The organism is Bradyrhizobium sp. NBAIM18, assembly GCF_020193825.1.
Lineage (GTDB): Bacteria > Pseudomonadota > Alphaproteobacteria > Rhizobiales > Xanthobacteraceae > Bradyrhizobium > Bradyrhizobium yuanmingense.
Window position 1 is genome coordinate 556,224 of the sequence record NZ_JADYVO010000002.1, and the last position, 57,671, is coordinate 613,894.

A 57,671-nucleotide genomic window follows, 5' to 3' on the forward strand; every position below is an offset into this window, starting at 1 on the left:
CAAAATCGCTGGTCGGCTTCAAGGCCTCGATGTCGGACTGGGCCGCGCTCGACGTCACCGCCGCGGTCAGTTGGATGCGCGAGCGCTATCATGCCCTGCCGCTCGCCTATATCGGCCATTCCTTCGGCGGCCAGGCGCTCGGGCTGATCGCGAATAACAGCGAGATCTCGCGCGCGGCCTTGGTGGCCTCGCAGGCCGCGACATGGCGGTTGATGACCTCGCCGGAAAAATACCGGGTCTACGCCTTCATGAATTTTGTCGGTGTGCCGCTGGTCCATGCACTCGGTTACGCACCGGGCTGGGCCGGCGTCGGAGAGGATTTGCCCAAGGGCGTCTTCCTGCAATGGAGCGAATGGGTCTCGAGCCCGCGCTATCTGTTCGATTCAAAGCTGCCGGCACTCGAGAACTTCGCCAGGTTCAAGGGCGAGCTGCGCTCGCTATGCTTCTCCGACGATCCCTGGGCGACGCGGCCCGCGGTCGAGCTGCTCGCGAGCGGATTCACTGCGATCAAGCCGGAGGTGCTGATGGTCAAACCGTCCGAGGTGGGCGCGAAGAAAATAGGCCATTTCGGCTTCTTCCGCCCCGAGCACCGCGACACGCTGTGGCGCGGCGTCGCGGAATGGGTTCAGGGAGAATGAGGCGGCGTCAGCGGATGATCGTCGTCAGCGACGAGTAGCGCCGGTTGGGCTTGGCGTCGCTAGGTGCGAACTGCGCGAAGGCGTCGCTGACGCGCACCGCCGGCGGCGTGTCGCTCGCGAACCGAAACTCCTTCGGCCGCGGTGCGTAGAAGCTGGCGCGGTAATAAGCGTCGTCGAAGCGCGCCTCGCCGACGCCGAACAATGCGTCACAGACCAGCAGGAGCGCGTAGACTCCCGCGACCGCTGCGACGATCTCCCTGAGAATTGTCATGCCGATGCCCTGCCCTTTTGCGGGCAGGATGCAGATCGGTTCCAAAGGCCTGGTTTAAGGCGCCCGGCTTCTTGTCGGCAGCGTTTGCCGGCGCTGAACCGATTGCAGACAATTTTATCGATCTCGAAAGAGAGCCCGCCCAACCGGACGATCAGGCGGGCTCCAGGATTGGCCACTCGGGAGGTATTGGGCGGCCAGCTTATCAGCCGTGCTCGGCCTCCTTGCGATAGCCGCTCTCGCTGAGGCGGTCGACCCAGGCGATGCCGACCGCCGAGACGATGAAGGTCATATGAATCAGCACCTGCCACATCACCCCGCTCTCGGTGAAATTGCTGCGGGTCGTGCCGAGATTGCCGGCCTCGATGAAGGTCCTGAGCAGCGAGATCGAGGAGATGCCGATGATCGCCATGGCGAGCTTGATCTTGAGCACGCTGGCATTGACGTGACCGAGCCATTCCGGCTCGTCGGGATGGCCGCTGAGGTTCAGCCTGGAAACGAAGGTCTCGTATCCACCCACGATTACCATGATCAGAAGGTTCGAGATCATGACGACGTCGATCAGCCCGAGCACGACCAGCATGATCTGCTGCTCGCTGGCGTCGAACGAATGCAAGACGAGGTGCCAGAGCTCCTTCAGGAACAACAGCACATAGACGGCCTGGGCGACGATGAGGCCGACATAGAGCGGCAGCTGCAGCCAGCGCGAGCCGAAGATCAGCTTCGGAAGCAGGCCGACCGGCGGCAACGGCTCGGCCCGCGCCGAAGGTGCTTTGGGTTCAGACGTCATTGATCACTCCGGATTGCGGTAGATTGTCGCCTCACAGACTCGCAATCACCGGTGCAAGTTCCAGCGTGCCGCGATAGATCATCTCAAACGCGACGTAAAGGATGATGGCGAGGCCGACATAGGCCACCCAGCGCTGCTTCTGGAGCAAACGGCCAAGCAGATCCGCGGCAACGCCCATCATCCCAACCGACAAGAGCAGGCCAAAGGCCAGGATGTAGGGATGCTCCCGCGCGGCGCCCGCGACCGCGAGCACGTTGTCGAGCGACATCGACACGTCGGCGGCCACGATCTGCACCGCCGCCTGGCCGAAAGTCTTCCGCTGTGCCGGCTGCTGTACCGGCGCAGCACCTGCGCTGCCACCATCGAATGCGAGTTCTTTCGCATGCGCGGACTGCTCGCGCAGCTCGCGCCACATCTTCCAGCAGACCCAGAGCAGCAACACGCCGCCGGCGAGCAGAAGCCCGATCACTTGCAGAAGCTGGGTCGCAACGCCGGCGAAGGCGATACGCAGTGCGGTGGCAGCGGCGATACCGACGATGATGGCGCGGCGGCGCTGCTCGGCCGGCAGGCCGGCAGCCGCAAGGCCGATGACGACGGCATTGTCGCCGGCGAGCACGAGGTCGATCAGGATGACTTGAAACAGCGCGGACAGCGCTTCGGCGGTGATGAGTTCAGTCATGATTGATCATTCCTAGAGGCAGACGGATCGAGCCAATGCGGCTTGCGCCGCTCGATCCAGTCGAAGACTTTTGAACGGGAGGAGCGCAGCGCAGGCACATCCTCGGCGAGCAGAGCAAGGCCGAGCGGCAGCATCCAGACGCCGAGCACCGGGAGGATGGAGAGCACACCGCCGACGACCAGAAGCGTGCCCGAGGGAATCCTGACCCAGCGGCTGGACGGCTTGAGCAGATAGGTCAGGGTGTCGCTCATGCGCGGCGGCAGGCGGTCGACGAGCTTGGCCAGGCGCGGGTCGCCACCGGCGATCTGGTCGGTGTTCCCCTCGGTTTGCCTGGCGCGCTCGTTCGAAATCGTGCTCATGCTTACCCCTTCGAGGCGGCCTGCAGCTTGGGGCCCGGCGCACTCGCCCCGACCGGCTTCGCGCGCGGCAGCACCAGCGTCAGCAAGCGCAACAATTTAATCGCCTGGACTTCGTGGGGATGTATGTCCTCGTCTGCGGCAGCAACGCGCTCCGACAGCTCCACCAGATGCGACGAGAGCGGCAGGTTCGAAACCGGTCGCAGCGTATCGATCACGACGTTGGCAAAATCCGGCTCTTCGAGCCGTTCGGCGAGTTCGTCGAACATCGCACGGAGCCGTTCGTCGCCGACGTGCGGCGCCAGCTTGCGGTCTCTGATGAAACGGATCACCTCGTCACGTTCGACGGCTGAGACGCGCCGGTCGGCAACCGCGACCAGCGCGCCCACGATCACCACGGCCGCCGTGGCCTGCTCATTCAGGCTGGACGGTTCCGTGATCTCGATCGAACTTGAGGACTTGGTTCCGGACATCGTAGCTCCCTTAACTTGCGAAATAGCCGCACGGAGCTGCGATGGGGACGAATTGGTCGGAGAAAACGAAACAGGGGCCCGACAATCGGCCGATCCATCGCATTCGCGCGGGGACTGGTCATCCGACATCGCGAGGTTTGCCGACGACCGTCGACGTCCTCGCCAGAGGGGCCCGGATTCTTATTCGCTTCAGAAATATAGGTACGCCTGTCGGAATCAAGGCGGACCGGCTGCGACCAGCCGCCGCATCCGTTCGGCGTTGCGGGATCGGTCATGCAACCCTTTCGCAGCTGGAACCATGCGTCCGTCACCAGTGTTGATGCACCTCGCGGCGCATCAAACCGCCTGGCAGGAACCCGCATGTGCCGCTGGATCGCATACCGGGGCGAAACCACCTCGTTCGAGCCTTATGTCACCGAACCCGAGCATTCGCTGATTGCGCAGAGCATCCGCTCGCTTCAGTCCACGGCCGGCTCGAACGGAGACGGCTTTGGTCTCGGCTGGTATGGCGAGCACCCCGAGCCGGGCCTTTATCGCGAGACGCGCCCGGCGTGGTCGGACGAAAACCTGCGCTACCTCTGCCGGCATCTGCACTCGCATCTGTTCTTCGCTCATGTGCGTGCCGCAACCGGCACGGCCGTGACGCGGCAGAATTGTCACCCCTTTGCCTGCGGGCACTGGATGTTCATGCACAACGGGTTCGTCGGCAGCTGGAATCGGCTGCGGCGCAAAGTCGAGGCGCTGATTCCCGATGCCTACTATCCGTCGCGGCTGGGCACGACGGATTCGGAAGCCGTGTTCCTGGCCATGATGGGGGCCGGTCTCGAGCACGATCCGCTCGGCGCGACACAGTCCGTGCTGCAATCCCTCCTCGGATTCGTCAATGAAGGCGGGCTTCGCGAACGGCTGCGCTTTACCAGCGCGATTGCCAACGGCCGCGACCTCTACGCATTTCGGGTCTCGGTGAACGATGCCGCGAACACGCTCTACTTCCGCGAGGACGGCGGGCAAGTCATCGTCGTCTCCGAGCCGTTCGATAAGGAATCGGACTGGGCCGAAGTCCCGCCGAACCACGCCCTGATCGCGCGAGCGTCCGAAGCCGTCAAAATTGTTCCGTTCGACCTTGCAATTTCCAGTACATCGGGTGCGGAACCGGCCACAATCAGACGGATTATCGCCCGCAGGTAGTGACCGCGCCGGTGGCCAATGACATTTGCTTCAGACGTTTCAAAGCTGCTGCGTCTTGCCCCCTCCGAGGACAAGCAGCATGTCGTCATCCGTTCTGCCGGCGGCGGCGGTAATCCGGCGGAATATTCCTTCGGCATCGAGGAGGAATACTTCCTCGCTGACCGCCGCAGCTTCGAGGTCGCGATCCGCACGCCCAACGAGCTGTTCGAATCGGCAAACTGGTCGACCGGCGGCCAGGCCATGCGCGAGATGCTGCAATCGCAGCTCGAGGTCGCAACCAACGTTCATATCGACGTGAACGACGCGCGCGAGGAGCTGCGCTTCCTGCGACGCGAGGTCGCGAACGTCGCTGCGCAATACGGCTTTGTGATCATGGCCTGCGGCACGCACCCGAGCGCAGTCTGGCGCATGTCGCAGCCCAGCCCGAAACCGCGCTACGAGGAGATGATCGAGGATCTGCGCAGCATCGGTCACCGCAACATGATGTGCGGCATGCATGTGCATGTGCAGTTGCCGGATCCCGAGAAACGCATGGCGGTGATGCGGGCGATGCTGCCGCACCTGCCGTTGTTCATCGCGCTGTCGGCGTCCTCGCCCTTCTGGAATTCGCACAAGACCGGATTGAAGGGCTACCGCCTCGCGGCTTATTCCGAGCTGCCGCGCAGCGGCCTGCCCGAATTGTTCGAAGGCAAGCAGGATTTCGACGCTTATGTCGGCGCGTTGCAGCGCTCCGGCGTGATCCCGGACGAAAGCCACATCTGGTGGGCAATGCGCCCCTCCATGAACCATCCGACGCTGGAGCTTCGCGCGCCCGACACCTGCACCTTCGTCGACGACGCGGTTGCCCTCGCCTCGCTCTACCGCTGCCTGACGCGGCATCTCTATCTGCGCCCTCAGCTGTCCCGGGAGGTCACTGCGGTCGAGCGCGCGATCGCGGTCGAGAACAAATGGCGCGCCCAGCGCTACGGCACCGACTGCATCTTCGCCTCCAAGGACGGACCGGTGACGATCTCGGAGCTGCTCACCGGGGTGATCGACGACATTGCGGAGGACGCAGCCGCATTGAACTGCTCCGCCGAGATCGAACACTGCCGCACCATCGTCGCGCGCGGCAGCTCGGCGGAATTCCAGCTTCGCGCCTATCGCGAAAGCGGCGACGACATCGCAGCCGTGTCACAATGGATCGCTACCTCTACGCTGTCGGGAACGAGCGCGCCTGTGCATCGCAGCGCTGCTGCGCCGTCATAGCGCCCGCGCAAGCTTGCGCGACGAAAATGCCATTCCTGAGTTACGGAGTTTGTTGGAGAAGCGCATGAATCGTACCACACCCTGCCCCGGCTGCGGCCATGCGCTTGTCCCGATGCTGACGGCCCACGGCCACACGGAGCCGAGCTGCCTCTGGTGCGAAGGCTTCGACGCGCGCGCCACGGACATGGCGAAATGGGCAGGCAGCCCGTCCGGCAAGCCCGAGCCGGCGCTCCCGCGATCATTCGACTGAACCGTGCCGGGCGCCCGCAGCGGGGGCCGGCTGCATGCGCTTTTGCAGGGCATGCCGACAAATTAGACCAGACAAGCCGCTGCGCCCACTGACGGATTGCCAGGACAGGTCGGGCGAGTTCGGCGCCACCTATTGTCTAACCTCAGGTGCAATCTCGATTATTTGCGCGTCGCGTGCAGCCGGCGGACCAGCGCGCCGCATTGCGCTCCGGCTGGCCTGAAATTCGCAAGACAGCATCAGGCCAAGTCCCTGCCCGGCCAGATGAGGAGCGGCCAGTCACGTGCGCTCGGCTTCCGGGATGAATGGCCTCAGATCGGAGAATGCCATGAACGTGCATGCTGCCGGAAACATCAAATTCACCGGTCTCACCCATCCGAACGGCGCCCGGCTGCGCCTCAACGATCAGGACTTCGTGGCGATCGATCGCGACAAGAATGCGAATTTCGAGGCGACCTACCGGCCGCAGGCGCTCTACAACCGCGCCAACGAAGGCTTCCACGCCAACAACGAAACCTTCCTGCTGCACGAGGTGGCCACCAATCTGCCGATCTACCGGCCCGACACCGGCCCTACCGACTTCCATTTGCATCTGCCGCCGGGCGGCTTTCAGCTCGTGCTGGTCACCTCGGGCGCGTTCACCTTCGACTATGACGGCCGCTGGTACAATGTCGGCCCGGGCGCGGTGATGCTCCAAAGCGCGATCGTGCATCGCCAGCTGTTCTACACGTGGTCGGGCCTGTCGACCGAAGAGAATTTGAAGACGCCGCAGACGGTGGTGCCCGATCCGATCTCGATGGGCTATTCCGGCAAGTTTCTCGAAGCCTTCATCACCGATCCCACCACCTTTCCGAACCCGACCATTGTCGGTCCGGATCAGATCAATGAGGACGAAACGCCGCGCGTGGCCTGGAGCCATCCGCTGCATGACCGCCCGGCCGATGCCGGCTTCTGGCTTCAGGATCCCCTGGCGCTCGACGCGCTGTTCAAGCCGCTCACCGATGGTTCTGTCAGATCGGCGATGCCGGTTTACATTCGCGACATCGGCATCGAGATTCCGAGCGGGCATCTCGTCACCGGCCACATCATCGCGACCGACCCGCGTGGCCACGCGCTCTTGCCGAAGAGCACGTCTGCCGCGGCGGACGCGACCTGTTTTGCCAAGGGCGAGGTCGTGATCTATCGCGTCATTCGCGGCACGGCCGAGTTCAAGAAGAAGTCCGGCGAGAGCTTTGAACTCTCTGCCGGCGACGTGGTGACGGCGGGCAAGGATTCCATCAACCTGATCGGCGTCGGCGAAAACACGCAGGTCCTCCGCCTCGGCCTGCTCAAGGGCATGAACGAGCTGCGCAGCTGGACGGCGACACAGCGTGACGAGATCGACGGCCTTGCCGGTCAGATCATCACCCAGAAGGACGTGCGTCCCCTGCGCACCGAGGGCAAACCGGTCGGATATCTGTACGGCTGAAACCTACTCCGCCGCCTGCCGCACGTGCCGTGCGGTCGGGGTGCGCATGGTGACGAGCTCTTCGGCTGCGCTCGGATGCAGCGCGATGGTCGCGTCGAAATCGGCCTTGGTCGCCTTCATCTTCACCGCGATCGCGACGGCCTGCGTGATCTCGGCGGCGGCATCGCCGACAATGTGACAGCCGAGCACGCGGTCGGTCGCGCCGTCGACCACGAGCTTCATCAGCACGCGGGTGTCGCGGCCGGACATCGTCGCCTTGATGGGCCGGAACGTCGTCTTGTAGATGTCGACGTGGCTGAATTGCGCGCGCGCTTCGGTTTCCGTCAGGCCGACAGTGCCGACCTCCGGCTGCGAGAACACGGCCGTCGGGATGTTGGCGTGGTCGACCTGCACCTCGCGCTTGCCGAACACCGTGTCGGCGAAGGCATGGCCCTCGCGGATCGCGACCGGCGTCAGGTTGAAGCGGTGGGTGACGTCGCCGATGGCATAGATGCTGTCGACCGAGCTCTTGGAGAAATGGTCGACCGCGATGCCGCCGTTGGCTGGATTGATGGCGACGCCCGCATTCTCCAGGCCGAGATTGGCGACGTTCGGATGGCGGCCGATCGCGAACATCACCTGGTCGGAGGCGAGGCTCGAGCCGTTCGACAGATGCGTGGTGAAGTCCTCGCCGTGGCGGTCGACCTTGGTCACGGTGCAGCCGGTGAGAATGGTGATGCCCTGCTTCTCCATCTCGGCGCGGACATGGGTCCGGACATCCTCGTCGAAGCCGCGAAGAATGTTTTCGCCGCGATAGATTACCGTCACATCGGAGCCGAAGCCGGCGAAGATGCCGGCGAATTCCAGCGCGATATAGCCGCCGCCCTGGATCACGATCCGCTTCGGCAGCCTCGCAAGATGAAACGCCTCGTTGGAGGAGATCACGTGCTCGATGCCGGGGATCGCCGCGCCATGGTTGGGCGCGCCGCCGGTGGCGATCAGGATGTACTTCGCCGTGACCTTCCTGTCGTTCTCGAGCAGGCGGACGGTGTGCTTGTCCTCGATCACCGCGCGGCTCTTGACGATCTGCGCGCCTGATTTCTCGACGTTGGCGGTGTAGGCCGCCTCCAGCCGCGCGATCTCCTTGTCCTTGTTGGCGATCAGCGTCGGCCAGTCGAAGCTGGCGGGCGGCACGGTCCAGCCGAAGCCGGCGGCGTCCTCGAGCTCGTGACGGACGTGCGAGCCGATCACGAACAGCTTCTTCGGCACACAGCCGCGGATCACGCAGGTGCCGCCCATGCGGTACTCTTCCGCGATCATGACACGGGCGCCGTAGCCGGCGGCGATGCGGGCGGCACGGACGCCGCCCGAGCCGCCACCAATGACGAAGAGGTCGACGTCGAAATCAGCCATTATCCACTCCGACCCCTTATCAGGCGCGACCTTTCAGATAGGTGCGCTCAGATCTCCTTGCCACGCTTGCGCATCTCGGCACGGAAGGCGCCCATCACGGTTTCCGAGAAGTTCTGGGCCCAGCTGTTCATGAACGCCATGCTCTGCCCGATCGCGCGCGGCTCGGCATCGATCAGCTTCTTGCCCAGCGGCGACTTGTAGAAGGTGACGAGGTCCTTCAGCTCCTGCTCGGTGAACTCGCTGGCATAAATCTGCGCCATGCCTTCGCCGATCTCGCTCTGGCGGCCGTTGAGCTGCTGGGCCACGATCGGGGCGACCTCGTTGAGGTCCTTCTGGTAATTCAGGTTCTGCTGGATCAGCGCGCCCTTGGTCTTCTCGACCATGCCCGGCACGGCGCCCGCATACATCCCGGCGGCGTTCTTGATCTGCAGAATTTCCTTCGCTGCCGCAATCGCCGCGGGCGACGCCTTCGGCAGGGCCGGCGCCGCGGGAGCCTTCTGGCCCGCCTGCTGCGCGGCGACCGGGGCGGCCGAAAGGGCCAATCCCGCAGCGAGAGCCGCAGCCGGCAAGATTTTCAACACGTTCTTCATTCCTGGTCTCCTTTCGGCTTGCGCCGTTCAATCACGCGGATTCCGCCGCCGCCCGCCAGAACGGCCGAGCTGGCCAAGCCGATGAACAGCCCATGCTCGACCACACCGGGAATGGCGCTCAACGCCTTGGCGAGACCGGGGGGATCCGTAATACGTCCGAGCTGGGCATCGACGATCCAGTGGCCGCCATCGGTGACGAAAACGTGGCCGTCCTTGTCCCCGCCTTTGGCCTTGCGGACCGCCATTTGCCCGGAAACGCCGCATTCGGCAAATGCCTTTTCGATCGCGCGGCGCGTCGCACCGAGCCCGAACGGGATGACCTCGATCGGCAGCGGAAACTTGCCGAGCGTCGGCACCCATTTGCTGTCGTCGGCAATCACGATCATGCGGTCCGAGGCGGCCGCCACGATCTTCTCGCGCAACAGCGCGCCGCCGCCGCCCTTGATCAGATTGAGCTCGGGATCGATCTCGTCGGCGCCGTCGATCGTGAGGTCAAGATGGTCGATCTCGTCCAGCGTCGTCAGCTTGACGCCGCAGCGTTCCGCATCGGCCCGCGTCGCCTCGGAGGTCGGCACGCCGATCACCTTGAGCCCGGCGGCAACGCGTTCGCCGAGCAGCTCGACGAAGTGCTTGGCGGTCGAGCCGGTGCCGAGCCCGAGCTGCATGCCGTCGCGCACCTCCTCCAGCGCACGCGCCGCAGCCTGCCGCTTCAATTGGTCCATGGTCACGTGTGCGCCTGCCTTGTGAAGTCTCGGCCGATTCCGGCCGCTTTCGGGCGCCTATGTAGCCTCGTTTTTCCCAGGAGAACAGGGCCTGGAACAGGGTCTGGGAACAGGCCTATAAGGTGATCTTATGGGCCCGCCCCTTGCGCGGATAGAACCGGACCGGTAGCGCTTGGGAATCATGACCTCCTTCAAGACGACTTCCCCTCACACCATCGTCTTCGATCTCGACGGCACGCTGGTGGATACGGCACCCGACCTGATCACGGCCCTTAATTACGTGCTCGACCGCGAAGGCCTGCCGCCGGTGCCGATGGCCTCGGCCCGCAACATGATCGGCGCCGGTGCCCGCAAGCTGATCGAGCGGGGGCTGGAAGCGGAGGGCCGCACCGTCACGCCCGCGGACATGGACCGGATGACTGCGGATTTCATCGCGTACTATGCCGACCATATCGCGGTGGAATCCCGCCCCTTCGAGGGTCTCGAGGCCGCGCTGGACCAGTTTGCCGCCCAGGGCCATCGCCTCGCGGTCTGCACCAACAAGCTGGAATGGCTGTCGAAGCGCCTGCTGGACCAGCTCGACCTCAGCCGCCGCTTCGCGGCGATCTGCGGCGCGGACACTTTTGGCGTCCAGAAGCCCGATCCGACTATTTTTCGGGAGACTGTGGCCCGGGCCGGCGGCGACGTGAAGGCCAGCATCATGGTCGGCGATGCCGGAACCGATGTCGGTGTCGCCCGGCGGGCCGGCGTGCCCGTGATCGGGGTCAGCTTCGGCTACACCGACGTGCCGATCGCCGAGCTGAAGCCGGACCGCCTGATCCACCACATGCGCGACCTGCCGGCGGCCGCGATCAGCCTGATGACGGCAAGCAAAACAGCAACGCTTTGATAGGATTGCCATTTTCGCCGCCTCACATCCCGAATGGATGCATAGAGGGCTGACTTCCCCGGCGCCGCGGGCGTTGCCGGCCGTACGCGGAACCCAGCTGCGAGCCGCACCGAACGAGCCGAAATCCCGCGCCGAGAGGGTCACATGCGTCAGTGCTGCACTCACGTATACCACCCGATTGTCCTTGCCGCGTCCGATGCTTAGATTGCGTCGACCGCACCGCTGCAGCAAAGGTGCGCCCGTCGCCATAAGTGAAGGCCTCTCGCATGACCGGATCCGCCGCATTGTCGACCCCGATGACCGATCCGTTCGGGCGGACCATCACCTACTTGCGCGTCTCCGTCACCGACCGCTGCGATCTGCGCTGCTTCTACTGTATGTCCGAAGACATGACGTTCCTGCCCAAGGCGGACCTGCTGACGCTGGAGGAGCTCGATCGGCTCTGTACGGCCTTCATCGCCAAAGGCGTGAAGAAGCTGCGCCTCACCGGCGGCGAGCCCTTGGTCCGCCGCAATGTGATGTCGCTGGTGCGCTCGTTGTCGCGGCATCTGTCGAGCGGCGCGTTGAGCGAGCTGACGCTGACCACCAACGGCACCCAGCTTGCGAAGCACGCGCGGGAGCTCGCCGATTGCGGCGTCCGCCGCATCAACGTCTCGCTCGACACCCTCGATCCCAAGAAGTTTCGCGAGATCACCCGCTGGGGCGAGATCGACAAGGTGCTGGAAGGCATCGAGGCCGCGCGCGCCGCAGGGCTCGCCGTCAAGATCAACGCCGTGGCGCTGAAGAACCTCAACGAGGACGAGCTGCCTTCGCTGATGCGCTGGGCCCACGGCAAGGGCATGGGCCTGACGCTGATCGAGGTGATGCCGATGGGCGAGATCGGATCGGGCCGCATTGACCAATATCTGCCGCTGTCGCTGGTGCGCGCCCGCCTCGCCCAGCAGTTCACGCTGACGGATCTGGCCGAGAGCACCGGCGGTCCGGCCCGCTATGTCGGCGTCGCCGAGACCGGCGGCAAGCTCGGCTTCATCACGCCGATGACCCATAATTTCTGCGAATCCTGTAATCGGGTACGCATCACCTGCACCGGAACGCTGCACACCTGCCTCGGCCATGAGGATGCCTCCGATTTGCGCAAACCTCTGCGTGCATCGAGCGACGATCTATTGCTTGCGGATGCGATCGACCGCGCCATCGGGCTGAAGCCCAAGGGCCACGATTTCATCATCGACCGCCGCCACGACCGGCCCAGCGTCAGCAGGCACATGAGCGTCACCGGCGGCTAACTCCGTATAGTTGCGGCCCTATCCCCCTTAACTATCAACAAACTTCCGATTGACTGGCGGCACGCCCGCTGGTTTGGTGCGGCGGCCTCATGCCTGCGCGGCGAGATAAGCCACGCGCCATCTCGGCGCAGTCAAGACGGCCGGGGCACAATCGGGGGAGGACCTATCGTTGCAAGCGCTCCTTAAGTTGAGCAGCAGAATCGACGCGTTCACGCGCTGGACCGGCAAGCGTATTGCGTGGCTAATCGTGCTCGCCGTGATCATCTCGGCAGTCAACGCGATCATCCGCAAGACGTTCGACACCTCGTCCAATTCGTGGCTCGAGCTGCAATGGGTGCTGTTCAGCATCGTCTTCCTGCTCTGTTCGCCCTGGACGCTGCTCGACAATGAGCACATCCGCATCGACATCGTAAGCAACACGATGCCCAAGAAGGCGCGCAACGTCATCGACATCGTCGGTCACGTGTTCTTCCTCATTCCGATCTGCATCGTCATGATCGTCACGGGCGTGCCGTTCTTCCTGCGCTCCTTCCAGATCAACGAGCAATCCGGCAATGCCGGCGGCCTGCCGCAATGGCCCGCCAAAGCCCTGATCATGGTGGGGTTCGCCTTCCTTCTGGTCCAAGGCATTTCCGAGCTGATCAAGCGGATCGCGGTGATGCGCGGCTTGATACCGGACCCGCACGAATCGCAGGTGTCGGCGCTCGAAGCGGAAGTCGAGCATCTCGTTGAAGCGATCGAGAAGAAGTAGCCGTTGGCGACGGTGTAGGGGGAATCCATGACCGCATTCATCATCGCCAATATGGCGCCCATCATGTTCGTATCGCTGGTCGTCATGCTGCTGCTCGGCTATCCGGCGGCATTCTCGCTCGGCGCCGTTGGCCTGTTCTTCGCCATCATCGGCGTCGAGCTCGGCCAGTTTCACCCCGACTTCCTCCAGGCCTTGCCGGAGCGCGTCTATGGCGTGATGAACAACGACACGCTGCTCGCGATCCCCTTCTTCACCTTCATGGGATTGGTGCTGGAGCGGTCGGGCATGGCCGAGGACCTGCTCGACACGATCGGCCAGCTGTTCGGCACGATCCGCGGCGGCCTCGCCTATGCCGTGATCTTCGTCGGCGCGCTGCTCGCTGCGACCACCGGCGTGGTCGCGGCGTCCGTGATCTCGATGGGCCTGATCTCGCTGCCGATCATGCTGCGCTATGGCTATGATCGCCGCGTGGCCGCCGGCGTCATCGCCGCCTCCGGCACGCTCGCGCAAATCATTCCGCCCTCCCTCGTCCTGATCGTGATGGCCGACCAGCTCGGCAAGTCCGTCGGCGACATGTACGAAGGCGCCTTCATCCCGGGCCTCGTGCTTGCCGCCCTCTACGCCGGATACGCTTTCCTCGTCAGCATGATCTGGCCGAAGGCGACGCCCGGCCTGCCGAAGGACGCCATCGGCTTCCGCGAAGAGAACGGCGATCGCGGCCTTGTATCGCTCGGTGTGCTGTTCCTCGCGAGCTGCGCATTCGGATGGCTCATGATGCGCAATTCCAGCACTCGTGGCGCCGATTACGTGGTGCTCAGCATGTTCTACGGCATCATCTTCGCATTCGCCGTCGCCGTGCTGAACTGGGTGGTGGATAAGCTGACCGGATTCCGTTTCCTCTCGAAGATGGCGCAGCAGACCACCTTCGTGATGGTGCCGCCGCTGTTCCTGATCTTCCTGGTGCTGGGCACGATCTTCATCGGCATCGCCACGCCGACCGAAGGCGGTGCGATGGGTGCCGCCGGCGCCCTCATTCTCGGTGCCGTGAAGCGGCGGCTGAGCTGGGACCTGATCCGGCAGGCCACGGAATCGACCGCCAAGCTGTCGGCCTTCGTCGTGTTCATCCTGGTCGGCGCCCGCATCTTTTCGCTCACCTTTTACGGGGTCAACGGTCACGTCTGGGTCGAGCACCTGCTCACATCGCTGCCGGGCGGCCAGATCGGCTTCCTGATCTTCGTCAACGCGCTCGTATTCGTACTGGCCTTCTTCCTCGACTTCTTCGAGCTGGCCTTCATCGTGATCCCGCTACTGGGACCGGCCGCCGAGAAGCTCGGCATCGACCTGATCTGGTTCGGCGTCATTCTCGGCGTCAATATGCAGACCTCGTTCATGCACCCGCCGTTCGGATTCGCGCTGTTCTATCTCCGGTCCGTCGCGCCGAAGGAGCGATACACCGATCGGGTCACTGGCAAGCGGATGGACCCCGTCACCACCGGCCAGATCTATTGGGGTGCGGTGCCCTTCGTCGTCATCCAGATCATCATGGTCGGCCTCGTGATCGCGTTCCCGTCGATGGTGATGCACTACAAGGGCGTGCAGACGAACATCGATCCCAGCACGATCAAGATCGAGGTGCCGCAGATCGAGCTGCCTCCGCTGGATCTCGGCCCTCCGCAGAAGTAGTGCGACAACTGGTTCTAGCAGCGAGCGCCCACACCCTCTTCCCTTCTCCCCTTGTGGGAGAAGGTGGCGCGAACGCAGTTCGCGCCGGATGAGGGGTTTCTCTCCGCGCATTTTACTCGCCGTCGGACTCGCGGAGACAACCCCTCACCCGGCTTCGCTATCGCGAAGCCGCCCTCTCCCACCAGGGGAGAGGGTGCAGCACGGCCGCGTGACAAGCGCCGCGAACACAGGCATATCGGCTCCTTCTTCAACCGAAGGACTGTCCGCTCATGCCCCGATCGCACCTCGCTTCCACGTTCTTTGGAACGTTGATCGCCTCACTCTGGCTGGCATCTGCCGCAACGCTGGTGCACGCCGAGCCGGTCGCCAACGTCCATGCGCTGGCGCAGAAGGAACAGCAGCCGCTGCTCGACACGCTGCGCGATCTCGTCAACATCGAATCCGGCAGCAAGGACATCGAAGGCCTGAACCAGATCGCCGAGCGCATTGCCGGTCAGCTCAAGCAACTCGGCGGCACGGTGGAGATCCTGCAGCCGACTGACATCTATCGCCTCGACGACACCCCCGAAAAGATCGGGCCGGCCGTACACGCCGTGTTCAAGGGCACGGGGTCCAAGAAGATCATGCTGATTGCCCACATGGACACGGTGTACCTGAAGGGCATGCTGAAGGACCAGCCGTTCCGCATCGACGGCGACAAGGCCTACGGGCTCGGCATTGCCGACGACAAGCAGGGCATCGCGCTCATTCTCCATACCGTAGCATTGCTGCAGAAGCTGAACTTCAGGGATTACGGCACGCTCACAGTGCTCATGAACGGCGACGAGGAGATCTCCTCGCCCGGCTGGCGCAGCACCATCACCAAGCTCGCATCGGATCAGGACGTGGTGTTCTCGTTCGAAGGCGGCGGCACCGACGGCACGCTGCGCCTCGCCACCAGCGGCATCGGCTCGGCCTATCTTACCGTGCATGGCAAGTCGTCACATGCCGGCGCACGGCCCGAAGGCGGCGTGAATGCGCTGTACGAGCTCTCGCACCAGGTGCTGCAGATGAAGGACTTGTCCAAGCCCGAGCAGGGCCTGAAGCTGAATTGGACGGTGTCCAAGTCCGGAACCAACCGCAATGTGATCCCTGCCGAGGCGACGGCCCAGGCCGACGCGCGCGCCCTCAAGGTGTCCGACTTCGACGAGTTGCAGAAGGCGCTGCAGGACAAGATCAAGAATCGCCTGCTGCCCGATTCCAGAGTCGAGCTGAAGTTCGAGGTGCGGCGCCCGCCGCTCGAACCCAGTGAGGCCTCGCGCCGGGTGGCGGCCTATGGCAAGACGATCTATGGGGAGATCGGACTATCCCTCAAGGTCGACGAGAAGGCCATCGGCGGCGGCACCGACGCGGCTTTCGCCGCGCTGCAATCCAAAGGAGCCGTGGTGGAAGGCATGGGCCTGTCGGCCTTCGGCGCGCACTCCAACGATGCCGAATATGTGCAGGTGGGCAGCATCGTGCCGCGGCTGTATCTGACGACACGCATGATCATGGACCTGTCCACCGGCAAGCTGAAATAGCGGCTCGGTCGCCGCGTTTCACTTTCAGGCTTGCCGCCCTCCACGGCGAACGAGACCGAGCGAAGCTGTTCCGTCAGGAACAGGAAGCGTTCAGAGATCGTCTTCGAAATGACGTCCGGCATATGCGATTGTGACGATCTCGACCTCTGTCTTCAGGACACGGAACGCGATCGTCACGCGCCGCTCGAATCCGACGGTACGCAGACCTGGAAGAAGATCGTCGCGACTGGTCCCACGTTTGGGAAAGGTGGCGAGAGCCATGCATGCCTTCTCGATACGGTCGATATAGCCGCCTGCAATTCGGTAGCCGGCACGTTCTGCGATGTACTCGTAAAGGCCGACCAGATCGGCCTCCGCCTCCGGTCGGAATACGACCTTAAGTGCCACGCTTGGCTGCCTTCACGTTTCTGGCGTGACGAGTCCGCAGGCGCTTGAAAACGTCGCTCGCAGCAACGCTTGGGCGGGGATCCTGGACCGAAGCTTGGACCTTGGCGGCCAGATATTCGTCAAGCGCGGCATCCTGACGATCGAGGGCGCGGAGGGCCGAGCGCATGACTTCGCTGGCAGAGGCATATTCGCCTGACTTCAGGCGGGCTTCCAGGCTCGCGCGCTGCGGGCCAAGAGTCACGGTGATCGGCTTGCTGGTCCGCATGTGGTTCCCCTTCAGTGCTCTACAACGCAAGATATGACAGTGTCATACATACCTCAAGCGCCATCCGGGCCTCCCTGCTCCGCGCACGAGGTGCATTGTCATTGCCGGGCCAGTTCCTCCCCCATCGTGACCTTGTCCGCCAGCCGAAACCGCAGCGTGAACTCCGCACCGCCGCCGGGGAGGTTCTGCACCGCGACCGTGGCGGCGTGATCGTCCGCTACGGCGCGCACGATCGAGAGTCCCAGCCCCGCACCGTCGCTGCGCCGGCGGTCGGCGCGCCAGAAGCGCTGGAAGATCAGCTCGCGCTCAGCCTCCGCGATCCCCGGGCCGGAATCGCGCACCCGCACCGAACCGTCCTCCCCCACCTCGACCTCGACGGTGGTGCCCTCCGCCGTGAACTTGATGGCGTTTTCGGCAAGATTGAACACCGCGCGCTGCAGCATCTCCGAATTGCCGTGGATCAGGACCGGTGCGTCGGTGCCCTTCAGCGCGATGTCCTTGCGTTGCGCGATCGCGAACGGGGCGATCGAGCCGACCACCTCGGCACAGACGGCGCGCAAATCCGCGGCCTCGCGGGGATCGAGCACCAGGGTGTCGAGCTCGGCGATCTCAAGCAGCTGGGCGACGATCCGGCTCATGGCCTCGATGTCGGCATGCAGCGCCTGCCGTTCGGCGCCGTCGCCGAGCGTCTCGATCCGCGTGCGCAGGATCGCCAGCGGCGTGCGCAATTGATGCGCGGCATCCGCCGTGAACTGCCGCTGCACGCGAAAGCCGGCCTCGAGGCGGTCGAGCGCCTGGTTCACGGCGGTGACCAGCGGCACGATCTCGCGCGGAATCTGCTCGGTCGGCAGGCGAATGTCGGTGCGTGCAGGGCCGATGTTGCTGGCCTCCTGGGAGGCCTTCCACAACGGCGCGATCGCGCGGCGGAAGATGATGATGTCGATGGCAAGCAGGACCAGGAGGATCGGGACGGTGATCCACCCGACCCGCCGAAAAAAGTTCGAGACGATATCGTCGATGATGACGTCCCGGTGGGCCAGATCCTCGGCAACCTGGATGCGCACCGTCTTGCCGGCAACGTCTCGCGTGACGCTGGCGCCGGAGACGGTGTCGGAGAAACGGGAGGGCGCCGTCGCGGCGGAACGCCGGTGCGAGGAGAACAGCAACCTTCCGTCGGCATCGCGAATGTCGAACTGGTAGCGGCCGTAGGCGTCCGAATAAAGCCCCTTGAGGCTGTCGGGCAGGTTGAAGGTCAACGTGCCGTCCGGCTGCGCGACGATGCGCTCCGCCAGCACCTCGGCCTGCGCGCGCATGGCATCGCGATGCAGCTGGTCGATCTCGGAGTTGAGCAGCCAGAACAACACCAGCGGCAGGAAGATCGCGACCATCGCGACCGCGACGATGTGCAGAAACACGATGCGCGAGATCAGCGATTTGAAGGTCAGCGATCCGGCACGGCCCGCGGCGGGCACGCTATTTCTCCTCGGTCATGAGATAGCCGACGCCACGGATCGTATGGATCACGACCTTGGCGCCGTGCTCGGTCAGCTGCTTGCGCAACCGCGACACGTAGACCTCGACCGCGTTGGAGGCGACCTCGCCGTCGAGGCCGAAGATGTGGTCCTCGACGTTCTTCTTCGGTACCACCCGCCCCTGCCGGCGCAGCAGGATCTCGAGCACCGAGGTCTCGCGCGCGGAGATGATCCGCGGCTGGTCGTCGACGAAGATCTGCCGGCTCTCGGTGTCGTAGACGAGGTTGGCGAGAGTGAGCGAGCGGCCGAGCAACTGGCCGGGGCGGCGCAGGATGGCCTCCAGCCGTGCCACCAGCTCCTCCATCGCAAACGGTTTTGCCAGATAATCATCGGCGCCGCTGCGCAGGCCGGTGACGCGGTCCTGCAAGCCGCCGCGCGCAGTCAGCACCAAGACCGGCAGCGGCTCCATCTGGTGACGCAACTCGCGCAGCACCGACAGGCCGTCGGCATCGGGCAGACCGAGGTCGAGGATCATCGCGGCATAGCTGACGCTGTTCACCGCCTCGCGCGCCTCGGCCGCGCTGCCCACGATGTCGCTCTCATAGCCGGCTGCGGCCAGCCCACCGGCCACGAGCCGCGACAGCTCGGCATTGTCCTCGACGATCAGAAGCCGCATCGCATATCCGCTGGACGTTCCTGATACCGCACCGCTCCCGCCGCATCTGCGCTCTTTTCCAGCATTCGGGGCGCCGCGGCCAGCGAAAAAGCGCCGAATAGCCTCTCCTTGTCAGGTCGGTGTAAGCCAGCGCTGCGCATGAACCCGGTCATCGACCACATGATCATCGCCGGCCGAAGATTGACCCACGGAACATTCGTTTTGGCGTGTCGTTAAATCCAAGCGCTCAGGATGAGCGCCTGGAGGAGCCCGATGTCGTATTTTCCATCTGGCGAAGACCAAGCCTTCCGCATTTGCAAGGTGCTCGCCGACGTCTTCTGCGCGATCCTGCTCGGCACCTTTTCGATCGTGTTCTTCGGCTGGATCGGCGGAATTGTCGCCTTCGTCATTCTCGAAGCTGCCCTGCTCGGGCTCGACTGGCTCATGCCAAGCGCAAGAGACGCAGCAGGCGTCGTTCGCTAGCCGCGCTTCCGATGCTCGGCAGCCGACCGATGGTCCGCCTCTGGCGGCAAATAAGCTCGGCTGCTACGACTCAGCTTGCCCCAACGCGCGGACCTTTCCATTACGACGCGCGCCGGCACTAACGGAAAAGGACACCGACCAGGCCTTGCGCAGCGCTCTTTGAATTTCATCGGGATCGAAGCGCATCGGGGGCATCGTTCAACGCCACGATTTCGGATCGGGCGATGATGCACGTCTACCACTGTTTTGCCCGACGGGTCAAAAATTTCGGTAATTTCGCAATCGCTCGTGGTAACGAAGTCAAGTCATTGATATCGCTGCCCCGGTCTACTGTGCATGGGGTTGTTTTCGATGTTTTGGTTGGACGCCCTCCCAACAGCAGCGACAACGCCCCGGAGTCTTTCGCTCCGGGGCGTGCCGCATTCGATCGGGACGCGATCAGCTCTGCGAGCGCCGCGCCATGAAGATGTCGTAGCCGACCTCGGCCACCTGGAACCAGGAATAGCCGTCGCTCGTGAACTTGGCGAGCGAGTCGTTCACCTTCTTGAAGTTCGGATTGGTCGCAGCGACTTCGGCGTGCAGCTCCTTGGCCGCCTTGTAGCAGGCATCCATGATCGCGGGCGAGAAGGCGTGCAGCTTGGTGCCGCCCGCGAGCAGCTTCCTCAGCGCCAGCGGATTGGCGTTGTCGTAGCGCGCCATCATGTAATTGTTGGCGTAGTGGCCGGCCTGCTCCAGCACGCTCTGGTAATATTTCGGCAGCGCGTTCCACTTGTCGAGGTTGACGAAAGCCATCAGCATCGGACCGCCTTCCCACCAGCCGGGGTAGTAGTAGTGCGGCGCGATCTTGTAGAAGCCGAGCTTCTCGTCGTCATAAGGCCCGACCCATTCGGCGGCGTCGATCGTGCCCTTCTCCAGCGCCGGATAGATGTCACCGCCGGCGAGCTGCTGCGGCACCACGCCGAGCTTCTGGAGCACGCGGCCGGTGAAGCCGCCGATGCGGAACTTCATGCCTTTGAGATCGTCGGGCGTGTTGACCTCTTTCCTGAACCAGCCGCCCATCTGGCAGCCGGTGTTGCCCGCGAGCAGCGAGACGACGTTGTAGCTCTTGTAGAACTCGTTGAGCACGTCGCGGCCGCCGCCCAGCATGTACCAGGCCTGGTTGATGCGCATGTTGGGACCGAACGGCACGGCCGAGCCGAAGGTGAAGGTCGGGTCCTTGCCGAAATAATAATAGGACGCGGTGTGGCCGATCTCGCAGGTGCCGTTCTGCACGGCGTCGAGCACCTGCAGGCCCGGCACGATTTCGCCGGCCGCGAAGATCTGGATCTGGAATTTGTTGTCGGTCGCCTCGGCAACCATCTTGCACATCATCTCGGCGCCGCCAAACAGCGTGTCGAGCGATTTCGGCCAGCTCGTCGGCATGCGCCATTTGATTTCCGGCATCGACTGCGCGATCGCGGGAGCCGCGAGCGTGGCGGCGCCGGCCGCACCAAGTCCTGTGACCTTGATGAAGTCTCTTCTCTTCATGATTTCCTACCCTGATGGATCTAATTGTGGAGCCTTCTTTGCGAGGCTTGCCGACAGAATGGAGCATCACGGGACCGAATGCCATCCCGATCGCAAAGAAAAAGCCCGGCCTCCTGGGGAGGCCGGGCTAGTGGTCTTACGACCTAAGCCGTAGATCAGCCGCGGGTGCGCGAGCGGATCATGAAGCTATCGTAGGTATATTCGGCAACCTGCCACCACAGATATTCGTCGGAGCGGTAGGCCTGCATGGCTTCGATCGACTTCTTGAAGTCGGCGTTCTTGCCGGAGACCTCGGCCCACAGCTCGTTGGTCGCCTTGAGGCAGGCTTCCAGCACCTCGTTGGTGAATGGACGCAGCTGGGTGCCGCCGGCGACCAGGCGCTTCAGCGCCGCCGGGTTCTGCATGTCGTAGCGCGCAGCCATCCAGCTGTTGGCGTTCGCCGTCGCGTTGGTGAGGATCGCCTGGTAGTTCTTCGGCAGCGCATTGAACTTTTCCAGGTTGGCGAAGGCGTGGACGGTCGGACCGCCCTCCCAGAAGCCGGGGTAGTAGTAGTACTTGGCGACCTTGGCGAAGCCGAGCTTCTCGTCATCGTAGGGGCCGACCCACTCGGCGGCGTCGATCGTGCCCTTCTCCAGCGCGGGATAAATGTCGCCGCCGGCGAGCTGCTGCGGCACCACGCCGACCTTCTGCAGCACCTGGCCGGCGATGCCGCCGATGCGCATCTTGAGGCCGGAGAGGTCGGCAACGGTCTTGATCTCCTTGCGGAACCAGCCGCCCATCTGGGTACCGGTGTTGCCGCATGGGAAGCCGATCACGTTCGACTTCTTGAAGAACTCGTTGGCGAGCTCGTTGCCGCCGCCCTGATAGAGCCACGAATTCTGCTGGCGCGCGTTGAGGCCGAACGGCACCGAGGCGAAGATCGCGAAGGTGGGGTCCTTGCCGACATAATAGTACGAGACGGTGTGGCACATATCGACCGTGCCGTTCGAGGTCGCATCGAGCGCCTGGAGGCCGGGGACGATTTCGCCGGCGGCGAACACCTGAATCTGGAACTTGTTGTCAGTCATCTCGGCGACGTACTTCGCCACCTGCTCGGCGCCGCCATAGATGGTGTCGAGCGACTTCGGGAAGCTCGAAGTCAGGCGCCACTTCACCTCGGGCGAGGACTGTGCGATCGCCGGCGAGGCCACCGCGGTCGCCGCCGCGCCTGCTGCCGACACTTTGAGAAAATCACGACGCTTCATCTTCAGGTCTCTCCTTGCTGGGGCGTTTCCCCTTGACTTCTCTTCTTGCCGCCGCTCGTTCCGGCGACGCGTTGAGGTCGCGTCGAACCGAAGGGGCTTGACTGCGGGGGGCCTTTAACACGGCCAGCCCGGTTTCGGAACGCGACAATGGCATGACGGGGCTCTACGAAAGTCGCATGTCCCCGGAGCTTGCCGCGGCGACCGGTCAGGCCGCCGCAATGACGCCCTTGAGTTGGTCCCGGACTTGGCCGGCAATGGCGCGGTAGATCGCCGCATGAGGGCCGTCCGGCTCGCTGTCGACCACGGGATTGCCGGCATCCGAGGTGGCGCGAATCGCCATGTGCAGGGGGATCTCGCCCAGGAATGGGACGCCGAGCTTCTCGGCCTCGTGCCGCGCCCCGCCATGGCCGAAAATATCCGACTTGGTGCCGCAATGCGGACATTGGAAGTAGCTCATATTCTCGACGATGCCGAGCACGGGCACGTTGACCTTCTTGAACATGGCAAGCCCCCGCCGCGCATCGATCAGGGACAGGTCCTGCGGGGTCGAGACGATCACGGCGCCCTTGAGCGGCACGTTCTGCGCCAGCGTGAGCTGGGCATCGCCGGTGCCCGGCGGCATGTCGACGACCAGCACGTCGAGCTTGCCCCATTCGACGTCGCGCAGCATCTGCGTCACCGCCGACATCACCATCGGGCCGCGCCAGATCATCGCGGTCTCCTCCTCGACCAGGAAGCCGATCGACATGATGGCGAGCCCGAAGCGCCGAAGCGGAATCATCTTGCGCTCGTCGTTCAGCTCCGGCTTGTCGCGCAGGCCCGTCAGGCGCGGCACCGAGGGGCCGTAGATGTCGGCATCGAGCAACCCGACCTTGAGGCCGAGGTCGCGCAGGCCGAGCGCCAGATTGAGCGCCGTGGTCGACTTTCCGACGCCGCCCTTGCCGGAGGCGACCGCGATCACGGCGGCAACGCCGGGAATTTCCGATTGCCGCGCCATCGGCGACCCCCCGCCCTGCGGCGGCTTGTGGGCATGGGCCGGCTGCACGCCGGGCGCGCCGCGGCTCGGCTGCGGGGGTGGCGGCGGCGCGGAGCCCGGCTTGCGCTCGGCGGTCAGCGCCACCATGACGGTGGTGACACCGGGAATGCTGCGCACGGCGGCTTCCGCTTCGGCTCGGACGGATTCCCAGGCCCTTGCCTCGGCGGCGTCGACATTGATCGAGAAGAATACCTTGCCGTCGGAGGCGCTGATCGCGCTCAGCACATTGGCATGGGGGAGCGCGACCCCACCGGGCGACTGGACCCTGGCGAGGCTATCGAGAACCTGTTGCTGCGTCACGCTCAAAGCGCATCTCCTGCAGTTGAGGATGCCCCATTAGAGCGGAAACGCCCAAAAGGCTACTGTCTGCCGCTATCGTCCGCCTTTTCGGCCGGCGCCGCCCCCTGCTCCAGGGCAGCCTCGTAGTTCAGCTCGATCATGACCCCGTTGGGGTCGTGGACGAAGATCTGCCAGAGATCGCCACCGGGCACCTGGCGGGCCTCGAACTTGATCTTCTTTGACGCCAGCCGCTGTTTCATACCGTCAAAGCCGCGACTGGCGAAGGCGACATGGTGGACAACGCCGGAATCCGGCTTTTGTGGCTCGTCGGTCGGGGAAATGTCGACGAGGTGAACCACCGGCCTGCCCTCGCTGTACATCCAGGCGCCCGGGAAGGCGAAGTTCGGCCGCGCGCCTTTTTCCAGACCCAGCACGTCTTCGTAGAAGCGGACGGTCTCGGCCAGATTCCGGGTCCGGATGTTGAAATGATCGAGGACGCCCACGCTCACGCCGCCCATGCTCTCGCTCCCTTGTTTTGAAGCCCTTGGGTTGCCACCCTAGCACGGCGGGCCGCCAAACGAAGCCGTTGCCCTCTGGCCTCAAGGGTTTATGGTGCGCCTCCGGTCCGCCCCACCGCGGAACCCAGGCATCCCTCGCTTGGCAAGAACCGTAAACCCGAACTACGGACAAGGTACCACTATGGCTAAAGTCGCTTTCCTCGGTCTTGGCGTGATGGGCTTCCCCATGGCCGGACACCTCGTGAAAAAAGGGGGCCATGAGGTCACCGTCTACAACCGCACCGCGGCGAAGGCGAAGGAATGGGCGGACAAGTTCGGCGGCAAGACCGCGCCGACCCCGAAGGCCGCCGCCGAGGGTCAGGATTTCGTGATGTGCTGCGTCGGGAACGACAACGATCTGCGCGCGGTCACGATCGGCCCCGACGGCGCCTTCGCCGGCATGAAGAAGGGTGCGACCTTCGTCGACCACACCACTGCCTCCGCCGAGGTCGCCCGTGAGCTCGACGCAGCCGCCGCCCAGGCCGGTTTCAAATTCGTCGACGCCCCCGTCTCCGGCGGCCAAGCCGGAGCAGAGAACGGCGTGCTGACGGTGATGTGCGGGGGTACGCAGGACGCCTATTCCGGGGCCGAGCCGATCATCACGGGCGCCTATGCGCGGATGTGCAAGCTGCTCGGGCCCGCCGGAAGCGGCCAGCTGACCAAAATGGTCAACCAGATTTGCATCGCCGGTCTGGTGCAGGGCCTCTCCGAAGGCATCCATTTCGCCAAGAAGAGCGGCCTGGACGTCGCCGCTGTGATCGAGACCATCTCGAAAGGGGCCGCCCAGTCCTGGCAAATGGAGAACCGCTACAAGACCATGAACGAGGACAAGTACGATTTCGGCTTCGCGGTCGAATGGATGCGCAAGGACCTCTCGATCGCGCTCGCCGAAGCCCGTCGCAACGGTGCCAATCTGCCGGTGACCGCGCTCGTCGATCAGTTCTATTCCGAGGTCGAGAAGATGGGCGGCAAGCGCTGGGATACGTCGAGCCTGCTCGCACGCCTGCAACGCTGACGCTCTGTTGCGGCCTGGTTCGGCGTAGCCGGCTTCGAACTTCGTCGCGACCTCGGCCGCGACGAGGTTCTGTCAAGCGCCGACCGAAACAACCATAGACTTCCGGGGGGAAGCCTTGCCTAGCGTGATCGCCGCCATCCTTGTCGTTGCGCGCCTGCTCCCGGTCGCGCTCCTGATCCTGGTTGGATCTCCCGCACAGGCGCTTGCCGCATCGCTCGATGGGGCCAGCATTGGCCCGCAATGGGCGCTTCCATTCGCGGGGATGCTGCTCTCGATCGCCATATTTCCGCTCGCCGCGCCTCACTTCTGGGAGCATCACCAAGGCAAGATTGCCGCGATGTGGGCCACCCTGATCGCGCTGCCGCTTGCAATCTGGTACGGCCCGCTTCCAACCGTCCAAGCGCTCGTTCATACGGCGCTGCTCGAATACGTCCCGTTCATTCTGCTGCTCCTCGCTCTGTTTACCGTCGCCGGCGGAATCGTGGTGCGCGGCAATCTTCACGGCTCCCCCGTCCTGAATACGCTGCTGCTCGCTCTCGGCACTCTGATCGCGAGCGTCATCGGCACGACCGGCGCCTCAATGGTCATGATCCGACCGGTGATCCGCGCCAATGACGATCGGCGCCACAACGCGCATGTCGTGATCTTCTTCATCTTTCTGGTGTCCAACATCGGCGGTTCGCTCTCCCCCCTGGGAGATCCCCCGTTGTTTCTGGGGTTCCTGCGTGGCGTGGATTTTTTCTGGACGACGACACACCTGCTTCCCCAGACCACGTTCGCGGCCTGGATTCTGCTCGCCCTGTTCTTTTGCATCGATACTTATCTCTATCGCAAGGAAGGCCGCGTCAAACCGGACCCAACTCCTGACAATCCTTTGCGGATCAGCGGCGGCCTCAACTTCGCTTTGATGGGAGTCATCATCGCTGCGATCCTCTTGAGTGCCAAGCTCGACCTCGGGGGATTTGAAGTTCTCGGCACGCACATCCAGCTGCAGAATCTCCTGCGCGATGCCGTGATGATCGGAGTCGTGTTCGCATCTCTCGCCGTCACCTCGAAGGAGGACCACGACGCGAACGGCTTCTCTTGGGGCCCCATGATCGAAGTGGCAAAGCTGTTTGCCGCGATCTTCATCACGATCATTCCCGTGCTCGCGATTCTCAACGCCGGCAAATCCGGCGCGTTTGCCTCCGTCGTAAACATGGTCACCAACGCAGACGGCACGCCGAACAATGCCGCATATTTCTGGTTGACCGGCCTGCTCTCATCCTTTCTCGACAATGCGCCGACCTATCTGGTCTTCTTCGAGCTTGCCGGAGGCGATGCCAAGCATCTGATGACGAACGGCGCCTTGACCCTTGCCGCGATTTCCGCCGGTGCGGTGTTCATGGGCGCAAACTCCTACATCGGCAACGCGCCCAATTTCATGGTGTACGCAATTGCCCGAGCGAGTGGTGTCGCAATGCCCGGCTTCTTCGGATACATGGCCTGGACCTCCGTCCTGCTGCTGCCGGTCTTCGGGTTGGTCACGCTCGTCTTCTTCAGATGATCGAAGCGCGGGGGTTGATGAAAGCGGCCGCCCGGACTGCGTAGGAATTAACGCCCGGTTAACGTAATTCTTTAGCTCCTTAAGTCAGCTCTTAAGGATTTCTTGCCAGAGATAGACAATGCAGAAAGCCCGCGTCCGGCGTGGGCAGGAATCCGTGTTGCTTGATGAGTAACCCCGCTGAAAAGCCCGAGGTCGTGCAGCTTCCGGCCGAGCCGGTGAGCGCGCCATCGGCGAGCAGCCGAAGGGCTGCGGCGCAGCGGGTGCGCGAGGCGCGCGACAAGTTAACGTCGACCAGTGGAACCCGGCCGGCTTTCGACGCCGAGATGCTGCGGCAATACGCCCAGACCCGGCTGTCGGCCTCCTATGTCGTGATGCTCCTGGTGGTGGCGACCGGCGTGCTGTTCGGGCTGTGGATGCAGCCGATCCCGGCCGCGGCCTGGACCGCGGGCATGCTCTGCATCCACAGCGCCATGATCCGCAGTTGCCGGCGCTTCCTGACCGAGCCCGCCTCTCCGGCCGCGACACGCGCATGGCGGACGCGCTTCGTCGTGCTCGACCTGCTCTATGGCCTGTGCTGGATGGCGATCCTGATCCATCCCGTGCTCGACATGGTCACGGAAACGCTGATGATGTTCTTGATGCTGCTGGTGATCGCAGTATCGAGCATGCTCGCGGCCAATCTGCCGATCGCAGCCCTCGCCGCCACGGCGCCGGTCGCGGTTGCGATGGCGCTGAGCTTCGTGACGACCGGATCGCTAGATAATTACATCCTGGCAGCGCTGTCGCTCGCCGCCGAAGGCTATTTCGTGCTGCTGGCGCACCGCCTGCACTCCTCCACCTTCGCCACGCTGGAAGCACGTGCGGAAAAGGACGCGCTGATCGGCGAGCTGGAGCAGGCCAAGGCAATCTCGGACGAAGCGCGCCACCGCGCCGAAGCCGCCAACGTCGCCAAGTCGCGCTTCCTCGCGCAGATGAGCCACGAGCTGCGGACGCCGCTGAACGCCATCCTCGGCTTCTCAGAGGTCATGAAGAGCGAGATTTTCGGCGCGCATGCGGTACCGGTCTACAAGGAATATTCCGCCGACATCCATAATTCCGGCGTGCACCTGCTCAACCTCATCAACGAGATCCTCGATCTGTCGCGGATCGAAGCCGGCCGTTACGAGCTGAACGAGGAAGCGGTGTCCCTGGTCGGCATCGTCGCCGATTGCCATCATCTGATGAAGCTGCGTGCCTCGAGCCGCGGCATCACCATCCACGAAGTGTTCGAGCAGGCGATGCCGCGGCTCTGGGCCGACGAGCGCGCGATCCGCCAGGTCGTGCTCAACCTGCTCTCCAATTCGATCAAGTTCACCCCGCAGGGCGGCGAGATCTGGCTCAAGGCCGGCTGGACCGCCTCCGGCGGACAATATCTCTCGGTGAGGGATTCCGGCTCCGGCATTCCCGAGGACGAGATCCCGGTCGTGCTCGCCTCGTTCGGCCAGGGCTCCAATTCGATCAAGTCGGCTGAACAGGGCGCCGGCCTCGGCCTGCCGATCGCCAAGAACCTGATCGACCTGCACGGCGGCACGTTCACGTTGAAATCGAAGCTGCGCATCGGCACCGAGGTGATCGTCACGTTTCCGCCGGAGCGCGTGATGAGCGCGCTTGCCCCACTCTCGGACGATTCTCCACCGCTCCAGCCGGAGAGCTCCGTCGTGCCGGACGAGAAACGCCCGCGGCACAAGCCGATCATGAGTGCCGGCACAGGCTCTTAACGAGATGCTTGCAGACATGCCCGATCATCCCTCACTATGTCCGTATGAGCAAAGAAACGCCGTGCGTCGCCGTGTGCATGATCGATCCCAAGACCAAGCTGTGCTTCGGCTGCGGCCGCACCTTGCCGGAGATCGCACGCTGGCACGCCATGGAGAGCGCGGACCGGCGCGCGATCATGGCCCTCTTGCCGGAGCGCATGACGGAAGCCGGACTAGTGCCGATCGCTGGATCCCCAAAGCACGTCTGATCCGCCTGCGTGCCCTTGGAGGCGCGCGATGATCCGCTTCCTGCTCGTCCTGATCATGCTCGCCGGCACGGCAGGTGCCGTCGTCGCCTATGGCGATCCCGACCAGATCGCGCGCGCCAGCCACAAGGTCTCGCATATTTTTCGCGCACAAGCCGCCTCCCCGGCGCCGGCCGTGCAGATCCCGCGTGGCCAGGGCGGCGAATTCACGCTGCGCGCGAAGATCAACGGCGTCACTGCGCCGATGGTGATCGATACCGGCGCGACGTCGGTGGTGCTGACCTGGGAAACCGCAAGGGCGATCGGGCTGCCGCTCGAGATGCTTGAATACGACGTCGATCTCGAGACCGCAGGCGGCCACACCAAGGCAGCGCGGCTCACGCTCGACCGTCTCGCCGTCGGCAAGCTGGTCGAGAAGTCGGTGCCGGCCCTCGTCGTGCAGCGCGGCCAGATGAAGACCAATCTGCTCGGCATGAGCTTCCTCGACCGGCTGGAAAGCTGGGGCGTGCGCGCCGACACGCTGATGCTGACAGGGTATCCGGAACAGCAGCGCAGTCCCCGCCGCGCGCGTACGGCGGTCGACTAAAGCGCGATGCGATTAGGATGAATCGTCTCGCGCTTTAGGTTGTTGTTTGAACATGATCTTTTCGAAAAACCGCTGCGCACTTTTCCGGATCATGCTCCCGCTCATTCAGGCCGCCTCAGCCGGCGCGCGGGCCCCGACACACGTAATCGCCTCGCGCAGCACGTCGAGACCGGCGCCGGGCTTCACACCCTGCTCGGCCAGATGCCGGCGGAACGCACGCGCGCCGGGCACAGCATGAAATGCGCCGACGAAATGCCGCGTGATCGCGTGCAGCCGCGTGCCGCGCGCGAGCTGCTCTTCGATGTAGGGCATCATCGCCTCGAGCGCGTCCTGCATGGTGGCGTGCGGCGCCGGCCCTCCAAAGATTTCGTGGTCGACCGCGAGCAGCCGCCACGGCTCCTGATAGGCGGCGCGGCCGAGCATCACGCCGTCGACATGGGCAAGATGCGCCTTTGCCTCGTCGATGCTCCGAACGCCGCCATTGATGATGACGGGCACATCGGGCATCGCGCGCTTGAGCCGGTAGACGCGATCATAGTCGAGCGGCGGGATATCGCGGTTCTCCTTCGGCGACAGGCCGTTGAGCCAGGCCTTGCGGGCGTGCACGATCAACGCATCGCTGCCCGCGGCGACCACCGCACGCGCGAGCGCATCGAGCGCGACCTCCGGATCCTGATCATCGATGCCGATGCGGCACTTCACCGTGACGGGAACGGCGACCACGCGCTTCATCGCGTCGACGCACCTCGCCACCAGCTCCGGCTCGGCCATTAGACAGGCGCCGAAACGGCCATCCTTCACACGATCGGACGGGCAGCCGACATTGAGATTGATCTCGTCATAACCGAAGTCCTCGCCGATCCGTGCCGCCGCCGCGAGCTCGCGCGGATCCGATCCGCCGAGCTGAAGTGCCACGGGGTGCTCGACCGCGTCGAACCCAAGCAGCCGCACCCGGTCCCCGTGAATGATCGCGCCGGTCGTCAGCATCTCGGTATAGAGCAATCCCCGCCGCGTCAGGTGACGGTGGAACACCCGGCAATGCCGGTCGGTCCAATCCATCATGGGCGCCACGGAAAAGCGATGAGACAACATATGGATCATATAGACTTTCGAGCCCCCGACGGGAATAGCGGATTTCATGACCGTGCCGGGCCCGATGGCACGCTCTGCGAGCCAATCGGCGCGGGGAAGGCCGGCGCCAGACCAGACGGCAAGCGGTTCGCGGCAGCACGGCGCGGCGCCGCGCTCGAACGCGTACACGTCGAGCGCGACCAGTCCGCTGCCGGCGAGTAGCGCGCGAAGTGCATGCTCACGTGGCCCGCCGGAAGATTGCCTTGATCTCCCGGTGCACATGTCGTGGATACGCTGAGGCGCTACACCAAGCTCAAGCAGCAGCTCGCCCGCGAGCACTCGGGCGAGCTCGCTGGCTTCGACAGGGAGCGCCGGTCCAATGCTCAAGCTCGTGAGACAGCGTCTGAAAACAATCGACCTGCTTTGTGCCCACGCATGTACCGCCTTAGCCACCAGCCGCCCGCGTGAAACGCGAGGGCGACGCCGATAAGGGGAGAGGACGAACGTTTCCTTTCCGAACGGAAGAACGTCGGAACGCAAAGCGGCAGATGACGCTATCGAGACTCTCATTCACGTCGCGCATGCGGTGTCCGTGAAAGGCCATCCAGTTCTCGATGCGACGCACGCCTGAGCGTCCCAAGCCCGGCTGCGCCAGGAGCTCGGTCTTGGTGTGAAGCGACGCAATCTCGAGGAGGTAGTGCATGCGCGTCACGGGCTCTCTGCCAACCAACGCCGCAAGCGGACTGTGAACCAGAATGCCTGCAATTCGCTCAGGGAGAAGGCTTTGCCCCTGCTTGGGAACGAGAGCTTTCCTCACGGTCAATTCCAGCTAGACTTTCAGAAGTTCCAAGATCGTTCTAAGAACTCCTCTAGCAAAGCCAATCGGCGTTGTCTCACACGTACACGCTGCGGTTGATCTCGATTAGACAGGTTCTAGATCGGGAATCCCAAAGCGCCAGCGGAACACGCCTGCAGGGTAACCGAGAGAACGCCAGCTATTGTGTAATGAGAACGGGACGATTCGTGATGCGCTTCGATCTCCATCCGCGCAAGGCTTTTGGAGCTGCGATCTCTCCCGGATCGTGTTCTAGGCAATGAGTTCCCGGCGCGAGATTGTCGAGAGCAGAGACTCCGCAATCTCCTGCGACCGCACGGCAATCACCGAAAGCAGCGTGTCGCTCAGGCCGTGCGAGGACTCCGAATAGCCCTGGAGGTGGATCTGCGGCCGGAACGCCGGATTGGTCACGAGCCGGTAGTTGCGATCCAGCGCCGCATCGCGAATGTAGCGGCGGATCGGTTCGAGAAACCCGTGCGGCGTCTCCCTGTCGTATCCCGTCGCCAGCACGACCACGTCATAAGTCGAACGACGGTTTTCGCCGCGGAACTTGTCAATCACGCCGATCTCGATGCCGTCCGGTCCCGCATCCACATTGGAAATCTCGCTGCGGGGACGCAACATGACCCTTGTGTCGCCACCGACGCGCTGCTGGTAGAGCAGCCGATAAAGCTGGTCCAGCAGGTCGGCATCGACGACGGCGTAGTTGGTGTTCCGGAAGTTGCGGACGATCGCATCCCGCCGCTCGGCAGGCTGCGCGTAGACGAAGTCCGTATAGTCGGGGTTGAAGATCTCGTTGACGAAGGGACTGCTGTCGGACGGCTTGAGAGCATGGCCGCGGAAGATCAGATCGATATGCGCTTCGGGACATCGGCCATGAAGATCAACCGTTACCTCGGTCGCGCTCTGTCCGCCACCGACGACGGCCACACGCACGGCCCGGCCGCGCGGGACAACGCGCTCGATCAGGTCGAGATAGCGGCTGGAATGCAGCAGCCTGCGATCGTCGGCAGCCTTGGCAAACACCTGCGGAACATAGGGCTGGCCTCCCACCGCGACCACGAGATTTCGCGCCAGCCGCACGGTCTCCCCGCCGGCGAGCGAGCGCGAATGCACCCGCAACGACGTCACCGTCTGCCCGGCCGTCACCGGCTCGACGGCGACGATGGTCTCGCCGTAAGCGGCCTGCGACTTAAAATGGCTCGCCACCCACTGCAGGTAATCGTTGAACTCGACCCTGCTCGGATAGAACGTCCGGCAGTTGATGAAATCCAGTAGGCGGCCGCGCTTATGCAGGTAGTTCACGAAGGTGAAGGGACTGGTCGGATCGCGCAAGGAGACCAGATCTTTGAGAAACGATATCTGCATGTCGCTGCCCGGAAGCAGCATGCCGCCATGCCAGGTAAAGTGCGGCTGCTTCTCCACGAACAGCGGCGTGCATTTCAGCCGTGATCGCTTCGCGCATTCGTCCAATGCGATGGCGAGCGCGAGATTGGAAGGCCCGAATCCGACGCCAATGACGTCGTGCTCGATCGCAAGTTGATGGGACATGAAGCCGCGCTCCGCTTGCGCTTTAAGACGAGACCGTTGGGCCGGCGGCTGCCGGAAGCCAAAGCCGATCGCCGAAGAAGCGCTCGCGCAACAGCATGACCAGGGTCGCGCGCTTATGGGGAAAGTCGAAATTCTTGATCTTCGCAAACCCCGAGCGCTCGAGATTGCGAAGCTGCTGGGAGTGCGCCGCCGCCGGCTCCCCGACGATCCGCTGCGTGCGGCAATCGTCGAGAAACATGTAGTGCATCAGAGACGGCAGCCACGCGCTGACGTAACGACCGCCGCGAAAAGCGTCCTCGCCCACGATCACGTGCCATCCCCGGTCATAGTCGTCGGCATCATAGAACGGCGCAATGCGATTTTCCTTGGCCCAATAGAGCTCGAAATAGCCGAACGGCTGCTCGCCGAAGCAGCCGATCAACGGCAGCATATGAGGATCGGCCAGAATGCCGGCCAGATATTGCCGATGCTTGTCGAGATCGCCCGCCTCGTTCCAGAATGCATCGACGCGAGGATCGTTCATCCAGCGGTGCAACAAATGGAGGTCATTCTCGAGATCGGCCACTCGAAACGAGATGACCTCCGACAGCCAGGGAATGAAACGACCGTACACCTTTCCCGCCGGCTTTGCGGCGCGGCGCGGATGGCGCTTGCCGTCCGTCATGACGTGGAGTTGCGGCAATGGCGGTCGCCCGGGGTTGACCAGCCAGTTGTCCCGCCGCTGCATGACTAGTTCGGGCAGCAGCACCAGCTGCCCCTCGGACATGATGGCGAGACCACTCTCCGTCAGCTCTCGTGCAAGCGGCGCTCTTCCAGCGAAGTCCAGAACGAGCCGATCGGCGCCAGGTCGCCAGGCAAACAGCGCCTCGGCGGACGCCGACACCGCCCGTGCCGCAACCTCGCGGTCGTCCGAGGCATTCAGGATATCGAGGTGATCGACGCGCTCGCGCAGACGCAGTTCCAACGCGGTCACATCGGCGGCGACGACGCGAAGGCGATCGCCCTCCTGGAAAACGGTCTGAGCGGAATATGGGCCGACCGGGAACGCACGAGGTCCAGTCCCGGAATCCGAAGCCTTGTTCATCCGGCCCTCGCATCGATCATCGCTGAGGCGTGGTGTAGATCACTCGCCTACAGGCTGACAAGAAATGCGCGCACACGCAGATTAGATTCTCTACAAATCTGACGGCCTGTCGCAAAACTGGATCGCATGCTGTGATTGCGTGCGACAAATAGCGCCAGCGGCTCGCTACAATGTGTCTAAAGCGGCGCATCGGTTGGAACTGCGGAAACTCCAACGACGTTGCTGGCCCTTGCCTCGCTTGCGACGATCTTGCCGTCGCGCAGCCGCACCAGATGATCCGCAATCCCGAAATAGCGATCATCGTGTGAAATCACGATGATGGTCTTTCCGAGACGCTTCAGATCGGGCAGCAGCTCCGTATAGAAGATGTGCCGGAACGCCGGATCCTGATCCGCGGCCCATTCGTCGAACACGAGCACGGGTCTTTCCTCGAGCCATGCATTCATCAGCGCCAATCGCTTGCGCTGTCCGGTCGACAGGTCCGTCGTCGTGAACACGCCGTTCTCGACCGAGACCTTGTGCGCGATCTCCAGCCGCTGGAGATAGCGTTCCGCCACATCAGGAACCACGCCCTCCCCACGAATGAGATCCTCAAACAGATAATAGTCGGAGAAGATGGTCGTGAAGAGCTGGCGGTAATCGTCGCGTGTCTCCGTCAGGACCGGCGAACCGTCACACAGCACGGCGCCGCCATGCGGAGCATAAAGGCCCAGCAACAACTTGATCAGGGTCGTCTTTCCACTGCCGTTCTGCCCCACGATGAAGACGATGTCGCCTTGCCGAACGAACAGATCAACCGGCCCGAGGACAAAGGGATCGCTGCCCGGCACCGCGCGAAAGGCATAGGTGACGCCGCGAAGCTCGATGGATTCGATGGTGGTCTTGGCGGGCGCAGCGGGAGCACTGGCCAGCAGATCGTGCTCGGGGGTCGAGAACTGCTCCGAGAGCTCCGCAATGCGGCGCATCGCGACCTGGGCGCGGCCGAGCGCCGGCAGGATGCCAATGACCTGGTCGATGGGCCCGCGCATAAAGAGCAGCACCAGCACGAACCCGCTGGACACCGCAGCGGGACTGTCGGGCCACAGGAACGGTCGCAAGGTCAGCGCCACGCCGATCACGACGAAGAACAGCATCGTCCCGAACGCCCGCGCCGTCACGAACAGATTGATCGACCTGATCTGCACCGAGCTGATCCGGTCGACGGTCTGCTGGAGCTGCTCGACATAGACGCGCCGACGGCGCACCCGATTGAGGCGCAACTCCTTGGCACCTTCGGCGATCGCGCGATATTGCTTGTGCAGCTGATCTTCGGCCTCTCGCGCGGTGCTGAAGCCGCGAACGCCGCGCGTCCTCGCATATCCATGCGCCAGCGATCCCAGCACGATGACGACTCCCGTGATCAGGAAAAGCTGCCAAGACAGCACCGCCAGGTAAACCATGCAGCCGAGCGCGATCACGAGCGACACGAAAAAGGACGAAAAGAAGAACGCGAAATCGCTGATCGTGTCGACGTCCTGCGTGAGAACCGGGATCAGGCGATGCGTCCGATAGATTTCGAGCTGATCGATCGGCGCAGCCAGGATTTTGGCGGCGAGCGACTTACGAAGCTCGGCGATGATCCGCTGTCCGACATAATTGGCGCTGATGTCGGCGCCAATGGAACCGATCAGGATCAGAAGGCACAGGCCAGCGAAGGCGAAAAACAGCGTTACCACGTCGGCCTGCGTGGCATAAAGCCCATGATTCACGACCGCGAGCAACGCCGCGACGGAGGCACCGCCGACCACTCCGAGAACGCTGCCGCCGAGCACGAGTGGCCAGTAGGGCCGCAGGAGCTGCAGGATCTGCGTGGTCAGGCCGCTTCGTGAGTTCATGATGAGAGCCGCGCTGGAGGAGACCTGAAGCGAACCTATATGGACGGACAAGCCGTGCCGAAGTGATGCGATTACATGATGGCGGCCCCGCAATTCCAGCGCTTATTTTCGCTGCTCTTTCGATGGATTCTAATTTGGGATCGGCAATGCCTTTAATATGATGCGGGTAGTATCGCTTTTGCATCGCAGCCGGCGAGCGAGCAGGATTTATGATCCAGAGCCGTACCAGGCCGCGACATCCGGACATTGAAGCGCTTGCAGGCCGGCATCGGACAGGCCCGGTGGAGAATGACTTTGGACTTGCTGATCTCCGAAACCCGCATCGCGCTTCCCGACGCCGCCGGCCTCGCTGCGCGGATGATCGACCATCTGGCCGAGCATGACATCGCGTTCGAGGACCGGGACGGCCTCATGGTCGCGAAACTGCCGTTCGGCACCAGTTCCCTCGCCGTCGAGGCCGAAGCGCTCAAGATCCGCGTCGAGGCCAACGACAAGGGCAATCTGGAAATGCTGCGCTCGGTCGTCGCCTCGCATGTGATCGAGTTCGCGGGCGACATTGCCCCAACCATCATTTGGTCAGGTCACGAATCCAACGGCGGCACGCTGGCCAATTTCCGTGAAGTGCGGCTGAAGGCCGCGATCACCCTGACGCCGCACATGCGGCGGCTGACCTTCACGGGCGACGATCTCGCCCGTTTCGCGAATGACGACGATCTGCACGTGCGGCTGTACTTCCCGCCCGAGGGCCTCGCCAAGCCCGAATGGCCGTGGCCCGCGCCCGACGGACGCATCCTGTGGCCGGAGCCCGACCGCAGGCCCGTCACCCGCTATTACACGATCCGCCGCATCGACCTGCAGAGCCGCGAGATCGACATCGACTTCGTAGTCCATGATCATGCCGGGCCGGGCTCGGCGTTCGCCGTCAACGCGACGGCCGGCGCCATCTGCGGCATGGCCGGCCCGCTCGGCCGGGGCATTCGCCCGGCGCGCTGGATGCTGCTGGTGGGCGACGAAACCGCCCTGCCCGCCATCGCGCGAATTCTGGAGACGCTGCCGGCGACAGCGACGGGTGAGGCCTTTATCGAGGTCGCGGATCGGCGCGAGGACGTTCCGCTGGTCGCCCCGGCCGGGGTAGCGATCCGCTGGTTGCATCGCGAGGGCCGTCCAGCCGGGACGACGCAGCTCCTGGTCGACGCCGTCAAGGCGGTGCGATGGCCGGACCATCGGGACGTCTTCGCCTGGATCGCGTGTGAGGCGCAGGCGCTGAAGGTCCTGCGCAACCATCTGCGCGATGAGCGAAAGCTTTCCCGCGACCAGCTTCTGGCCGTCGCCTATTGGAGCCTACGCCAACCATGACGATCCAACACGCGCAGACGAGCGAAAGGACGCTCGCCTTGCCCGACGTCACGCAGGCCTCACTGGAAGCGCCCGCGCCCTTGTTCCAGCTCGACCAGGTCGGCTTCGCCGTGGCCGGGCGCGCGCTGCTCGAACCGCTGACGCTATCCCTTCCCGCACGCAGCGTCGTCGGGCTGATCGGCCATAATGGCTCCGGCAAATCGACCTTGCTGAAATTGTTGTCGCGCCAGCAGCCGAGCTCGTCAGGAACGATTCGTTTCGAAGGCCGCGCACTGCGCGCCTGGAGCGATCGGGACTATGCCCGCAAGGTCGCCTACCTGCCGCAGCAGACGCCGCCCGCCGCCGGCATGCTGGTCAAGGAGCTGGTCGCACTCGGCCGCTATCCCTGGCACGGCGCGCTCGGACGGTTCGGTGACATCGACCGCGAGAAGGTCGCAAACGCCATGGCGTTGACCCATATCGAACCCTTTGCGGATCGCCTGGTCGATACGTTGTCCGGCGGCGAGCGCCAGCGGGCGTGGATCGCCATGCTGGTTGCGCAGGATGCCGAGTGCCTGCTGCTCGACGAGCCGACCTCGGCGCTCGACATCGCTCATCAGATCGAAGTGCTGTCGCTGGTCAGGCAGCTCGCCCGCGAGCGCAATCTCGGCGTGGTCGTGGTGCTCCACGACGTCAACATGGCCGCCCGCTTCTGCGACGAGATCATCGCGCTGCATTCCGGGAAGCTGATCGCGCGCGGCACACCGGACAAGATCATGACGCCGGCCGAGCTCGAAACCATCTACGGCATCCCCATGGGCGTGATGCCGTCGCCGGACCATGGCCATCTCATCAGCTTCGCGCGGTGAGCGCCGTCAACCGCGCTGCGGGCGCAGCAGCCAGATGAGATAGGGTCCGGCAAGCATCATGGCGAAGATGCCGGCGGGCATCTGGAACGGGAAGATCACCATGCGTCCGGCCCAATCCGCCGTGACCATCAGGATCGCCCCGATCAACGCGGCCAGCGCCGCCTGATGCAGCGCGCGCTGCGCCCCCATCATCCGTGCCATATGTGGCGCGATGAAGCCGACCAGGCTCAGAAGACCAACCATCAGCGTGGCCGTCGCCGTCAGCAACGCCGTCAGCAGCATGATGATGACGCGGCTCCGCGTCAGCGAGATGCCGATCGAACGCGAGGTCGCAGATCCCAGCGGCAGGATATCAAGCCAGCGGGACAGCATTGGCACCATGATCAGCAGAACGAGCGCCGCGGCGGCGAGGATTGCGGCCTCGGCCGGGCCGATCTGGTAGAGCGAGCCTGTCAGCAGCGACAGCAGCGTGCCGATGCGGGGATCGCCTGTCGCCAGCGCCATGGCAATGATCGCGCCGAATGCCGCGCTCATGGCGACGCCTGCCAGCAGCACGCGCTCCGGACTGAACTCGGACCGCCGGCTGAACAGCAGCACCAGCGCCAGCACGATGAAGGCGCCGATCCCGGCCGCTGCAATCTGCTCCAGCCGGGTGTGCGCGGGAAAGAGATAGAGCAGAACGATCACGCCCATCGCGGCGCCATAGCTGATGCCCATGACCTCCGGCGCGGCCATCGGATTTCCGGTCATCCGCTGCAGCAGCGTGCCGGCGACCGCCAGCGTCGCGCCCGCGGCCAGCGCCGACACCACGCGCGGCCAGCGCCACGGCCAGAATTCCTGCAAGCCCGACAGGCCGCTCCAGCGCCAGCCGTCGGAGCCGACGCCGAGGGCCAGCGCGATCCAGACGGCGAGGAGCAGCAAGATCAAGGCCAAAAGGATCACGCGCCAAGGATGATTGAGACGCGCCGGAGCGGATGGCGTGAGGTTTCCCATCGGCATGATGGCTCGCAGCCGCGGCAGCAGCACGAGCAACATTGGCGCGCCGATCAGGGCCGTCACTGCACCGGCCGGCATTTCGCGATAGCCGGGCGGGATCAGAAGCACGAGCTGATCCGTCAGCCACAGCAGCAGGGCGCCGCAAAGTGGCGCCCAGATCAGCCGGTCGCGAAAGCGGCGCGCGCCTGACAGCATGACGATGGCCGGCGCGGACAAACCGACAAATCCCATAACGCCGACCACGCTGACGACTGACGCACTGAGCGCGATTGCGATGACGAGCGCGAAGACCCGGGCCTTCGTCAATCCGAGGCCCAGATTGCGCGCGGTCTCGTCGTCGAAGCCGAGCAGGGTCAGCGGACGAACCATCGCCGCGATCAGCACGATCGAAATCAGCAGCCGCGGCGCAAGGAACGTGACGTTGCTCCAATTCTGCTGATTGAGGAAGCCGGCGCCCCAGATGAACAGCCCGATCAGATATTCGTGGTTAAGCAGCACCAGCGCCTGGGTGGTCACCGCGCAGTAGTAGCTGACGATCAATCCGGCAAGCACCAGGACGACGGGCGACAGCGCACGCTTCCAGGTCAGCCCGAACACGCACAGGAACGCAGCGAACCCGCCGCACAGCGCAATCCACTCGCGGCCGAAGGCCAGCAGCGACGGCGCCCACAGGGTCGTCACGGCCAGCGCAAGATAGGCGCCGTTCAGGACGCCGATGGTGCTCGGCTCCGCAAGCGGATTGCGCAACACCTGCTGAGAGACCGTGCCGGCAAGACCGAGGGCTGCGCCGGCCAGCAGCGCCACTGCGATGCGCGGAAACACGGTGTAGTGCACCAGCATCTGCTGGGGATCGGTGACCTCGGGCCGCCACAACACCGGCAGCCAGGCGCCTGCGGGCAGATATCCGGACAGGTTGCGCCAGGTCAGCGCGGCCGCGGCTGCCAGCAGCAAGCCGATCAGCACCGCCGGATGCATCTCCAAGCCGGACCGGGCCGGCAGTGCCTCAACCTTGCTCATGGCTTTCCCGCGGCAGACGTTCGGCGAGAAGGCGGGCGAAACGTTCGGCCGCCGGCACGCCGCCATAGAAGAACTGGTTACCCAGGACCGTCAGCCGATGCGACCGAAGAGACGGCAGGGTTTGAAGCACAGGGCTTGCCTTCAGCAGCGCTTCGACATCGGCGACCCGCGAGGTCATCAACACCAGCCGCGCGTCCGGAATCGCGGCGAGCACTTCGAGCCCAACACTGGTATGGCCCCATGGGCCGCTCTGTCCCGTCCAGGCATTCTTCAATCCGCACCGATCGAGCACCTCCTGATAGAGGCTGTTCGGTCCGAACACGAGCGCGCGGTTGCGCGCGATCTCGCTGACGAGATAGAGCGGCTTGCCGCCGCGACCCTGGAGCCGCTCACGATAGCCGGCCATGGCGACGTCGAAACGGGCGAAATAGGCTTCGCACGCCGACTGCACCCCGAGACGTTTGGCAAGCTCCAGCGTCGAATGGCGCGCCGTGTCGAGAGGATGCCCGCCGGGTCTGAAGATCGTGAACGTTTCGACCGGCGCGATCAGCTTGAGCCGGGGGGCGGCGGCCGCAATGCTGGGGTCGATGACGATGATGTCGGGCGCGAAGCTCTGCAACAGTTCGAGATTTGGCTCCGAACGCAGACCAATTTCCTGAACCGCGGACGGAACGGGCGGCTCGACGACGAGCCGGCCATAGCGCTCGATCTCCGGAATCACCAGCGGCACAACGCCGAGCGCCAGGATCGTCTGGGCACAGGCCCAGCCGAGCGCGGCGACCCGGGGCCCGGATTGCGATCCAGCGGTTTGGGCAAACGCCATGGGCCATGGACCCGCAAGGGCCGTGCCTCCGATCGCCGCGCCCGCGCCGAGGAGCGCACGGCGGGACAGCCTATGGTCTGGAATAGACGTGCTCATGGGATCCGTTCAGGCGCCTCTCGCAGAGAGGCCGCGACAGATGATGATCATGACATACTCTCGTTCACGCTGCATTGCCATATCAGGCCGCCTTTTCGCCAGCGGCGAGAAAGGCCTTGGCCAGCGCCCGCCCGATCGTCGCCCTCGCCTGCAAGGCATCGGTCACGACATTCCCCATGCGCAGGAATTCATGGATCATGCCGGGATAAACGTGCAGATGGACGGGAACACCGGCCACCGCCAAGCGGGCTGCATAATCGCGCCCCTCGTCCACCAGCGGATCGAACTCGGCGAGGACGATGCATGCGGGAGCAAGGCCCGACAAATCATCCGATGCGAGCGGCGCAAAACGCCAATCGTCGCGATCCGACTCGTCGCGGAGATATTGCCGGAAGAACCAATCGACAGTGCTGCGCTCCAGGAGATGGCCGGTACCGTAGCGCTGGTAGGATGCGGAGGTCTGTCGGGAGCTGAGACCGGGATAAGCGAGAACCTGAAGCACCGGCTGCGGAAGGCCCGTGTTTGTCCTCGCCTCGATCGCGAGCGCGGCGGCAAGCGTTCCGCCGGCGCTGTCGCCGCCGACGGCGACCCGGCGGGGATCGAGCCCGATCGCGCGGCCCTCGAGGCCGATCCAGGTCAGCGCATCGACTGCATCCTCGAAGGCCGTCGGAAACTTGTGCTCCGGTGCGAGCCTGTAGCCGACCGAGAGCACGGCCGCACCGCTGTCCTCGGCGAGGCCGCGGCACAATGGCTGATGCGAATCGAGGCTGCCGACGACGAAGCCGCCGCCGTGCATGTAAAGAAGAACAGGAATGGGAGTGCGTTCGCTCGGCTGCGCGCTCGCATAGAGCCGCGCCTCGATGATCGCGCCATCCCGCACCGGCAGCGACAAACGCCGCTCGTAGGCAAGCGCCGGCGGATCGACGTCGAGCAGCGGCGAGGACGCATCGAAATCGGCTCGCGCCTGCGCAGCAGTCAATTGCGGAAACGGAACGCGCGCGCCGCTTTCGGTGCCGGCCTGCACCATCTCGAGCAATGCCGCGATATCTGGATCAAGACTCAAAGACTTACTCCGCTGGCTCCGGGACCGTATCCTGCGCGATCGTCGACGCCTCCGCCGGCACGAGCAGACCGCAGATCTCATCGAGCAGGCCGGCATCCCTCAGGATCGTGAAATGGTTGTCGCCGACGAAGCCGCGATCGACCGCCTTCGGCAACTGCGATTCCAGCCGATCACGCTCTGCCAGACGGGTCGAGGTCCACCAGCAGAGCGGCGTGGCTTCCAGGCCCCGCGGCAGCGCTGTGTTCTGCGCCAGCCTGTTGAGGTGCCGTCCGACTGCGAATGCAGCGGACAAATCATCGGCGCCGAGCGAGTCGTCGTTCGCTCTCACGCTCCTGCTCTGCTCCACAACAGAGGCGACCAGATCGCGGATGCGCTCCGGCGTCTCCGGCAAATCAGCGCGTTTCGCTGCCTCGACCTGCGCCTTGATGCGAGAGGCCGCAGCGCTCGGAAGAACCGCCGACAGCAATCCTGCGAGATCGTCGGCCCAGTGTGCCATCGACTCCTGCCGGTTCGATCCGTCCGGCTGCCGCGGCACGAAGCTGTCGACCAGCGCGAGGCGATCGACGCGCTCACCGCCGCGTTCGAGCTCGGCCGCGACGAGACCGACCAGCAGTCCTCCCAAGGACCAGCCGACCAGGCTATAGGGACCGCGCGGCTGCATCCGCCGGATCTCGGCCGCGTAGTCCACGGCCATGGCTTCGAGGGAGGCGTCGGTCCACGAGGGATCGACCAGCATTCTCGATTGCAGCCCGATCAGCTGCCGGTGCCCTTCGAGGCGGCGCGCCAGCGGCCCGTAGTCGAACACTGTGCCGAAGCCGCCATGCACAGCGAAGACCGGGTTCACGCCGCGAACCGCGGCATTCAGCGGCAGCAGCGCCGATGGCGCGGATGCGACGGCGGACGCCGCGGTGGCGCTGCCGGCGAGCAAGGCGCGGATCGTCGGCTTCTGAAGCAGATCGCGCAGCTTGATCTCGATCCCGAACGTCTTGTCCTGACGGACCCGCGCCACGACCTTGAGGCACAGGATTGAATTGCCGCCAAGCTCGAAGAAATTGTCGGTGACGCCGACCTGCGGCACCTCCAGGATCTCGGACCACAGGCGCGCCATTGCAATCTCTGCCGGGGTTCGCGGGGGGACGAAGCTCCGCATCGACGCATCGGGAGCCGGCAATGCACGCCGGTCGATCTTGCCGCTCGACAATGTCGGCAACCGCTCCAGCACCACGATCCGAGCCGGCACCATATAGGCCGGCAGGACGAGCTTCAGGAAACCGGTCAAGCGCTCGACCAGCGTCTCGGTCGCATCAGGCGCGGCGTCATCTGCCGCCTTCGGCGCGACATAGGCAATGAGCTGATTTCCGGCTGCACTCGGCACTGCCACCACCGCCGCCTGCGCAATCGCCTCATGACGAAGCAGCGAGGTCTGGATCTCTCCGAGCTCGATCCGGAAGCCGTTGACCTTGACCTGGTCGTCGCTGCGGCCGAGATATTCGACGGTGCCATCCTCGCGCCATCGCGCCAGATCGCCGGTGCGGTACAGCCGCGCTCCCGGGGTCGACGAGAATGGGTCAGGCACGAAGCGCTCTGCGGTCATACCGGCCTCGCCGTGATAGCACCGTGCCAGCCCAAAGCCGCCGAGATAAAGCTCGCCGGCGACTCCGGCGGGAATGATGTCGAGCGCGGCATCGAGAATGTAGGCGCGGCGGTCTCCGACCGGCACGCCGATCGGCGCGTAGGGCGTGTCGCATTCGGACGCGCCATCGACCTTCCAGACCAGCGGCGTGACGACGGTTTCGGTCGGACCATAACCATTGATCAGAATGCGTGGCTTGAGAACGCGCCTGACCTTGTCGAAGCCCGCCTTCGGCATCGCCTCGCCGCCGAACGAGTAGAGCTTGACCGGCGGTGGATTGCCGCTCTGCTCGACGCAATCGGCGACCTGCTGGAGGTAGGCCGGCGGCAATCCGATATGGCTGACGCGATGGGCGTGCAGGTTCTCGACGGTCTGTTCCGGCGTCCACAATTCGGCGTCACGCATCAACAGCCGTGCGCCATGCGACAGAACTGTGAGCCAGCGCTCATGGGCGCCGTCGAAGGCCAGCGAGAGGAAATGCAGCTCGCAGGAGCTCTCGTCGATCTCGTAGAGGCTGCCCGTGACGTGACAGTGCATCGCCAGCGGTCCGTGGGCGACAGCGACGCCCTTTGGCGTCCCCGTCGAGCCCGAGGTGTAGATCAAATAGGCAAGGTTTTCCGGATGCAGTTCGGGCTGCGGCGGATGGTCCGGTCCCGCGTCGAACTCGAACGAAGACAAGGAAATTCGCTCCATGCCGTCCGGGCTGCCCTCGATTTCGAGCGGACCCGTCAACAGGAACGCGATTGCGGCATCGCGCATGACGAACGCGCGCCGCTCCGAGGGCAGCTCGGGATCGAGTGGAACGTAGGCCCCACCCGCCTTGAGCACGGCCAGCAGCGCAATCATCGTGGCAGCAGTTCGCTCGACCACCACGCCGACGCGCTGCTCGGGCTTAAGCCCCCGGGCGATCAGGTGATGCGCCAGGCGGTTGGCCCTGCGCTCGAGGTCTCCGAACGAGAGCACCGAGCCGCCGATGGTCAGCCCCGCCCGCTCCGGATAACGCCGCGTATGGCTGCTGATCGCCTCATGCACCAGCGGCAGGGGAGCGCTTGACGTCGCGTGCCGATTGCAACGATCTGCAAGAGCGGCATCGAGCTCCGTGACGGGATCGATGCTACCAAGCAAGGCCGCGGCATCACGAGTCAGCTCCGCCAGCAAGTGCTCGAACTGCACCTTGATCTGGGTCGCCTGCACCGCGGTGAAATGGCTCGGCATATAGGTGTATTCGACCTGAAGCGTGTCTTCGACCAGCACCGAGAGGTCCATCGGATAGTTCGTCACGTCGACATTCTTCAGGCCGCTGAACTGCAAGGCGCCTGCGCCGCGGTGCATGCTGCGTTCGATCGGATAGTTCTCGAAGACGATGATGCTGTCGAACATGGTCTGACCGGCGCGGCCGGCCCAGCCCTGGATGTCATAGAGCGGCGTGTGCTCGTAGTCCCGGATCGCCGAATTGCGGTCCTGCAGCGCGCGGAGCCATTCACCGATCGGGCTTTCGGGTGGAATCGTTTCGATCACGGGCAGCGTGTTGATGAAGAGCCCGAGCATCTGCTGCGATCCGTCGAGACCGGCCGGACGACCGGCCACGGTTACGCCGAATGTGACTGTGTTCTGGCCCGTATAGCGTTGCAGCAGCAGCGCCCACACGCCCTGGACGACGGTGTTCAGCGTGATCCGTTCGCGGCGCGCGAACGCCTTCAGCTCCGCGGTCGCGGCCTCTCCGAGACGCGTGTAACAGCGTTCGTGGCCGGATGCCTGATGGCGGCGCGCGCCGAAGGCGTCGGCGAGCTGCGTCGGCTGATCGAAGCTCCTGAGTTGTTCACGCCAAAACGCTTCGGCAGCCTTGGCGTCCTGCGCCTGCAGCCAGGCGATATAGTCACGATAGCGCGTTGCGTTCGCGGCAGCAGCGCCGCCGTAATAGCACCCAAGGACTTCTCCGACGAACCTTGCCGAGCTCCAGCCGTCCATCAGGATGTGATGATAGGTCCAGATCAGCCGATACAGGTGGTCCTGGAGGCGCAACAGCCGCACCCGCTGGAGCGGCGGCCTCTGGAGATCGAACTCGGCGGCGCGCTCATCGGCAAGAGCCGCCGCAATTCTTTCATCACTGATCGCCTGCCCTCGCCAGTCCTCCTGTGCGAACGGCACGATGGCGTCGCGATAGACGGCTTGCAGCGGGGAGCCGGAGAGCTCACGCCAGAGGAAGCCGGTCCGCAGCATCTGATGACGCGCGCTCACCTCGCGCCACGCTGTGCCGAGCCGTTCCGGGTCGAGGCCCCGGATCTCGACACTGACCTGATTGACATAAACACCGCTGCCAGCATCGCGCAGGCTGTGAAACAGCATACCCTGCTGCATCGGCGACAGCGGATAGACGTCCTCGACGCGGCTCCAGTCCAGACCGAGCCGTTCGAGCTGCTCACTGGAGAGTCCTGCCAGCGAGCCACGCTCCGATGCGGGGTCTTCCTTATCGGGCTCGACATCTTGGGACGACGCAATCAGCGCCTCGATGGTTTGATGCCGGAACACGTCGCGCGGCTCGATGAGCACGCCTTCGCGCCGCGCGCGGCTCACCATCTGCAGCGAGATGATGGAATCACCGCCGAGCTCGAAGAAATTGTCGGTGACGCCGATGTTGGGCTGGCGCAGCAGATCGGCCCAGATCGCGGCCAATGCGACCTCCGCCGGCGTGCGCGGCGCCACATGCTGGGCGGACGCCGCGAGCTGATCCGGCGCCGGCAAGGCCTTGCGGTCGATCTTGCCGTTCGGCGTCAGCGGCAGGCGCTCCAGCACCACGATCCGTACCGGAACCATGTAGTCGGGCAGCACCGAGGATAGCGCCGTTTTGAGCGCCGCCCCATCCAGCGCTTCGCCACTGACATAGCCGACCAGCTGGCGGCCGGTGCCGGCCTCGCGCGCCACCACCACGGCGGCGTGAACGCCCGGCCGCGCCTGCAGCCGTGCCTCGATCTCGCCGAGCTCGATGCGGAAGCCGCGGATCTTCACCTGGTAATCGGCACGGCCGACATAATCGAGCACGCCGTCGGACCGCCACCGCGCCACGTCGCCGGTGCGGTACAGCCGCGCCCCCGGCGGACCGAACGGATCAGGGATGAAGCGCTCGGCCGTCAGGCCGCCGCGCCGCCAATAGCCGCGGGCGAGCCCGCTCCCGCCGATATAGAGCTCGCCGGCAACGCCGACCGGCGCGAGGTTGAGGTCACCGTCGAGAACGTAAAGCGTGGTGTTGCCGATCGGGCGGCCGAGCAGCGGACGATCGGCCATCGCATCGAGCCGATGGCGCGCCGACCACACCGTGGTCTCGGTCGGGCCGTACAAATTCCAGACTTCGCCGGCCTGGGCCACCAGCCGCCGCGCCAGATCCGGCGGCAACGCCTCGCCGCCGCACAGCACCCGGCAGCTCGCCGGCAGCGCAGGGCCGTCATGATCGAGCAGCATGCGCCAGGTCGATGGCGTTGCCTGGATCACGGACACGCCATGCCGCTGCACGATCGCCTTGAGCTTGGCAGGATCATGCGCGGCCGCGCGATCCGCCAGCACGACGCAGGCGCCGATCGTCAGCGGCAGCCACAGCTCCAACACCGCGATGTCAAAGGACAGCGAGGTCAGTCCGAGCACGCGGTCGCCGGCCGTCATGCCGGGCTGCTCCGCCATGGTCACGAGGAAATTGGTCACGGCATCATGGCGGACCATCACGCCCTTGGGCAGACCGGTCGAGCCCGAAGTGTAGATCACATAGGCAAGGCTCTCGCCGTGAACGGCAACATCGAGATTGTCGGCATTCCCGCTCTCGCCGTCCTCTCCATCAACCAGCCAGGCCTCTGCGCCAGTCTCCGCCAGCACGGCGGCGAACTGATCGCGCAATCTCTCTTGCGTCAGCACCAGCGCCGCGCCGCTGTCGCGCAGCATATGCGCCAGCCGTTCCGGCGGGTAATCCGGATCGAGCGGCAAATAGGCCCCGCCGGCCTTCAGCACCGCCAACAGCGCGACCAGCATCTCGACGCTGCGCTCGAGCGCCAGCCCGACCACGATTTCGGTCCCGACGCCGTGATCCTGCAATCGTCGCGCCAGCCGGTTGGCGCACGCATTCAGCGCGGCATAGCTCAGCTCCGCCTCGCCAAACACCAGCGCGATCGCTTGCGGCGACTTCCGGACCTGCGTCTCGAACTGCGCAATGATCCCCTCGCGCGGTTCATCCCGGCGCGTATCGTTCGCCCGCGCAAGCAGGACGTCATCCGCGGGATCGCGGGCCGCGATCATGCCGACCGGTCGATCGGCCTCGATGATCAGCGCCTCGATCAGCCGCACAAAGGTTCGCTGCAGCCGTGCGATCTGGGCCTCGTCGAAATATTTGCGCTGATAGTTGAAGACGAGGCGCAGGCGCTCATCGACGCCGATGCTGGCGAACAAAGGATAATTGCTGGTCTCGACGATCCGGGTTTCGCCGACCTGGATCTGCCGGTCCTGTCCGATCAGCGCGCGGTCGACCGGGTAATTCTCGAACACCAGGATGCTGTCGAACAGCGGCCGTCCGGGGCGCCCTGCCAGCCGCTGGATCTCATAGAGCGGCGTCGCGCCGAATTCGCGCAGGGCCAGATTGCGATCCTGCAACTCGTGCAGCCATGATCCAACGGTCTGCTGCGGGCCGACACCGTCGATGACCGGCAACGTGTTGATGAACAGGCCGACCATCTCTTCGGCGCCGGCGAGCTCCGGCGGCCTGCCCGACACGGTGACACCGAAGCAGACCGTGCCCTGCCCGGTATACTGTCGCAGCAACTGCGCCCATGCCGCCTGCACCAGCGTGTTCATCGTGATGCGCTCGCGCGCCGCGAATTCCTGCAAGCGTCCGGTCAATATAGAATCCAGCTCCAGCGCGAGCGTGCCGTGGCCTGACGATTGCGCGCCCGTCGGTTCGACGAGGCTTCCTGCCAGAAAACTCGGCTCGTCCAGCTCTGCCGTCGCATTGCGCCAGAAGGCCGCCGACGCCTCGCTGTCACGGGCCTTCAGCCACGCGATGTAGTCGCGATAGCGGTGGTGCAATGCCGGCAGACGTCCCTCGCCGTTATGCTGCATCACCTCGGCGATCAGCCGCGCCGAGCTCCACCCATCGAGCAGGATGTGGTGATGCGTCCAGATCAGCCAATGCCTGTCATTGTCGAGCCGGATCAGCCGGACCCGCTGCAAGGGTGGTCGCGACAGGTCGAACCCGGCGGCCTGCTCTTGCCGCGAAACGTCGGCCAGCGCCGCATCCAGTTGCGCCTGGTCCCACGTCGCGCTCCGTGCCCGCCAGTCGTCCTCGACAAAGGGCACTTCGGCCCGTCGATAGACGACCTGTTGCGGCGCGCCGGACAGGTCACGCCAAATAAATCCCGTCCGCAGCACCGCGTGACGATCGCTGGCTGCCTGCCAGGCGCGGCGCAGCTTTCCGGCTTCCAGCCCACGGATCTCCGCCGCGACCTGGTTGACGTAGAGCCCGCTCTCGCCGTCATGCATCGCATGGAACAACATGCCTTGCTGCATCGGCGACAATGGATAGATGTCCTCGATCTCGCGCCAATCAAGCGCAAGCCTGTCGAGCTCGGTCTGACCCAGCCCCGACAACGCCACGTCAGATGGTGTCAGACCGCAAGCGCCGCCGGTGCAGTAATCGACCAGCTCGCGCAACGCAGCCTCGTACAACGCGGCCAGCCGCTCGACCGTCTCGCGCCGATAGCGCTTGCGGCCGAACCCGAACGATAGAAACAACCGACAATCGCGCACCGTGCCGTTCACGGTCAGCCAGCGTCGCAGCGGGCTCGATGCATCCCGCGATCGGCCGGCGCTTTCCGCTGCCATCTTGAACAGCGCCGCCTCAATCCCTCCGTCGATCTGGCCGAGATAGTTGAACGCAATCCTCGGCTCGCCAGCGTGCGATAGCGTCAAGCGCTGCTGTTCGGAGCCAAGATAACGCAATACGCTGTAGCCCAGTCCGCGGCCGGGAATGCCGCGAAGCTCCTCCTTCACGGTTTTGATCAATGACGAAGGATCTTCCGAGCCACCGGCCAACCGCACGGGAAAGGCCGTCGTAAACCAGCCGACCGTGCGCGAGAGATCGAGATCGCCAGCGAGAGGCTCGCGGCCATGCCCCTCCAGCTCGACGAGAACGTCGTCCTGCCCACTCCACTGCCAGACGGCGCGTGCAAGGCCGGCAAGAAGGAGATCGTTGATCTGCGTACGATAAGCCGATGGCGCCTCCGTCAGCAGGCGCTGCGTCCATTCGGTTTCGAATGACAGCACGACCTCATCGGCATCGGCGATGCGATCGTTGCCCGCGTGGTCGTCGTCGCAGGGAACGTCCGCATTTGCACAGCGGCTGGTCCAGTAGGGTAACTCCGTCGCCAGTTCTGGCGAGGTCGCGTAAGCCCGCAAGCGCTGCCCCCACAGCGCGTAACCGTGGGTCTTGGGCGGAAGCGCGATCGCGGCGTCGCCCTTCGCAAGCTGCGTGTAAGCCGCGGCGATGTCCTCCAGCAGAATTCGCCATGACACGCCGTCGACCACGAGATGGTGGATCACGATCAGAAAACGCTGGCTGCCATCAGCGACATCGATGCCGACGGCCCGTAACAGCCTCCCCTCGGAGATGGACAGGCTTGACTGCGCCGACGATGCCAGCGCCGTCACGGCGGCGGGGTCGATCGCCTTCCGGATCCAGAGCAGTTCCTCCGCGCCCACAGTAGCGCCGTGCTCGGCACACCAGTTCCCTTGCCTCTCCTCGAAGTGGAGGCGCAGTGCATCATGATGATCGACCACGGCGGCGAGTGCGCGCCGCATCACGTCCCAGTCGAGACGCTCTCTCGGCTGCAACAGCACCGCCTGGTTCCAATAATCCCGTTTCCCCATGTCTTCCGCAAAGAAGCGGGACTGAATCGGCAAGAGCGGATGCGGCCCGGTGACCTGCCCCTGGTCGGCGAGCGTGCCCGCGCGCTGCTCGGTCCGCGCCGCGCGCGCCAGAGCTTCGAGCGTCTGATGCTGGAATACGTCACGCGGTTCGATCAGGTATCCGGCGCGCCGGGCGCGGCTCACCATCTGGAGCGAGATGATGGAATCGCCCCCGAGCTCAAAGAAATTATCGGTGAGGCCGACCGCCGGCCGGCCGAGCAGCTCGGCCCAGATCGCTGCAAAGGCCATCTCGGCCGGCGTTCGTGGCGCCTGATGATCCGCCTGGCCATGGGCCATGTTGGGCGCCGGCAGCGCTTGGCGATCAACCTTGCCGCTCGGCATCAAGGGCAGCCGCTCCAGCACGGCAATTCTCGGCGGCACCATGTAATCCGGCAGGACGGCCGACAGCGCTGTCCGCAGCGCAGACTCTTCCAACTCCGCCGTGCCGCTGACGTAGCCAACGAGCTGCCGGCCGGCGCCGACCTCTCGCGCCACCGCCACGGCGGAGCGAACGCCGGGCTGCTCGAGCAGCCGCGCCTCGATCTCGCCGAGCTCGATGCGGAAGCCGCGGACCTTGACCTGGTGATCCGCGCGTCCGACATAGTCGATCGCGCCATCAGCGCGCCAGCGCGCCAGGTCTCCCGACCGATAGAGCCGCTCGCCTTGCTCCCCGAAGGGATCGGGAATGAAGCGCTCCGCCGTCAGCTTCTCGCGCCGCCAATAGCCCCGCGCCAAACCGGCCCCGCCGATGAACAACTCGCCAGTCACGCCTGCCGGAACCATGTTCAGATCGGCGTCGAGGATGCGGATCGTCACGCCGGGAATGGGTCGTCCGATCGGCACGCGCGTCCCACCCTCGTCGCGACAGGTCCAGTAGGTGGCGTTGATAAGAGCCTCGGTCGGTCCGTAACGATTGTCGAACCGCACATGGGGGAACGCCGCACGTACACGCGTCATGAGATCGAGTGACAGCGCCTCGCCGCCAGCAAACAGGCGCCTCAGCGAGGTGCAGCGCGGCGCGCCGGGCTCGGTCACGAAATGCTCGAGCATCTGCGGCACGAAGTGGAGCGTCGTCACGTCATGCGCGATGACGGCGTCCACCAGGAGTCGCGGCTCGCGATGCGCGCCTGGAGCCGCGATCACGAGCCGCGCGCCGGCTGCGAGCGGCCACAATATCTCCCAAACCGAGACGTCGAAGCTGAATGGTGTCTTGTGCAGCAAGGTCTCGCCAGGATCGAGGCGATACTCCGCCTGCATCCAGCCAAGCCGCGCCGCCAGCGCGCGATGCGAACAGGCCACGCCCTTGGGCACGCCGGTCGAGCCTGATGTGTACATCACATAAGCCAGGCTGTCCGGATGAAGCGCCGCGCCGGGATTGCCGGCATGGGCTTCGATCCGAGCTTCACCCTCGCCGTCGATTGTCCAGGCCTCGACGTCCGGATCCGTGATCACAGACGCCAGATGCGGAAGCAGCCGCTCCTGGGTCAGCACCAGCGCCGTTCCGCTATCACGCAGCATGTGGAGCAGGCGATCGGACGGGTAGTCGGGATCGAGTGGCAGATAGGCGCCGCCGGCCTTCAGCACGGCCAGGACGCCGACGATCAGCTCGACGCTGCGCTCGAGCGCCAAGCCGACCGGCCGATCGCGACTGATCCCGTGCTCCCGCAGCCGCCATGCCAGGCAATTGGCACGCGCGTTCAGCTCGCCATAGCTGATCTGCCGTTCACCGAAGATCAACGCGATCGACGATGGCGAAGCCGCGGCCCGGGCTTCGATCTGCGCGACGATAGTGCCGCCAAACTTCGGTGCCCGCTCGGCGCTGCCGCCCCAGCCGAGCAATCTCTGCTCCTCATCGGCATCGAGGCTGTCCAGCGCGCCCAGCGGCCGCGAGGCGTCCGCCACGATCCTGGCCAGCAGTTGCGACAGCGAGGCCTGCAGATATCTGATATGACCGTCGTCGAGGCGGCTGCGATCGTAGCGAAAGCCCAGATTGATGCCGTCGGGCTTGGCGAAGACCGCCACCGTCAGCGCATAGTTGGTGATCGAGACCTGCTCGACCCGGCCGAACCGGCGTCCGCTTTCGCTCTCGCCCCGCAGCGCCTGATCGATCGGATAGTTCTCGAACACGAGGATGTTGTCGAACAACGCGCGTCCGGAACGGCCGGCAAGACGCTGGATTTCGTACAGCGGCATCCAGCCGTGATCGCGCAGATCCGTGTTGCGCGCCTGGAGATCGCGCAGCCACGCTCCGATCTCGGTTTGCGGGCTTGCCTGATCGACGACGGGCAGCGTGTTGATGAACAGGCCGACCATCTCCTCGGCCCCGCTGATCTCCGCCGGCCGGCCCGAGACCGTCGCACCGAAACAGACCGCGCGCTGACCGGTGTGGCGGCGCAACAGCTGCGCCCAAGCGCCTTGCACCAGCGTGTTCAGCGTGACGCGCTCGCGCCGCGCAAAGGCTTGCAGGCTTGCCGTCAGGTCAGCCGTGAGCAGCAGGTCCGACGAGCCATGGCCGGAAGCACCGTTGGCCGCAGGTCCTCCCAGCGTGTCCGCTAGGAAGCTGGGCTCGTCCAATTCGGCCAAGGCCGATCGCCAGAACGACGCGGACGCGTCGCGGTCCTGCCTTTGCAGCCACGCGATGTAGTCGCGGTAGCGGCCCTTCACGGCCGATAGTCGCGCACCGCGTTCGTGCTGCAGGATCTCAGCCATGAGACGCGCGGCGCTCCAGCCGTCGAGCAGGATATGGTGGTGGGTCCAGATCAGCCAGTGGCGTGCCTCGTCGAGCCGGATCAGCCGGACCCGCTGCAATGGCGCCTGAGACAGATCGAATGCCCTGGTACGTTCGGCTTGCGCAATACCCGCGAGCGCAACCCGCAGCTCCTCCTCTTCCATGGCGGCCGCCCGCGAGCGCCAGTCTTCTTCCTCGAATGGCAAAGGCGCAGAGCAATAGACCACCTGCTGCGCGGCCCCCGACAGCTCGCGCCACGCAAATCCGGTTCGCAACACGGCGTGGCGCGAACTGATCTCGTGCCAGGCCGCGCGCAGCCTGCCGGCATCGAGGCCGCGTATCTCCAGGCCGACCTGGTTGACGTAATTGCCACTCTCGCCATCACGCAGAGCATGGAACAGCATACCCTGCTGCATCGGCGACAGCGGATAGATGTCCTCGATCTCGCGGCAGTCGATCGTCGCGACCAGTGCGTCGAGATCAGCCTGCTTCAGGTTCGACAAGGCGAAGTCCGACGGCGTGATGCCGCGGGCGCCGCCCGTGCAATGCGCGACGAGTTCGCGCAAGGAAGCCGCGTAATGCTCGGCGAGACGTTCGATCGTTGCGCGCCGGTAACGCCTGCGGCCATAGCTGAACGACAGGCGCAACTGTCCTTCCCCGACTTGACCGTTGATGCTGATCCAGCGACCAAGCGGCGCGCTTTCGCTGCGCATCGGCCCCGAACTCTCGGGGGCGAGGCGGAACGGGGCACTCTCTCCCAGGCTGGAATCGAACTGGCCGAGATAGTTGAAGACGATACGCGGCTCGGGACGTGCCGCCAGGGCGCTCCGCTGCGCGTCGGTGCCGAGATGACGCAGGACGCCGTACCCCAAGCCGCGGTTGGGAACGGCCCGAAGCTCCTCCTTGACGGATTTGATCAGCGAGGCATCGTCCCCGGAGCCACCCGGCAGCCGCACCGGAAAAGCGGTGGTGAACCAGCCGATGGTGCGGGACACATCGGCGCCCGCAAAGACGTCTTCGCGGCCATGGCCCTCGAGCTCAACGACGACATCCTCAATCCCGCCCCAGCGTGACACCGCTCGCGCAAGTGCCGCCAGCAGGAGATCATTGACCTGGGTGCGGTAGGCGGCCGGGGCTTCCTTCAGCAGCCGCGTGGTCAATCCGGCGTCGAACGCCAGCAGGACTTCATCGCCGTCTGCAACCCGGTCGACCCCGCCATGATCGTCATCGCAGGGAAACGCGGCATGCGATCCTCGCTCCAGCCAATAATCGAGCTCGGCTGTCAGCTCGTCGGTCGCAGCATAGGTCTGCAATCGCGCGCCCCAGGATGCATAAGAGTCGCTCCTCGCCAGCGCGACTGAAGCCGCGCCCTGACGGAGCTGATCGTACGCCGTCGCAAAGTCTTCGAGCAGCACACGCCATGACACGCCGTCGATGACGAGATGATGCACCACCACCAGAAGCCGCTGGCTGCCGTCCGCGAGATCCATGCCGACCAAACGCAACAGCGGCCCGGCCAGCGACAGGCTGGCCTGAGCTTGTGAGGCGACCTTCGTGACTGCGGCGGCATCCTGGAGGTCACCAAGAATCCACAGCAGCTCGGACGTTGGCGGTGTAGCGCCGTAGGTCGCGCGCCAACCGCCATCAATCTCCTCGAAGCGCACGCGCAGGGCCGCATGGTGCGCGACAAGAGCGGCAAGCGTGAGCTCGACGAGCTTCCAGTCGAGGCGCGACTTCGGCATCAGCAGAACGGCCTGATTCCAGTGATGACGGTCCCCTGCGTCCTCACTGAGGAACCGCAACTGGATCGGCAGCATCGGATGCTCGCGGCCGTCGAGATCGACCTCAGCGGCGACGATCTCCGCTTTGTCTTCACTCCGCGCGACGCGCGCCAGATCCTGCAAGGTCTGATGCCGGAAGACGTCGCGCGGCTCGATCAGCAGGCCCGCCTGGCGCGCCCGACCGACCAATTGCAGTGAGATGATGGAATCGCCGCCGAGCTCGAAGAAATTGTCGGTGACGCCGATGACGGGCTGGCCGAGCAGCTCGGCCCAGATCGCAGCGAGCACCGTCTCGGCTGCGGAGCGCGGCGCGACATGCGCGATGGTTGCGGCCGGCATCTCAGGCGCCGGCAGGGCGTCGCGATCAACCTTGCCGTGCGCGGTGAGCGGCAGCCGGTCCAATCGCACGATGCGGGCCGGCACCATGTAGTCGGGCAGCTCATCCGAGAGCGCCGCACGCATCGCCGCTTCGTCGAACGGCCCATCGCCGGCGACATAGCCGACCAGCTGACGGCTGACGCTGGCTTCAAGGGCAACGACCACGGCCGACCGCACGCCGGCCTGCCGCATCAGCCATGCCTCGATCTCGCCGAGCTCGATCCGGAAGCCGCGGATCTTCACCTGATGATCGGTCCGGCCCACATATTCGATGACGCCATCAGCGCGCCGCCGCGTCAGATCGCCGGTGCGATACAGCCGCGCGCCCGGCGCGCCAAACGGATCAGGGACGAAGCGGTCGGCCGTCAGCTCGGCGCGCTGCCAGTAACCGCGCGCCAAGCCCTCGCCGCCGATGAACAGTTCACCGGTCACGCCGACCGGGACGATGTTGAGATCATTGTCCAGGATGTAGGCCGAGCGGCGGCCCACCGGACGACCGATCGGGGCATAATTGCCGTCGATCTCCTCGCTCGCATCGACCTTCCAGACCAGCGGCGTGACCACGGTTTCGGTCGGCCCGTAGCCGTTGATCAATGCCCGCGGCTTGAGCGCGCGCTTGACCTTGTCGAAGCCAGCCTTTGGCATCGCCTCGCCGCCGAACGAGTACAGCTCGACTGGCGGCGGATCGCCACGCCACATCGCGAAATCAGCGAGCTGTTGCAGGTAGGCGGGCGGGAATCCGGCATTGGTGACGCGCTGCCGGCGCAGAACCTCGATAGTCTGTTCGGCGGACCACAGATCCGCATCCCGCATCACGAGCGCGGCGCCGCAGGTCAGTGCGGTCCAGAGCCGCTCATGGGCGCCGTCGAAGGTGAAGGACAGGAAGTGCAGCTCGCGCGAGTGCCGATCCATGTCGTAGAGCCCGGCCGTCACCTCGCAGTGCATGGCGAACGGACCATGTTCGACCGCGACGCCCTTGGGGATGCCGGTGGAGCCAGAGGTGTAGATCACATAGGCAAGGCTGGTTGGCGCCACCGCGATCTCGGGATCGCTTTCGCTCTCCTTGGCGAGATCGATCGCACCGAGCGGAACGACCTCGACGCCAGCCGGCGGCGGTGTCAACGCCGAACCATCCGCGTCGACCAGCACGACGCGGGCGCCGGCATTGCGGAGGGTGCCGACCTGTCGTCTGGCCGGATGCTCGGGATCGAGCGGCAGATAGGCTGCACCCGTCTTCAAGATGGCGAGCAGCGCCGCAACGAGGTGTGGCGAACGCCGTGCCGAGACGCCGACAAGGTCGTCGCGCCCGACACCGAGGCGGATCAGGTGGTGAGCAAGCCGGTTGGCGCGGCGGTTGAGCTCGGCATAGCTGATTTCATCGTCGCCGAAGACCAGCGCCGGCGCGTCGGGCGTTTCGGCAGCCAGCCGTGCAACCGTCCGATGCACCGGTGTGAACGACGAGCTTGCCGTTTCGTCGGCAGCGCGATTCCATTGCCGCAACTGCCCCAGTTCCTGTTCGGACAGCAACGCCACATCGGCGATCCCTTGCGCGTCGTCGGCGACCATGGCCTTCAGGATCGTGGTCCAATGCGCCGCAAGACGCTCGATCGTCGCCGCCTCGAACAGCGCCGTAGCATAGGTGAAGATGGCGCGGATCTCGCCTGACATCCCTTCTTCGGTGTCGAGCGCGAGGTCGAACTTGACGGCATCGACCTCTGTATCGATTGTCTCGATTTGGAGACCGGTCCGATCCGGTGGACTAGCCGACGCCCGACGACGCTGGTGATTGTAGAGGACCTGGAACAGCGGATTCTGACTCAGGCTGCGCGTGGGCTGAAGGATTTCGAGCAGACGTTCGAACGGAAGGTCCTGGTTTTCCTGTGCCTCGACGGTGGCCGCATGAACCACCGCAATGACGTCCGCGATTGCCGTGCGGCCGTCGATCTGCGTGCGAAGCACCTGGGTATTGACGAACAGACCGATCACGCCGCGCGCTTCGTCGCGATGCCTGTTGGCGACGGGCACGCCGATGTTGATGTCGGACTGGCCGGTGTAGCGATAGAGCAGCAGCTTGAAGCTCGCCAGCAGGACGGCGAACAGGGTCGTACGATGCCGCCGCGCGAGCGCGCGCAAGCCATCGGCTAGCGCCCGGTCGAGCGGGATGCGAAGTGCCGATCCCGTCAGGTCCGGGACGGCCGGGCGCGGCCGGTCGATCGGCAGCTGGAGCACGGCCGGATCGGCGAGACGTCTGGTCCAGTAGCCGACCTGCCGTTCGCCATCGACCGCACTCATCCAGAGCCGCTGCCATTCGGCGTAG

At 64.7% G+C, this 57,671-nt stretch carries 42 protein-coding genes (2 of these 42 cut by a window edge); 18 read left to right on the forward strand and 24 right to left on the reverse strand.

What is annotated here, in order from left to right:
• Positions 1-638: the 3' portion of an alpha/beta fold hydrolase gene (locus I6F17_RS06745; protein ID WP_036034477.1), read on the forward strand. Its footprint begins 259 nt before the window's first position; 638 of the gene's 897 nt are visible here — the last part of the coding sequence; its start codon lies beyond the left edge, outside the window; the stop codon is at positions 636-638.
• Positions 639-645: 7 nt separating this feature from the next.
• Here the strand turns inward: I6F17_RS06745 and I6F17_RS06750 are convergent, their stop codons facing one another.
• From I6F17_RS06750 to I6F17_RS06770, 5 genes are all read right to left on the reverse strand, one after another.
• Positions 646-909 carry a hypothetical protein gene (locus I6F17_RS06750; RefSeq protein WP_036001521.1) on the reverse strand — a complete coding sequence of 88 codons (264 nt, stop codon included), beginning with the start codon at positions 907-909 and terminating at the stop codon, positions 646-648.
• Positions 910-1,111: 202 nt separating this feature from the next.
• A complete protein-coding gene (locus tag I6F17_RS06755) occupies positions 1,112-1,696 on the reverse strand; it encodes a TIGR00645 family protein (RefSeq protein WP_036034479.1) in 585 nt (194 codons plus the stop codon).
• A gap of 31 nt (positions 1,697-1,727) precedes the next feature.
• On the reverse strand, positions 1,728-2,375 hold the full coding sequence (locus I6F17_RS06760) for a TerC family protein (protein ID WP_036034481.1): 648 nt from the start codon (positions 2,373-2,375) through the stop codon (positions 1,728-1,730).
• Positions 2,372-2,734 (reverse strand): hypothetical protein, encoded by a 363-nt coding sequence (locus I6F17_RS06765; RefSeq protein ID WP_036034483.1) that lies wholly within the window; start codon positions 2,732-2,734, stop codon positions 2,372-2,374. The genes I6F17_RS06760 and I6F17_RS06765 overlap by 4 nt, the downstream gene beginning before the upstream one ends.
• Positions 2,735-2,736: 2 nt before the next feature.
• Positions 2,737-3,204, reverse strand: a complete 468-nt coding sequence (locus I6F17_RS06770; protein ID WP_036034485.1) for a tellurite resistance TerB family protein — start codon at positions 3,202-3,204, stop codon at positions 2,737-2,739.
• Positions 3,205-3,564: 360 nt separating this feature from the next.
• On the opposite strand from I6F17_RS06770, the gene I6F17_RS06775 reads away from it, so the two are divergent.
• From I6F17_RS06775 to I6F17_RS06790, 4 genes are all read left to right on the forward strand, one after another.
• Positions 3,565-4,392, forward strand: a complete 828-nt coding sequence (locus I6F17_RS06775; RefSeq protein WP_036001537.1) for a class II glutamine amidotransferase — start codon at positions 3,565-3,567, stop codon at positions 4,390-4,392.
• An 18-nt stretch (positions 4,393-4,410) separates the two neighbouring features.
• Positions 4,411-5,640: a carboxylate-amine ligase gene (locus I6F17_RS06780; RefSeq protein ID WP_225129663.1), complete on the forward strand. Its 1,230-nt coding sequence runs from the start codon at positions 4,411-4,413 to the stop codon at positions 5,638-5,640.
• 64 nt (positions 5,641-5,704) lie between these two features.
• A complete protein-coding gene (locus tag I6F17_RS06785) occupies positions 5,705-5,890 on the forward strand; it encodes a hypothetical protein (RefSeq protein WP_225129662.1) in 186 nt (61 codons plus the stop codon).
• 325 nt (positions 5,891-6,215) lie between these two features.
• Positions 6,216-7,355 carry a glucuronate isomerase gene (locus tag I6F17_RS06790; RefSeq protein WP_225129660.1) on the forward strand — a complete coding sequence of 380 codons (1,140 nt, stop codon included), beginning with the start codon at positions 6,216-6,218 and terminating at the stop codon, positions 7,353-7,355.
• Between the two features lie 3 nt (positions 7,356-7,358).
• Here I6F17_RS06790 and gor read toward each other — a convergent pair whose 3' ends face one another.
• Genes gor through rpiA form a run of 3 tightly spaced genes read right to left on the reverse strand, consistent with a single transcriptional unit; the run spans position 7,359 to position 10,065 of the window.
• Positions 7,359-8,747 carry a glutathione-disulfide reductase gene (gene gor / locus I6F17_RS06795; protein ID WP_225129659.1) on the reverse strand — a complete coding sequence of 463 codons (1,389 nt, stop codon included), beginning with the start codon at positions 8,745-8,747 and terminating at the stop codon, positions 7,359-7,361.
• Positions 8,748-8,794: 47 nt separating this feature from the next.
• Positions 8,795-9,337, reverse strand: coding sequence for a DUF2059 domain-containing protein (locus I6F17_RS06800; RefSeq protein WP_036022233.1), 543 nt, complete (start codon positions 9,335-9,337; stop codon positions 8,795-8,797).
• The gene (rpiA, locus tag I6F17_RS06805) at positions 9,334-10,065 is read right to left on the reverse strand and encodes a ribose-5-phosphate isomerase RpiA (protein ID WP_036001558.1); all 732 of its coding nucleotides are present in this window, start codon (positions 10,063-10,065) and stop codon (positions 9,334-9,336) included. The genes I6F17_RS06800 and rpiA overlap by 4 nt, the downstream gene beginning before the upstream one ends.
• 175 nt (positions 10,066-10,240) lie before the next feature.
• Between rpiA and I6F17_RS06810 the strand changes: the two genes are divergently transcribed.
• The 5 genes from I6F17_RS06810 (at position 10,241) to I6F17_RS06830 (ending at position 16,227) form a co-directional block, all read left to right on the forward strand.
• Positions 10,241-10,948, forward strand: a complete 708-nt coding sequence (locus I6F17_RS06810; RefSeq protein WP_225129657.1) for an HAD family hydrolase — start codon at positions 10,241-10,243, stop codon at positions 10,946-10,948.
• Positions 10,949-11,214: 266 nt separating this feature from the next.
• The gene (moaA, locus tag I6F17_RS06815; protein WP_036001562.1) at positions 11,215-12,234 is read left to right on the forward strand and encodes a GTP 3',8-cyclase MoaA; all 1,020 of its coding nucleotides are present in this window, start codon (positions 11,215-11,217) and stop codon (positions 12,232-12,234) included.
• A 169-nt stretch (positions 12,235-12,403) separates the two neighbouring features.
• Positions 12,404-12,985, forward strand: coding sequence for a TRAP transporter small permease subunit (locus tag I6F17_RS06820; protein WP_225129655.1), 582 nt, complete (start codon positions 12,404-12,406; stop codon positions 12,983-12,985).
• 27 nt (positions 12,986-13,012) lie between these two features.
• Positions 13,013-14,668 carry a TRAP transporter large permease subunit gene (locus I6F17_RS06825; protein ID WP_036001569.1) on the forward strand — a complete coding sequence of 552 codons (1,656 nt, stop codon included), beginning with the start codon at positions 13,013-13,015 and terminating at the stop codon, positions 14,666-14,668.
• Between the two features lie 269 nt (positions 14,669-14,937).
• Positions 14,938-16,227: a M20/M25/M40 family metallo-hydrolase gene (locus I6F17_RS06830; protein WP_225129653.1), complete on the forward strand. Its 1,290-nt coding sequence runs from the start codon at positions 14,938-14,940 to the stop codon at positions 16,225-16,227.
• 90 nt (positions 16,228-16,317) lie between these two features.
• On the opposite strand, the gene I6F17_RS06835 is transcribed toward I6F17_RS06830, so the two are convergent.
• The 4 genes from I6F17_RS06835 to I6F17_RS06850 all read right to left on the reverse strand — a co-directional run bounded on the left by I6F17_RS06835 (position 16,318) and on the right by I6F17_RS06850 (position 19,027).
• Positions 16,318-16,614 (reverse strand): type II toxin-antitoxin system RelE/ParE family toxin, encoded by a 297-nt coding sequence (locus I6F17_RS06835; protein WP_036034500.1) that lies wholly within the window; start codon positions 16,612-16,614, stop codon positions 16,318-16,320.
• Entirely contained in the window at positions 16,604-16,879 is a 276-nt protein-coding gene (locus I6F17_RS06840; protein WP_036022224.1) for a type II toxin-antitoxin system ParD family antitoxin, read from the reverse strand. The genes I6F17_RS06835 and I6F17_RS06840 overlap by 11 nt, the downstream gene beginning before the upstream one ends.
• A gap of 98 nt (positions 16,880-16,977) precedes the next feature.
• Positions 16,978-18,267: an ATP-binding protein gene (locus tag I6F17_RS06845; RefSeq protein WP_225129709.1), complete on the reverse strand. Its 1,290-nt coding sequence runs from the start codon at positions 18,265-18,267 to the stop codon at positions 16,978-16,980.
• Between the two features lie 85 nt (positions 18,268-18,352).
• Positions 18,353-19,027: a response regulator transcription factor gene (locus I6F17_RS06850; protein WP_036034504.1), complete on the reverse strand. Its 675-nt coding sequence runs from the start codon at positions 19,025-19,027 to the stop codon at positions 18,353-18,355.
• A 252-nt stretch (positions 19,028-19,279) separates the two neighbouring features.
• Between I6F17_RS06850 and I6F17_RS06855 the strand changes: the two genes are divergently transcribed.
• Positions 19,280-19,489, forward strand: coding sequence for a hypothetical protein (locus I6F17_RS06855; RefSeq protein WP_036001583.1), 210 nt, complete (start codon positions 19,280-19,282; stop codon positions 19,487-19,489).
• A 438-nt stretch (positions 19,490-19,927) separates the two neighbouring features.
• On the opposite strand, the gene I6F17_RS06860 is transcribed toward I6F17_RS06855, so the two are convergent.
• From I6F17_RS06860 to I6F17_RS06875, 4 genes are all read right to left on the reverse strand, one after another.
• Positions 19,928-21,016 carry a TRAP transporter substrate-binding protein gene (locus I6F17_RS06860; protein ID WP_036001586.1) on the reverse strand — a complete coding sequence of 363 codons (1,089 nt, stop codon included), beginning with the start codon at positions 21,014-21,016 and terminating at the stop codon, positions 19,928-19,930.
• A 155-nt stretch (positions 21,017-21,171) separates the two neighbouring features.
• Positions 21,172-22,260, reverse strand: coding sequence for a TRAP transporter substrate-binding protein (locus tag I6F17_RS06865; RefSeq protein ID WP_225125873.1), 1,089 nt, complete (start codon positions 22,258-22,260; stop codon positions 21,172-21,174).
• A 205-nt stretch (positions 22,261-22,465) separates the two neighbouring features.
• Entirely contained in the window at positions 22,466-23,602 is a 1,137-nt protein-coding gene (locus I6F17_RS06870) for an Mrp/NBP35 family ATP-binding protein (protein WP_225129651.1), read from the reverse strand.
• Between the two features lie 53 nt (positions 23,603-23,655).
• Positions 23,656-24,093, reverse strand: a complete 438-nt coding sequence (locus I6F17_RS06875) for a VOC family protein (RefSeq protein ID WP_225129649.1) — start codon at positions 24,091-24,093, stop codon at positions 23,656-23,658.
• 181 nt (positions 24,094-24,274) lie between these two features.
• On the opposite strand from I6F17_RS06875, the gene I6F17_RS06880 reads away from it, so the two are divergent.
• The 5 genes from I6F17_RS06880 to I6F17_RS06900 all read left to right on the forward strand — a co-directional run bounded on the left by I6F17_RS06880 (position 24,275) and on the right by I6F17_RS06900 (position 29,281).
• Complete coding sequence (locus tag I6F17_RS06880; protein WP_225129647.1) at positions 24,275-25,147, forward strand: NAD(P)-dependent oxidoreductase; 873 nt, start codon at positions 24,275-24,277, stop codon at positions 25,145-25,147.
• A 124-nt stretch (positions 25,148-25,271) separates the two neighbouring features.
• Positions 25,272-26,693 carry a sodium:proton antiporter gene (locus I6F17_RS06885; protein WP_225129645.1) on the forward strand — a complete coding sequence of 474 codons (1,422 nt, stop codon included), beginning with the start codon at positions 25,272-25,274 and terminating at the stop codon, positions 26,691-26,693.
• 164 nt (positions 26,694-26,857) lie between these two features.
• Complete coding sequence (locus tag I6F17_RS06890; RefSeq protein ID WP_225129643.1) at positions 26,858-28,450, forward strand: HAMP domain-containing sensor histidine kinase; 1,593 nt, start codon at positions 26,858-26,860, stop codon at positions 28,448-28,450.
• A 44-nt stretch (positions 28,451-28,494) separates the two neighbouring features.
• A complete protein-coding gene (locus I6F17_RS06895; RefSeq protein ID WP_036022214.1) occupies positions 28,495-28,698 on the forward strand; it encodes a DUF1289 domain-containing protein in 204 nt (67 codons plus the stop codon).
• A gap of 28 nt (positions 28,699-28,726) precedes the next feature.
• Complete coding sequence (locus I6F17_RS06900; RefSeq protein WP_036001607.1) at positions 28,727-29,281, forward strand: TIGR02281 family clan AA aspartic protease; 555 nt, start codon at positions 28,727-28,729, stop codon at positions 29,279-29,281.
• A 105-nt stretch (positions 29,282-29,386) separates the two neighbouring features.
• On the opposite strand, the gene dusA is transcribed toward I6F17_RS06900, so the two are convergent.
• The 4 genes from dusA to I6F17_RS06920 form a co-directional block, all read right to left on the reverse strand.
• Positions 29,387-30,373: a tRNA dihydrouridine(20/20a) synthase DusA gene (gene dusA / locus I6F17_RS06905; protein ID WP_225129707.1), complete on the reverse strand. Its 987-nt coding sequence runs from the start codon at positions 30,371-30,373 to the stop codon at positions 29,387-29,389.
• A gap of 1,066 nt (positions 30,374-31,439) precedes the next feature.
• On the reverse strand, positions 31,440-32,738 hold the full coding sequence (locus I6F17_RS06910; protein ID WP_225129641.1) for a lysine N(6)-hydroxylase/L-ornithine N(5)-oxygenase family protein: 1,299 nt from the start codon (positions 32,736-32,738) through the stop codon (positions 31,440-31,442).
• Positions 32,739-32,760: 22 nt separating this feature from the next.
• Complete coding sequence (locus I6F17_RS06915) at positions 32,761-33,822, reverse strand: GNAT family N-acetyltransferase (protein ID WP_225129638.1); 1,062 nt, start codon at positions 33,820-33,822, stop codon at positions 32,761-32,763.
• A gap of 176 nt (positions 33,823-33,998) precedes the next feature.
• Positions 33,999-35,696: a cyclic peptide export ABC transporter gene (locus I6F17_RS06920; protein ID WP_225129636.1), complete on the reverse strand. Its 1,698-nt coding sequence runs from the start codon at positions 35,694-35,696 to the stop codon at positions 33,999-34,001.
• Positions 35,697-35,951: 255 nt separating this feature from the next.
• Between I6F17_RS06920 and I6F17_RS06925 the strand changes: the two genes are divergently transcribed.
• Both I6F17_RS06925 and I6F17_RS06930 read left to right on the forward strand, forming a co-directional pair.
• Entirely contained in the window at positions 35,952-37,052 is a 1,101-nt protein-coding gene (locus I6F17_RS06925) for a siderophore-interacting protein (protein WP_225129634.1), read from the forward strand.
• On the forward strand, positions 37,049-37,900 hold the full coding sequence (locus tag I6F17_RS06930) for an ATP-binding cassette domain-containing protein (protein WP_081494481.1): 852 nt from the start codon (positions 37,049-37,051) through the stop codon (positions 37,898-37,900). Before I6F17_RS06925 ends, I6F17_RS06930 begins: the two co-directional genes overlap by 4 nt.
• Positions 37,901-37,906: 6 nt before the next feature.
• Here the strand turns inward: I6F17_RS06930 and fhuB are convergent, their stop codons facing one another.
• From fhuB to I6F17_RS06950, 4 genes are all read right to left on the reverse strand, one after another.
• The gene (fhuB, locus tag I6F17_RS06935) at positions 37,907-39,913 is read right to left on the reverse strand and encodes a Fe(3+)-hydroxamate ABC transporter permease FhuB (RefSeq protein ID WP_225129632.1); all 2,007 of its coding nucleotides are present in this window, start codon (positions 39,911-39,913) and stop codon (positions 37,907-37,909) included.
• The gene (locus I6F17_RS06940; RefSeq protein ID WP_225129629.1) at positions 39,900-40,736 is read right to left on the reverse strand and encodes an ABC transporter substrate-binding protein; all 837 of its coding nucleotides are present in this window, start codon (positions 40,734-40,736) and stop codon (positions 39,900-39,902) included. Before I6F17_RS06940 ends, fhuB begins: the two co-directional genes overlap by 14 nt.
• 178 nt (positions 40,737-40,914) lie before the next feature.
• Complete coding sequence (locus I6F17_RS06945; protein ID WP_225129627.1) at positions 40,915-41,895, reverse strand: alpha/beta hydrolase; 981 nt, start codon at positions 41,893-41,895, stop codon at positions 40,915-40,917.
• Between the two features lie 4 nt (positions 41,896-41,899).
• Positions 41,900-57,671, reverse strand: partial view of a non-ribosomal peptide synthase/polyketide synthase gene (locus I6F17_RS06950; protein ID WP_225190411.1) — the 3' portion only. It continues 668 nt past the right edge of the window; 15,772 of the gene's 16,440 nt are visible here — the last part of the coding sequence; the start codon falls outside the window, past its right edge — the gene reads right to left on this strand; the stop codon is at positions 41,900-41,902.

Bases quoted from the DNA above. Each gene is read 5' to 3' on its own strand.
- I6F17_RS06860 (WP_036001586.1), bottom strand. From the start codon at position 21,016: ATGAAGAGAAGAGACTTCATCAAGGTCACAGGACTTGGTGCGGCCGGC.
- I6F17_RS06810 (WP_225129657.1), top strand. From the start codon at position 10,241: ATGACCTCCTTCAAGACGACTTCCCCTCACACCATCGTCTTCGATCTC.
- I6F17_RS06760 (WP_036034481.1), bottom strand. From the start codon at position 2,375: ATGACTGAACTCATCACCGCCGAAGCGCTGTCCGCGCTGTTTCAAGTC.
- I6F17_RS06825 (WP_036001569.1), top strand. From the start codon at position 13,013: ATGACCGCATTCATCATCGCCAATATGGCGCCCATCATGTTCGTATCG.
- I6F17_RS06900 (WP_036001607.1), top strand. From the start codon at position 28,727: ATGATCCGCTTCCTGCTCGTCCTGATCATGCTCGCCGGCACGGCAGGT.
- I6F17_RS06865 (WP_225125873.1), bottom strand. From the start codon at position 22,260: ATGAAGCGTCGTGATTTTCTCAAAGTGTCGGCAGCAGGCGCGGCGGCG.
- I6F17_RS06920 (WP_225129636.1), bottom strand. From the start codon at position 35,696: ATGAACTCACGAAGCGGCCTGACCACGCAGATCCTGCAGCTCCTGCGG.
- I6F17_RS06840 (WP_036022224.1), bottom strand. From the start codon at position 16,879: ATGCGGACCAGCAAGCCGATCACCGTGACTCTTGGCCCGCAGCGCGCG.
- I6F17_RS06790 (WP_225129660.1), top strand. From the start codon at position 6,216: ATGAACGTGCATGCTGCCGGAAACATCAAATTCACCGGTCTCACCCAT.
- I6F17_RS06845 (WP_225129709.1), bottom strand. From the start codon at position 18,267: ATGGTCGCGATCTTCCTGCCGCTGGTGTTGTTCTGGCTGCTCAACTCC.
- I6F17_RS06765 (WP_036034483.1), bottom strand. From the start codon at position 2,734: ATGAGCACGATTTCGAACGAGCGCGCCAGGCAAACCGAGGGGAACACC.
- I6F17_RS06850 (WP_036034504.1), bottom strand. From the start codon at position 19,027: ATGCGGCTTCTGATCGTCGAGGACAATGCCGAGCTGTCGCGGCTCGTG.
- I6F17_RS06750 (WP_036001521.1), bottom strand. From the start codon at position 909: ATGACAATTCTCAGGGAGATCGTCGCAGCGGTCGCGGGAGTCTACGCG.
- I6F17_RS06775 (WP_036001537.1), top strand. From the start codon at position 3,565: ATGTGCCGCTGGATCGCATACCGGGGCGAAACCACCTCGTTCGAGCCT.
- I6F17_RS06895 (WP_036022214.1), top strand. From the start codon at position 28,495: ATGAGCAAAGAAACGCCGTGCGTCGCCGTGTGCATGATCGATCCCAAG.
- I6F17_RS06785 (WP_225129662.1), top strand. From the start codon at position 5,705: ATGAATCGTACCACACCCTGCCCCGGCTGCGGCCATGCGCTTGTCCCG.
- I6F17_RS06890 (WP_225129643.1), top strand. From the start codon at position 26,858: ATGAGTAACCCCGCTGAAAAGCCCGAGGTCGTGCAGCTTCCGGCCGAG.
- fhuB (WP_225129632.1), bottom strand. From the start codon at position 39,913: ATGAGCAAGGTTGAGGCACTGCCGGCCCGGTCCGGCTTGGAGATGCAT.
- moaA (WP_036001562.1), top strand. From the start codon at position 11,215: ATGACCGGATCCGCCGCATTGTCGACCCCGATGACCGATCCGTTCGGG.
- I6F17_RS06800 (WP_036022233.1), bottom strand. From the start codon at position 9,337: ATGAAGAACGTGTTGAAAATCTTGCCGGCTGCGGCTCTCGCTGCGGGA.
- I6F17_RS06755 (WP_036034479.1), bottom strand. From the start codon at position 1,696: ATGACGTCTGAACCCAAAGCACCTTCGGCGCGGGCCGAGCCGTTGCCG.
- gor (WP_225129659.1), bottom strand. From the start codon at position 8,747: ATGGCTGATTTCGACGTCGACCTCTTCGTCATTGGTGGCGGCTCGGGC.
- I6F17_RS06830 (WP_225129653.1), top strand. From the start codon at position 14,938: ATGCCCCGATCGCACCTCGCTTCCACGTTCTTTGGAACGTTGATCGCC.
- I6F17_RS06930 (WP_081494481.1), top strand. From the start codon at position 37,049: ATGACGATCCAACACGCGCAGACGAGCGAAAGGACGCTCGCCTTGCCC.
- I6F17_RS06770 (WP_036034485.1), bottom strand. From the start codon at position 3,204: ATGTCCGGAACCAAGTCCTCAAGTTCGATCGAGATCACGGAACCGTCC.
- I6F17_RS06880 (WP_225129647.1), top strand. From the start codon at position 24,275: ATGGCTAAAGTCGCTTTCCTCGGTCTTGGCGTGATGGGCTTCCCCATG.
- I6F17_RS06915 (WP_225129638.1), bottom strand. From the start codon at position 33,822: ATGAACAAGGCTTCGGATTCCGGGACTGGACCTCGTGCGTTCCCGGTC.
- I6F17_RS06780 (WP_225129663.1), top strand. From the start codon at position 4,411: ATGACATTTGCTTCAGACGTTTCAAAGCTGCTGCGTCTTGCCCCCTCC.
- I6F17_RS06940 (WP_225129629.1), bottom strand. From the start codon at position 40,736: ATGGCGTTTGCCCAAACCGCTGGATCGCAATCCGGGCCCCGGGTCGCC.
- I6F17_RS06855 (WP_036001583.1), top strand. From the start codon at position 19,280: ATGTCGTATTTTCCATCTGGCGAAGACCAAGCCTTCCGCATTTGCAAG.
- dusA (WP_225129707.1), bottom strand. From the start codon at position 30,373: ATGTTGTCTCATCGCTTTTCCGTGGCGCCCATGATGGATTGGACCGAC.
- I6F17_RS06910 (WP_225129641.1), bottom strand. From the start codon at position 32,738: ATGTCCCATCAACTTGCGATCGAGCACGACGTCATTGGCGTCGGATTC.
- I6F17_RS06875 (WP_225129649.1), bottom strand. From the start codon at position 24,093: ATGGGCGGCGTGAGCGTGGGCGTCCTCGATCATTTCAACATCCGGACC.